Source organism: Agrobacterium burrii, assembly GCF_017313405.1.
GTDB classification, from domain to species: domain Bacteria; phylum Pseudomonadota; class Alphaproteobacteria; order Rhizobiales; family Rhizobiaceae; genus Agrobacterium; species Agrobacterium burrii.
In genome coordinates this window covers 115344-171738 of sequence record NZ_JAFLNA010000002.1, presented here as the reverse complement: position 1 = coordinate 171738, position 56395 = coordinate 115344, and the positions used below count along the sequence as shown (strand labels likewise).

Sequence of the window (56395 nt, the reverse complement as noted above, 5' to 3'; positions counted from 1 at the left end):
AGCATGTCCGAGAGCAGCTCACCCAGCTGCGGTTCAAGGCTTTTGTCTTTCAGGAATAGTCCAACAATGCCGCACATCGACAGGCACCTCCATTCGTTTCTGAATGAAGGGCTAACATATGGAATTCCACCAAGTCAACTATCAGGAATATTTTTTTCTTCTAAGGCAACTTTTCAATCATTGGACACCCTTCTTTGCGGATAGGAAATGATCGACAAATAACGGGCGGGAAGCTTCACCAGTTCCTCCGGCCCATGCGGCGCATCGGCGTCGAAAAACAGGCTGTCCCCCGTCTCCATGGTGAAAAGCTGCTCGCCGTGGCGGTAAACCACCTCGCCTTCCAGCATGTACAAAAACTCCATGCCCTCGTGCTGAAAGGTCGGAAACACATCGGAATCGGTCGTCAGGGTGATGAGATAGGGTTCGACGGTGACACCGCTGGTATTGTTGTCGATATGGCCAAGCAGGCTGTATTGATGGCCGGCGCGGGTGCCTCGGCGATCGATATTCACCCCCTGGCCAGCCTTGACGAAAGTAGCGCTGCGCGGTTCCTCGAAACCACGGAAGAAAGCCGTGATCGGCACGCCCAGCGCCTTTGACAGCGTCTGCAGCGTGGTGAGCGACGGGGAAATATTGCCGTTTTCGATCTTGGAAAGCATGCCCACCGATACGCCGGTGGCCGATGCTAGATCGGTGACGGTGATGCCGAGCTTCTTGCGATAGGCACGCACCTCATGACCGATCGCCATCTCCAGATTGTTGACCCTCGGCTCGCGAACGGCATGCGGGTCTTGCGACAGAACCTGCGCTTGCTCGACCTTGGTGGTTTCCTTTGCCATGGGATCCTCCGGCAATATCGTGTTTTTCCTTCTTTACAGGAAAACTATTTTAATTCGGAGGAAATCTTTGTCCTTAGCGCATTCGGAGTGTGGCCAAAACGGGCTTTGAAGCATCCCGAAAAATGACCCGCGCTGGAGAAGCCGGTGGCGAAGGCAACTTCCGCGATGGAGAGCGGGCTTTGTTCCAGAAGCCGCCGGGCATGATCAAGGCGGATCGCCCGATAGGTATCGAGAAAACTCGTCTTAAGATGGGTCGCGAAAAGCCGGTCCAGGTGCCGCGCGCTCGTTCCCGCCAGTTTCGCCATGTTCCGCCGGTCAAGCGGGCTTTCGATGGCCGTTTCCATTTTTTCCAGCACGGTCAGCAAGGCCGGGTGGTTGGTGCCGTAGCGCTCCGCCGAGGAGCCGCGTTGCGGCGCGCCGGGTTCGGCCACAGCCGTGTGCAGATACCAGTCACTGATACGCCGTGCGAAATGCGCACCCATTCTCTGCGAAATCATCGCATGCATCATATCAAGTGGCGCAACACCACCGGCGCAGGTGATGCGGTCACCATCGAAAACAAACCGCGCCTGTCGGGGCGAGAGGTGGCCGAAAGCCTCTCGCAGCACCGGCGCGTGTTCCCAGTGGATGGTGAAATCGCGATTATCCAACAGCCCCGCCGCTGCCAGCACATAAGCACCGCTGGAAATGCCGCCTATCCGGACACCCTGACGCGCCAGCCGCCGCAATGTGCCGAAGGAATTTTCCGCAATTGCCCAGTCCTGCGGCCCGCCGCCAGCACAGACGAAAATGGTGTGGCATCGCTCGCCAGCGGCGGCGAGCGCTTCGCAATCCACAATGATGCCGGACGAACTTCTGACAGCCCCACCATCGAAGGAGAGAGGCACGATCTCATAGAGATCGGTTCCGGCAATCAGATTGGCGGCCCGCAACGGCTCCGCCGCCGACGCGTAAGACATCAGCGCGAAATTCGAAACGAGGACAAAACCGATGTGCTGGAGGTTCTTCTGTTCAATTGTCGTCATGTCTTTATTCTAGATTACAATGTCCTTTATCTGCAATTCTCTTTTCGACCCACCGGCTACACTCGTGAAATATCGTTCGAGGTAAGCCAGATGCGCTATTCCGCTTTTTCCATTTTCATGAACGGCCTTCTCGGCAACAAGGCGTGGAAGCCCGCCTGGCGGGATGTGACGTCCAAACCGCATTATGATGTCATCATCGTTGGCGGCGGCGGGCATGGGCTGGCGACGGCCTATTATCTCGCCAAGGAATTCGGCATCACCAATGTCGCGGTGCTGGAGAAGAACTATATCGGTTCCGGCAATGTCGGCCGCAACACCACGATCATCCGCTCCAACTATCTGCTGCCCGGCAACAACCCCTTCTACGAGCTTTCTATGAAGCTCTGGGAAGGGTTGGAGCAGGATTTCAACTTTAACGCCATGGTCTCGCAGCGTGGCGTGCTGAACCTCTTCCATTCGGATGCGCAGCGTGACTCCTATACGCGGCGCGGCAATGCCATGCGACTGCACGGCGTCGATGCCGAATTGCTGGACCGCGCCTCGGTAAAGACAATGCTGCCGTTTCTCGATTTCGACAATGCCCGCTTTCCCATTCACGGCGGCCTTCTGCAAAAGCGCGGCGGCACGGTGCGGCACGATGCCGTGGCCTGGGGTTATGCGCGCGGCGCAGACAGCCGAGGCGTCGATATTATTCAGGGCTGCGAGGTGACCGGCATTCGCCGTGAAAACGGCAAGGTCGTGGGCGTTGAGACAACTCGCGGCTTTATCGGTTGCGGCAAACTGGCACTGGCGGCGGCCGGCAATTCTTCGCAGGTGGCCAGCATGGCCGGACTGAAACTGCCGATCGAAAGTCATGTCTTGCAGGCTTTCGTTTCCGAAGGTCTGAAACCTTTCATCGATGGCGTCGTCACTTTCGGGGCTGGCCATTTTTACGTTTCGCAATCGGACAAGGGCGGCCTCGTCTTCGGCGGCGATATCGATGGTTACAATTCCTATGCCCAGCGCGGCAATCTGGCGACGGTCGAACATGTCGCCGAAGCCGGCAAGGCGATGATACCGGCGCTCTCCCGCGTCCGGGTTCTGCGCTCTTGGGGCGGCATCATGGATATGTCGATGGACGGCTCACCGATCATCGACCGCACGCCGATCGACAATCTCTACCTGAATGCCGGCTGGTGTTACGGCGGCTTCAAGGCGACGCCCGCTTCCGGTTTCTGCTTCGCCCATCTTCTGGCGCGCGGCGCACCGCAGGAAACGGCAACGGCCTTCCGGCTGGATCGCTTCCAGCGCGGTTACCTCATCGATGAAAAAGGCCAGGGCGCCCAGCCCAACCTTCATTAAAATTTGTAGCGGGATTTCAGGCGAAAACCGCTCACACTTTTCGCCATCCCGCTATCTGGTGGATCAAGGACATCTGAAATGGCAAGTCTCGTGCCCTGCCCGCATTGCGGGCCAAGACCCAAGGAAGAATTCACCATCAAAGGTGCTGCCCTTGCCCGGCCGGCGGCGGATGCCGGCGCTGAGGAATGGTTCGACTATGTCTATCTGCGCGACAATCCCCGTGGAGCCTACCATGAATATTGGCACCACACCTCTGGCTGCCGGCGCTGGCTGGTGGTGACACGCGATACCGTCACCCATGAGATATCCGTCTGCCGCGATGCCGCCGACGAGAAGAAAGTGACAAGCGCATGACCTCCCACCGCCTGAAGACTGGCGGTCTGATCGACCGCTCCAAACCGCTTTCCTTCACCTTCGATGGCAAAACCATGCGAGGCTTCGAAGGCGACAGCCTTGCCTCCGCCCTGCTCGCCAACGGCCAGCAACTCGTCGGCCGCAGTTTCAAGTATCACCGCCCGCGCGGCATATTGACGGCGGGCGCCGCCGAGCCGAACGCGTTGATGACGATCGGCAGCGGCGGGCGTACGGAGCCGAACACGCGCGCCACCATGCAGGAGCTTTATGCCGGGCTGGAAGCGAAAAGCCAGAACCGCTGGCCCTCCCTCGATTTCGATATCGGCGCACTGACCGGCCTTCTTTCGCCCTTTCTCGGCGCGGGTTTCTACTACAAGACGTTCATGTGGCCCGCCGCCTTTTGGGAAAAAATCTACGAGCCCTTCATTCGCAAAGCCGCCGGTCTCGGCAAGGCAAGCTACGAGGCAGACCCGGATGCCTATGACAAATGCTGGGCGCATTGCGATCTGCTGGTGATCGGTTCCGGCGCAGCGGGACTTGCAGCGGCGCTTGCCGCAGGGCGCGTCGGCGCACGCGTCATCATTCTGGACGAACATTCCGTCGCGGGTGGTGGGCTTTTGTCTGAAACCGCAATCATAGGCGGCAAGAGCTCTCCGGATTTCACCGCGCAATGCATTGCCGAGCTCGAAGCCCTGCCGAATGTGACGGTACTGACGCGGACCACGGCCTTCGGCTGGTATGACGGCAATGTCTTCGGCGCGGTGGAGCGGGTACAGAAGCACTTGGCTCACCCGAAAGCCCATGTACCGGTGGAGCGTCTGTGGCGCATCGTTGCCAAGCGGGCGCTGCTTGCCACGGGCGCGGAAGAGCGGCCGCTGGTCTTCGGCGGCAACGATATTCCCGGCGTGATGATGGCGAGCGCCATGCGCAGCTATCTCAACCGCTACGCCATAAGCCCCGGCAAGACGACGGCGATTTTCACCACCAATGACAGCGGTTACTCGCTCGCCCGCGATCTGGAGGCGCAGGGTGTCACTCTTGCCGCCATCATCGATAGCCGCCAGCAGGGTAATCCCGGTTACGAAGGCAAGGCGCGTGTCATCAAAGGTGGCGTCGTCTCGAATGCAAAGGGCGGCAAGGCGCTGTCCGCCATAGAGATTTATGCCAATGGCCGCACGGAGAGCATGAATATCGATGCGCTCGCCATGTCGGGCGGTTTCAGCCCCATCATCCATCTTGCCTGCCATCGCGGCGGAAAGCCGGTCTGGTCGGAAGACAATGTTGCCTTCCTCGCACCCGCCAATCTCAAGGGGCTCGAACTCGCCGGCACGGTATCCGCGATAAATGGCATCGCCGCCTGCCTTGAGGATGGCGCGCGAAAGGGTGCGGCGCTTGCGCAGGATCTCGGTTTTACAGCGACCACACCGACATTCGGCGTCGTGGAAAACGACATCGTAGCCCCGCCCGCAAAGCCGCTCTGGTCCATCCCCGGCATCAAGGCGAAAGCCTTTGTCGATTACCAGAATGATGTTCATCGCAAGGATCTTGGCCTTGCCGTCAGCGAGGGTTACGGCCATGTCGAACTGGCCAAGCGTTATACAACAAACGGCATGGCGACGGATCAGGGCAAGCTTTCCAACGTCAACGCCATCGGGCTGCTGGCCGAGGCGCGTGGCGTTTCCCCGGCGGATGTCGGCACCACCACGTTCCGGCCGTTCTACACGCCCGTCTCCTTTGGCGCGCTCACCGGCGCTTATCACGGCCATCATTTTCAGCCGGTGCGGAAATCACCGCTGCATGGCTGGGCCGAGAAAAACGGGGCGATCTTCGTTGAAACCGGTCTCTGGTATCGTTCCTCCTGGTTTCCCCGCAGCGGCGAAAACGGCTGGCGGGAAAGCGTTGACCGCGAGGTTCTGAACGTTCGCAAAAATGCCGGCCTCTGCGATGTATCGATGCTCGGCAAGATCGAGATTTGCGGCCGCGACGCTGCCGAATTCCTCAACCGGGTCTATTGCAATGCCTTTCTCAAGCTGCCGGTCGGCAAGGCGCGATATGGCCTGATGCTGCGCGAAGACGGCATGATCTATGACGACGGCACCACCAGCCGGCTGGAGGAAAACCGCTTTTTCATGACAACCACCACAGCCTATGCGGCAGGTGTCATGAACCATCTGGAATTCTGCGCCCAGGCGCTCTGGCCCGATCTCGACGTGCGGCTTGCCTCGGTCACCGATCAATGGGCGCAGATGGCGATTGCCGGACCAAAGGCACGCACCATTATCCAGAAAATCGTCGATGAGGATATTTCCGACGACGCCTTTCCCTTCCTTGCGGCAAGAGAAGTCTCGCTCTTCGGCGGGCAACTGTATGCTCGCCTGCTCCGGATTTCCTTCTCCGGCGAACTGGCTTATGAACTTGCCGTTCCCGCCGGTTATGGCGAAAGCGTTGCAGATGCGCTGATGGAAGCAGGCAAGTCCGAGACCATCATGCCCTATGGCGTCGAGGCGCTCGGCGTGCTGCGCATCGAAAAGGGCCATGTCACCCATAACGAGATTAACGGTACGGTGGTGCCCGCCGATCTCGGCTTTGGCAAAATGGTCTCCGCCACCAAGGCCGATTTCATCGGCCGTCGAATGCTGGAGCGCGAGGGGCTTTCCGCAGCAGACCGGCCAAGTCTTGTTGGTGTCTTGCCGCTTGATCCCAGCCAGTCCTTCCGAAGCGGCTCGCATATTCTTGCTAAAGACGCTGCGGCAACACTGGAAAACGATCAGGGTTATGTGACCTCAAGCGCGTTTTCACCCCATCTCGGCTCCACCATCGGTCTCGCGCTCGTCAAGAACGGCCCGGGCAGACATGGCGAAGAAGTCGTTGTGTGGAACGGCCTGCGCAATGAATTCACCGCCGCCCGCCTGTGCCACCCGGTTTTCTTCGACCCTGAGAACGAGAAGCTCCATGCCTGATTTCAAGTCTGATTTCAAATCTGGTTTCCGGCCGACACTCCGCCCGGCGCTTGGCGCGAAGGGGGCGATTTCCTCCGCTGCCCTCAAACTCTCACCCATGCCGGAAGGCGCGATCATTCATGTGCTGGCCGCGCCCGGCGCAGCGGATATGGAAGTTCGCCTGCGCAGCCTCGCAAAAGGCGATGTGCGGGCGGTCTCTCCCGGCCAATGGTTCATCGTCGGCGAAGAGCCGCTGTCTCACGCGGAGATGAAGGCGTTTCTTGCGGTGCTTGAGCCACAGGCAACGGGTGTAGACCAGAGCCAGGGACGCGTGCGTATTCGTATCGAAGGCAGGATGGCCGAGCGGGTGCTGGCAAAAGGAACGGCGGCCGATCTTTCCATCGCCGCTTTTCCGACGGGACACTCCGCCACGACGCTGATCGGCCATATCGCCGCGCATCTCACCCGGCTTGACGGGCAGGTGTTCGAAGTCATCGTTTTGCGCGGCTTTGCCGAAAGCCTGTGGGACGATCTTGCCCGGATGAGCCTTGAATTCCAGTGATCCTATCGGCCTAGGTCCAGATGCTTTCGGGCGTCAGGATTTCAAAGGGAACGATCCGCTGTTCGACGGAGGATGTGTCGCCATTCTCGACGCGCCGTAACATCACGTCGATCAATTGCTGCGGCATCCTGTCGAGGGGAAGCGGCAGCGAGGCGGTGATCAGCCCTTCATTCAAACCCTTGCGCGTTTCCGGGCCGATATCGTTACAGATGATTTTTATGCCGCGCTGCTTCTCCGCGGGCAGCTCCCTTAGTGCCCGCAGAACGCCGGATATGCCGCCGCCATTGACATAAATCCCCTTGAGGCCGGGTTCGGAGGCAATCATGTCACGGATGATGACATAGGCATTTTCCGGCTCTTCGTGTGTCAGCAGCGTTTCTGCCACCTGCAGTTCAGGTGTGTTTTCCCGCATATAAGAGCGGAAACTGGCATCCGAAACATCCTGACACTGATAGCGGTTGCTGCCGATCAGCGGCACAACCATGCCCTCACCCTTCACCGTCTGGCTGAGGAACCATGCCGCCGTGCGTCCGCGTTTCCAGCTATCGGTTCCGACAAACCCCGCGCGGCTCGCCGCCGACAGATCGGACACGTAGGTGACCACGGGAACACCCCTGCCCCGCAGCTCGTCGATCGCCTGGCTGACGAGCGGATGATCGGCCGTCACCACCGCGATCGCACTGCAGGATTGCCCCATCTTCAGGAGATTGGCGGAAACGGCCTCCGGTGAGAGGTCGTCCTCGAACACGACATCCGGCTCGATGATGCTGTCCGGCCTTTGGCGTGCAGCGGCGACGATCCCCTCCGCCCACAACCGGTAGAGCGGCCGATGGGATTGCTGCAGCAGAAAACCGAGCCTGTAATGGGGCATGGCCTCACGACGCCGGTCCTTGATGGTGCCGAGACCATAAAAACCGATCTCCTCCGCCGCCTTGAGAATCTGGTCGATCGTATCCTGACGCACGGCGGTCGAACCGTGCAGCAGCCGGTTGACCGTGGAGATGCTGACACCGGCTGCCTTGGCGAGATCGGTAATGGTCGGTCGGTTCATGGCGCCTCACAATCGTATCATTCATGAATGACATGTGATGATACGAAATGCAACATCAAATGAAATATAAATTCCATTCTCAGAAAAATGAAAGATATAAATCATCTTGTCATTTTGGCCCATCGGGAGAATGGGCAGGGAGGAAACAATGGCATATTTCACGAAATTTCTCATGGCGGGCGCCGCATCGCTCATAATGGCGTCCAGTGCGTTTGCCGCCAATATTGCCGTCATCGGCGGCAAGAATGACGATGCATTCTGGAACCTCATCAAAAAAGGTCTGGATGACGCACGCCTCGTGGTCGAGACGAATGGCGGCAAGGTCAATTATCTTCGTTTGCAGACCTATGACAATTTTGCGCCGGATGTGGTGCAGCTGATTCAGACCGCCATCAGCCAGAAGGTTGACGGCCTCGTCATCCCGAACTGGGTTCCGGAAGGCGAGGACCCGGCGATCCGCGAAGCTATCAAGGCCGGTATCAAGGTCATTCTCATGAATGCCGGGGGCCATGAAAAGGCGAAAGAACTCGGTGCGATCAATTATGTCGGCTCCGACGAATATCTGGCGGGTGTGGCCGGCGGCGAATATTTCGCCAAACAGGGTAAGAAGAACGTCATCTGCGTCAATACCGTTCCGGGTGCAGCCAATCTAGAAGCACGATGCAAGGGCGTCATCGACGGCATCACCAAGGTCGGCGGCGTCGGCAAGCAATTGCCGCTTCCCGCCACCAGTTTCGGCGATGCCACAGCTGTCGCCGAAGCCATCAAGGCCACCCTGCTTCAGGACAGCAAGATCGACGGCGTTCTCACCATTGCTGCGGGCGATGCGGATTCAGCCGCCATTGGCGTCATGCAGGCGGGCAAGACCGAAACGGTACTGCTTGGCACCTTCGACCTCAACCAGTCCGGCCTCGATCGCATCAAGGATGGAACGCAAGGTTTTGCAATCGACCAGCAGCCCTATCTTCAGTCGCTGCTGGCGGTAACGCTGCTCGCCTCGGCCATCGATTTCGGAACCGATCTGCCGACCGCGCCGCTGCTGACGGGGCCAAGCATCGTCGACAAATCCAACATCGAGGCCACGCTTGCCGGCGTTGCCAAGGGTGCACGCTGAGCGGTGATCCACGCCCGATCCCGGCACCCGGCAATACCGGCGTTCGGGATCGGCAGGCGAGGACATTGCCGCAAAACCCAAGGTCAATAGTGGAGTGAACGACGTGAAAAATCTCTCTTTGAGCGACCTTCTGCGTCGCCCGGAATCAGGCGCCTTTCTTGGCCTTGTTTTCGTTCTTGCCTTCTTCGTTGTCTTCGGCAGCATCGAATTTCTCAAACCCGCAGGCGCTGCAAGCTGGCTGAATGTCGCCGCCAATCTCGGCATCGTCGCCATTCCCGTCGGCCTTCTCATGATTTCCGGCGAGCTGGACATTTCCATCGGCGCGATGATCCCGGCAGGCGCGCTGACGGTCGCCATCATCTCCGGTTATTATGGCATGCCGATCTGGCTCGGCGTCATCGGCGCGCTTGGTCTTGGCGTACTTGTCGGCCTGATCAACGGCTTTCTGGTGATACGGACGGTGGTGCCGTCGCTGATCGTCACACTCGGCACGCTCTTTGCCGTGCAGGGGCTGATCCTCGGTTTTTCGGTGCTACTGACCGGAACAACCAGCGTCGCGCTGAGCCCGGCGCAATCCGGCCCGATCGCCAAATTTCTTTTCGGACAGTTCATCGGCGGCAGTTTTCAGGTCAGCATCGTCTGGTGGCTGCTGTTGACGGCGATCTATATCTTTTACGTCCATTATTCGCCCTTCGGAAACTGGATCTTCGCCATGGGAGGCGATCGGGTGAGCGCCCGCAACGCCGGCATTCCCACCGACAGGCTGACGGTGACACTTTTCGTCCTTTCCTCCGTCAGCGCCTCTTTCGTCGGCGTCTGTCAGGCGATCCTGTTCAATGTCGCCCAGGTCTCGGCCGGCATGACCTTCATCTTCAACTCCATCATCGCGGTCGTCGTCGGCGGGGTGCTGCTGACCGGCGGCTTCGGTTCGGTGATCGGTATATTTCTCGGCACCATCACCTTCGCCATCGTCAACCAGGGCATTTATTTCACCACGTTTGACCGCAACTGGTCGAGCCTCATCATCGGCGTCATGCTGCTCTTGGCGGTGCTGATGAACAACACCTTCCGCGTCATGGCGCTCACCTATTCACCGAAGAAGAAATGAGGCAAGACGATGTCGACACCCATTCTCGAACTTAGAAACGTCAACAAATCCTTCGGCCCGATAGATGTTCTGCATGATATCTCGCTGAAGGTCCGCGCCGGCGAAGTGCTCTGCCTGCTGGGAGACAATGGTGCTGGAAAATCCACGCTGATCAAGACACTGGCCGGCGTTTATCAGCCCAGTTCCGGCGAGTTGCTGATGGATGGACAGCCGGTCAATTTCGACGGGCCACGCGATGCGCAGCGCATGGGCATTTCCACCGTGCACCAGTTTGGCGGCACCTTTCCGCTGATGAGCATCGGCCGCTCGTTCTTCATCGGCGCAGAACCCACGAAAGGCTTCTGGCCTTTCCGGGTCTACGACCGCAAGAAGGCCAATGAAATCGCCGTCAAGGCAGTGCAGGAATTCGGCATCACCCGCATCGATGACGGCGACCGCCTGATCGGCGGGCTTTCCGGTGGCGAGCGGCAATCGCTCGCCATCGCTCGCGCGGTGCATTTCGGCGCACGCGTTCTCATCCTCGACGAGCCGACGGCGGCGCTGGGCGTGAAACAGGCGTCCCACGTCCTGCGCATCGCGCTTGAAGCGCGCAAGCGGGGGATCGCGGTGATCTTCATCACCCATCAGGTCACCCATGCCATCGCCGTCGGCGACCATTTCGCCGTGCTCATCCGCGGTGCGGTCGCCGCCAACTTCCGCAAGGGCGAGAAATCCCGCGAGGAAATCACCGATCTGATGGCCGGCGGCGAAGCGCTCGCCGACCTCGGCGCAGAGGTGGAAAATTACATGGCCAGCCATGACGGCCATCCGCCGCAGCCTCCATCCAATTAGAGCATTTCCAGTAAAAGCGATTCCGCTTTTACGTCCGGACAATGCGTAAAAACAAAGACATAGAGAAGGATCAAGACCGATGAAAATCGCCATCGACCCCCACATGCACCGCTTCACCAGCCTCGATGAGCTGCCCGCCAAGGTGAAGGAGCTCGGCTACGACTGGATCGAACTCAGCCCGCGCGCGGATTTCCTCGAATGGTTCAAGGCGCCGCGCGTCTTTCCCGAGCGCATCCGCTCGTTCAAGAAGGCGCTGAAAGACGCCGATGTCGGCATCGCCTCACTGCTACCGATGTACCGCTGGGCCTCCAATGACGAGACCGAACGGCAGGCGGCGGTGAAACACTGGAAACGCGCCATCGAGATCGCCATCGAACTGGAGGTCGATACGATGAACTCCGAATTCGGCCGTGGCCCGCATCCCGACAAGGGGTCATGTTATTGCTGCCATACCGGCTCGATGATCGAGGCCTGCGAGGATGCCTGGTGGCGCTCGATGGAGGAGCTGGTGCCGATCTTCGAGCGCGAAGGCATCAACCTGCATGTCGAGCCGCATCCGGAAGACTGGTGCGAGACATTGCAGCCGGCGCTCGACATCATCCGCACCGTCAATTCGAAGAATGTCAAGTTCCTCTATTGCGCGCCGCACACCTTCTATTTCGGCGACGACACCAAGGCGATGCTGCGCGAGGCTAAAGACGTGCTCGCCCATGTGCATGTGGGCGATACCTTCAACCACAAGGCCAGCTCCGGATTGCGCTACATCCTCAACCCGCCCGGCACGCAGGCTCGGGTTCACCAGCACCTGAACATCGGCCAGGGCGAAGTGCCGTGGGACGACTTTTTCGGCACGCTTTCCGAAATCGGCTTCGACGGCATCACGACCTCCTGCGTCTTCGCCTGGGAGGACAGGGCGGATGAATCGAGCCGCTTCATGCGCGGCAAGATGCAGGACTATATCGACCTCTATTTCAAGAAATAACGCGGCAAACCGGCGCTGATACCGGGGCAATTCCGCCCCGAAACGGACCGTTTGGAACATCCAATTAAAAGGCGATCGACATGATCAACGGAGAAAGACTGATTTCACGCCCGCTACGCTGGGCCATGGTGGGCGGCGGACGCACGGGACAGGTGGGCTACAAGCACCGCACCGGCGCATTGCGCGACGGCAATTACCAGCTCGTCGCCGGCGCCTTCGACCTCGATGCCGAGCGGGGCCGCGACTTCGGCGTCAATCTCGGCGTGGCGGCGGATCGTTGTTATACGGATTACAAGGCGCTGATCGCCGGCGAGACGGCGCGCGAAGATGGCGTGGACGTTGTCTCCATCGCCACCCCCAATTTCACCCACTACGAGATCACCAAGGCCTGCCTTGAAGCGGGGCTGCATGTCGTCTGCGAAAAACCGCTGTTCTTCACCGTGGCGGAATGCGACGAGGTGGCGCGGCTTGCCGAACAGAAAGGGCTGATCGTCGGTGTTACCTATGGCTTTACCGGGCACCCGCTCGTCCACCAGATGGCGGCCATGGTCAAGAAGGGAATGCTGGGCGACATCCGTATCGTCGACCTGCAATATACCCACGGCTTTAATTCCGGTGACGATGTGGGCGCGGGTGAGGCTGTCAAATGGCGCACCAATCCCCGCACCGCCGGCCCGACCTTCGTGCTGGGCGATATCGGCACACATCTTTATTATCTCTCGGAAGTCGTGCTGCCGCATATGAAGGTGGAACGCCTGCTCTGCGACCGCAAGGCCTTCATCCCCACCCGCGCACCGCTGGAAGACCACGCCACCGTTCTGATGCATTACGACAATGGCGCGCGCGGTCGCCTCTGGGTCTCCTCCGTCAATGCCGGCAATATGGGATCGCAACGTTACCGTTTCGTCGGCTCCAAGGCCTCGCTTGAATGGTCCGATTCCCATCCCGACCAGCTGATCTACGAAGTTCAGGGCGAACCCGGCCGCATCCTGCACCACGGCATGCCCTATCTGGAACAGGAAAGCCTCGCCATCGACCGCATGGGCGCGCTGCATACCGAAGGCCTCGGTGACAGCTGGTCGAACATCTATCTCTGGATCGCCCAGGCGATCGACGCGGCAAATCGCGGTGACAGGGCTTTTCTGAAGACCCACCATTATCCCGGCATCACGGCCGGCACCGAAGGCGTTCGCTGGTTGGAAAACTGCGTCCGCTCGGCCGATGCCGGCGCCGCCTGGGTCGACTTCGCATAACCCGTTTGGGGGCGCGCCGGACCACTCTCCCGTCCTCCTCCTCATGCGCGTCCCCATGCCTTTTTAGAAAGACGACACGATGAAACTCGCAATTTGTACCGACGTCATGGCAAACCTGCCCTTCACCGAAATGCTAGACAAATGCGTCGCCCTCGGCGTCGAGGGCATCGAGATGACCGGCGGCGGCTGGTCCAGCGGCCCGCATTTCCGGGCCGACGAGCTTCTGGCCGATAGAGGTCTGCTCAAATCCAAGCTGAAGGAAATCGAGGCCCGCGGCCTCGAAATCGCTGCGCTGAATTGCTCCGCCAATCCACTCGATCCCGGCGATATGGGCAAACGCCATCTTAAGGAAATGCACGACACCGTCCGGCTGGCGGGCGAAATCGGCATGACGAAGATCGTCACCATGTCCGGCCTGCCGGAGGCAGCACCCGGCGACACGGTGCCGAACTGGCTTGTCTACACCAAGAGCTGGCCGAACGAGATGCCGGAACGCGACCGTTACCAATGGGAAGACCGCGCCTTCCCGCTCTGGCACGGGCTCGTGAAGCTCGCCAAGGAAGCCGGCGTCGAGAAATATGCACTTGAGAATTTCTCGGCCATGCTCGTCTGGAACCCGGAAACCCTGTTTCGCCTGCGCAACGAGGTCGGCCCGACGGTCGGCATGAATCTCGACCCCTCGCACCTGATGTGGATGGGGGCCGATCCCATCTCCTCTGCCCGCGCGCTGGGCAGCGCAATCCACCATTGCCATGGCAAGGATACCCGTATCGAACGCGGGCTGGCGGATGTGAACGGCCTGCTGGAACTAAAAGAAGTCACTGATGTTGCCAACCGCAGCTGGAACTATGTGGCTGTCGGCGCCGGCCGCGACCTGCAATGGTGGAAGGAGTTTTTCTCCGTGGTGCGCATGGCCGGGTATAATGGCTGGGTGAGCCTGGAAATGGAGGATTTCACCATGTCCACCGAGGCGGGCATCCAGTCCTCCATCGACGCCCTGCAAGCCACCATCAGCCGCTGAGACCCGAACCGGGCCCCACAATACGGCCCGGCACCGATTACGCGACGAGGACACCATGACCAACCAGATCACCATCACCATCACCATCACCACCGCTCCCTGCTGCTGGGGCGTCGACGACGTTAAAAACCCCCATCTGCCCCATTGGGAGAAGGTGCTGAACGAGGCGAAAGCCGCCGGTTTCGGCGGCCTGGAACTCGGTCCTTACGGCTATCTGCCGCTTGATCTCAAGCGCGTTTCGCAGGCGCTGAACGAACGTGGCCTGAAGATCGTTGCCGGCACGATCTTCGACGATCTGGTCTCACCGGAAAACCGCGACAATCTGCTGCGCCAGACCGACGAGATCTGCGCGCTGATCACCCGCCTGCCAAAACCGGAAACCCATGCCGGCCAGCGTTTTCCCGCCCCCTATCTGACGGTGATGGACTGGGGTCATGACGAGCGCGATTATGCCGCCGGACATTCCGACCGTGCGCCGCGCCTCGATGAAGCCGCATGGCGGGGGATGGTCGAAAACATCTGCGCCATTGCAACGCTTGCCAGTGACACATACGGCGTGCGCGCCACCATTCATCCCCATGCCGGCGGCTACATCGAATTTGCCGACGAGTTGAAAAAGATCATCGAGGATATTCCAGCCGACCTCGCGGGCCTCTGCCTCGATACCGGCCATATGGCCTATTCAGGCATGGACCCGGTCGCCACGCTTCGCCGCTATTGGGACCGCGTCGACTATATTCATTTCAAGGATATCGACGCCGCAGTTTTTGAAGAGGTGATGGGCGAACACATCCGCTTCTTCGAGGCCTGCGCCAAGGGCGTGATGTGCCCGATCGGCCGCGGCTCGATTGATTACCCAGCGATCCGTAGCCTTCTAACGGAACTCGGTTATGGCGGCTACATCACCATCGAGCAGGAACGCGACCCGCGCAACGCCGGCAGTATTCTGAACGATCTGGCAGCCAGCAGGGCGTTTCTCGCAAAAAGCGGTTTCTGAACCAAACGGGGTAAAATCACTGTACCTCCCGAAGAATCGAGCCGACACAATGGCAGTGAGGGCTGAGAATCGCCCCTGAACCCGAGGCGACGCTGGCACACGAAACATAAACGCCTTCAGCCTAAAAACACATGCATTTATCCGTCACATCCATGTAAAAGCCACATTGGAATATGAGCTGAAGTTGCAGGACGATTTGGCCTTGGTTGACAGCACCTATGGGCAAACCCAAGGTGCGCATCCATAAGCTAAAGAGATCTTTTTCTTTGTATTTTCATGGTGATACGATGATGACCCGCCGCCAGACACTGCTTTTTGCCGCTGCTGCCACCGCCGGCCTTTCGACATCGTCCCAACAGGGCCGGACGGCTGGCCCATCGGCCCGTGCCGCCGGTTTTTGGTATCCTGAGGAAACCGAACCGCATGAACGCACTTTCATGCAATGGCCGGTGAACCCCGCCGTGCATGATGATCCCGATTTCCTCAATGATCTTCAGAAATCCATCGCGAAAATCGCCAACACCATCGCGGAATTCGAACCGGTCGTGATGCTGGCCGCTGCGCAGCACCATGGCGCAATCCGCAAACAGGTGTCGCGCAACGTCGACTTATGGGACATTCCGACCGATGATCTGTGGTGTCGCGATTCCGGGCCGTCCTTTGTTGTGGATGGCAAGGGTGGGCTCGCCATCACGCAGTTCAATTTTAACGGCTGGGGCAACAAGCAAACCCATAATGCCGACGGAAAGATTGCCGCGCGGATAGCCGAACGTATGGGCCTTCCGATTTTTGACGCTGGGCTGGTGGGCGAGGCTGGAGGGGTGGAAACCGACGGCCACGGCACCTTGATCGCCCATGAAAGCAGCTTCATCAATATCAATCGCAACCGGGGCGACAAGGCCGAAATCGAAAGGCTGCTGCTCGACACGATGGGCGCTCTCAAGATGTTGTGGGCGCCTGGAATCATCGGCGCCGACATCACCGATTACCACATCGATGCGCTCGCCCGTTTCGTCAAGCCGGGCCAATTGCTGATCCAGATGGGAGACAAGATCGACCACGATGACCCGTGGTCGATCGCCGCCTTCGAAACCCATGATATTCTGGCCGCCGCTACCGATGCCGAGGGTCGAAAGCTGGACATGGTCATTTTGCCGGAACCCTACGACATTCGTGCCGACAGCGCCGATTTCGTCTCTTCCTATGTCAATTATTATGTCTGCAACGGTGCGGTCATCGCCGCCGAATTCGGCGACCGGGAAGCCGACGAACGAGCCGCAGCCATTCTTGGCAAGCTTTATCCCGGCCGTGAGATCATCACGTTAAATATCGACCCGGTAGGTGAAGTAGGCGGCGGCATCCATTGCGCCACCCACGAGCAACCCAAAGTCTGATCGTTTGGGACTCATGGGCCTTTGACGGCCGGAATATGCCGGAAGATTGAAAATGGCCTCGGAGACTGAAATGACTCCGAGGCCACTCTACCAATCACTGGCAAGAACCGACCCCTGCGAATGTCAGGCTTCGACAGGCTCGTGAACATCATCCAGAAGAAAATGCACGATCACATAACGTGTCGTGTATTTCTGACCGCTATCGGACACGCTTTCGACGCTGCCACCGTCAGAGGGGTGCCATTTCTGGTAATGGGGGTTGTTGGCGATCAGCGTAATCGCCTTGCCCGAAAGCCGGCCGTTCAGCCGATAGCGAGCCTCTGCCAAGGGCCAAATCTTCTCAAAATCCTGCTGGCTGATACGGGCTTTCAATGCCTTCCTGAATATCGCTTCTCCGGGAGAACCATCTTTTTGTTCCATCGGTGGAATATGCAGGTCAACCTCTTCCGCGCCGTCCAGCAGAAAGGCAAATTCGTCTGGCCACATCCGTCTCACGTATCACTCCTCCCAAAGCTCGCCGTCCTTTACAACACAATAATGATAGCGCCTCCACCGCGAGAGGCAATGGCGGATATGAACCTGCGCGTACCAGCATTCCGGATTCTTGCAGATCGACGCCGCATGATCTCCAAATGATACTGAAGATCATGCATCAGACGCCTTGGCGCGGCGTCGATCTTCACTTAAGGGATATGACGCATCCTCCCATCAGTGGCTTCATATAGTGCCAGGGTATGGAAGTGCCCGGGGGCCTCGCCACAGCCACTTTCGGCACTAGCATCAAACGACATAAGTTCAAAAATTGCGGGGAAATCTTGCCTGTCTAAGGCATGTTATGGCGGAGAGGGTGTCCTCCATACCAATTACATCATGCCATTTCAGATGATAAATTTCATGTTGAAAAATCAGTACTTTAAATGTCCATAGCGAGTGCGTGATACGAAATGACATTGAACGAAATAACGAGAAATGGCACGCTGAAAGTGGGCTTGAAAGTAGGCCTGGCGGATTTGGCGGAGGCTTCCCTTGGCACGTACTATAAACAAGCTCAGCGCAACACAGGTCAAGAACCTTAAGGTCGAGGGAAGGCACTCAGACGGCGGGGGACTCTATTTGAAGGTCACGCCTGCGGGTAAGAGATGGGTGTTCATGTATGACTGGGAAAAGAAGCGGGTCGAGTTGGGCCTTGGCACTTATCCCGAGATAGATCTGCTCAGTGCGAGAAAGACGGCTTTCGAATACAGAAGCCTCATTGAAGGCACGACTAAGGTTGATCCGCGAACGGTCCATGGTCGACAAAAGGACAAACCGAAAACGTTCGGTGATGTCGCAAGGGAGTACGTAGAGAGCAAGCAGGGCGGTTGGAAAAACGAAAAACATCGTGACCAGTGGTACTATACTCTTTCTCTTAAGCTTGACGATGCCGGCGAATTCACGGACGACGGATATTGCGTCTCGCTGAGAGACGTTGCTGTCGCCGATGTTGCGACCGACCACATTCTAAATGTGCTTGAGCCAATCTGGAGAACTAAACCCGAGACCGCGTCTCGTCTACGCGGCCGAATCGAAGCAGTGCTTGATGCTGCTAGATCAAGAAAGCTGCGGACTGGTGAAAATCCGGCGTTGTGGCGAGGACATCTTTCTCACCTCCTATCAGAGAAACAAACGCTTTCTCGGGGCCACCATTCCGCAATGCCCTATGGCCAAGTGACGTCGTTTGCACAGGCATTGCTAGGGGCGCCAACCACTTCCAACGCAGCCCTCGCCTTTACGATTTTGACGGCTGCAAGAAGCGGAGAAACGCTCGGAGCTCTTTGGTCCGAGATCGAGTGGGAAGATAAAATTTGGCGTGTTCCAGCTGCGCGTATGAAAGGCAAGCGCGAGCACGCGGTTCCCCTATCTGAAGGAGCTATCCAGATCTTGAAAAAAATGGATTCCTTCCGAAGAGATGGGAATGATTATGTTTTTGCAGGACAGAAGGCCGGTAAGGGCCTGTCGGTCATGGCTTTAACTATGGCGATGAGGCGCCTCGAAGTAGGCCAGTTCACGCCGCACGGATTCAGGTCGGCATTCCGAGACTGGGCAGGTGATGCAACTTCTTTTGCGCGCGATGATATTGAGATGTGCTTGGCTCATGCGATTGGCAATAAGGTGGAAGCAGCGTATCGCCGAGGTAAGGCTTTGGAAAAACGGCGTGAGATAATGAGCGCTTGGTGGAAATTCGTATCAGGTGACAACTCCAATGTTGCCACATTCCCCGCGTCGTCAAACGAAGATGCCGCGTGAAAAGTAGACCTACTCTACCCCAACTTTATCCACAACGTATTTTCCTCCGCTGAAAATCTATGTTGCCTCTTCGAGCGATTCCATGTGCTGATGCTAATGCAATCGCTTGGGAGGTGTAGATGAAATTGCATGTACCTATGAGTGTCATTAGCGTCTCAGATCTTACGGGTGGTGAACTGATCCAGCTCACTAAGTCTGAGCAATCTGTATTGGGTTTTGTGGTAACCAATTCAGACGGGGGACAAAACCAAGTTTTGCTATTGCAGCCAATCCTCAACGCTCGCCCGTTCCACACGCTTGTGAATCTCCCCCGTGAGATCGTCGTCAGCTATGGCAAAGATTGGGTTCTTGAGCCTGTTGTCACCCAGGAAACTTCCTTGAACAACCATCGGACATTCGGCGTGAATGGTGTCCTGAGAATGACCGCCAACGATCTGGTATGGGAGGCAAGTGACCCAACCGGCTATTCAGACGGACTATTTTACAGCCTGAACAACAATGCCAAAGCAGAGATCGATCTGCAGAGCAGCCTCCCTTTCACCAAATGGAAGATTTGGGCGAGCGACAACCACCGAAAAGCGGAAGGGGCTCATCCGCTTATGGAATTTGACGCCAATTCTAAAGCGACAGACTCTTAAACAATGGAGATCAAATATGACTGACTGGAAGACTTCTCCGCCTCCAGAAGGAGTTGAAATTGAGTATGAAAAAGACGGTCGGACCGTTGAAATTGGTGTGTTGAGCTATGCCGGTGGATTCGGCTTGGGAAAAAACGCCAGCGGAGCTGCGGGTCGTATGAAGCCGCAATATCGTAGGGAAGGTGTAACCGAGATGTTTGAGGTCACCAGATGGCGTGAGCTGGACTAAACGCACTGGATGTCTGGTTACTAGTTTTTAAGGCGCTCTAAATAAGTTGTGTTTATTTCAAATGCAAAGCTTGGAGTTGCTGATAATGCCTAGATTTATTTTAAGCTACGATTTGAAGGATGCGAAGGACAGTGACCACGCGAACTTCAAGTCTGAACTGATAACAAGTGGATGGAACGGCTGCGCAAGCGTTTCCAACGTACTCAAAAAGCTACCTGAGACAACAATGCTTGGAAATTTTGATCTCGTCGCTATAGCAAGCGGCACCGTCACCTCCGCAGAAAAAGCAGCGAACGTCACTGTTTCTAGGTACGTCGTGGGCGAGCTTACCGGCGTTCAAAAAGGAAAACTTCCAGACGATTGTGATCCGTGAATATCCATTTCAAACTGGAAGGATAAAAAATGGCAGCCAAGTGGATTTACACTATGCCGGGCCAAACTGCTTTTTACCGCCAAGACGGCTACATCTATGAGGCTAGCGGCGGGAAGCCAAAGTACTTTATAGACGGGGAGTGGTGGTACGAGGTAGATGGAGGGGCGCCCGCCTATTACGAGTCGCAAGACACGATATTCACGACAAATGGCAAACCAGCATTTTACTACGGCACATGATCACGGTTCCCTCCGAGCCATCCGTCAACGCTAATGCAGAACAGGCCCAGGGTCTCGCTTCACAAACCAGACCCTCCAACCGGTTCCTTCATAGCTGCCAGCGGTCCAGAGCGGGTTAAGGATCTCGGCGGCTGCCATGGCCTCTTCGAAGCTGTCCACGTGCCTGACGATGATATCGATCAACTCGCTGACGGTCATGTCGCGCTTGACGGTGAAATCCTCGGATTCAAATCCGGCGTGAATTATGGTGTCCATGCCGACGAAGATGTCCTCATCCGGCAACGCAGATCAACTACCAAAACTAGTAGTGATCAAGCTGCCCTGCGAAACCACCCGTCGAACGCCGCGGCTGTCAGCGGAAGCAAGAGCAATATGACGTCTTGCTGCGCTTCCTTCGCGTCAATCAATCCGAGATCGTCACAGCTGAAGTTGGACAGCAGCTGTTTCTTCCGATGATAGTGTGCACGGACGTTGCATTTGCCGCTGCAGTATTTCGCGTATGGCAGTGCGGAAAGAAACTCTGTGCTGCAGCCCGGTGCCTGGCAGGTATGCTGGAATTGCTTCTTTCTACCAATCGAACTGGAACAGGCGATAGAGCAACATTGGACATCTTTCTGCGAGGGCAGAAACTCTTTCCCGCACGCCTCATTCACGCAGCGTCGCATCACGCGCGTCCGCATCGAGTCGCTTCGGCATTGCTTCGAGCAGTACCGGTTTTCGCGCGACTCAGCCCACACACGGAACTCCTTGCCGCAGGATGGCAATGCGCATGTGCGTGGCGCCGTTTTCGTCTTGGCGATTATCTTCCAGGCATCACGGCCGTAAACGTCATCCTGCACGGGCTTGTCAAAGGCCTGGTCTTGTAGCGCAAGCTTGGCGCAGCGCACGGAGCAATAACGGTGTGGTTTCTGATCCTCGCCGATAGCATTGCCACAGCGCGCGCAAGCCTCCCGGCCCATGGCGTAGTGAGCTTGACCCTCCGCCCACGAGGGTCTCGCGCCTTGCCCGAGCTTCTGAAACGCCGCCGTGATCAGTCCGGCTGACTCGTGGTCTGCCTCCGCCCACTCATGGCCGACAAGGCAGAGTGCGGAACGAAGCCCCGAGCGTGTAGCGCCCTCGCGCTCCCAAGGGTTATTCCGGAAATCATCAAGCACATTCATGACTTGAGAGATTACATGCTTACGACGGTCACCACTGACGATCTGCCGAGGCTTGTGCTGCTTTGCTAGTTTCGCGTTTCTGGCATCAACGAAGTTCGACAAATATACCATTCAGCTACCCAAACATTGCGTCGACAAGCCCTGCCGTCACCGGCGCGGAGGAGACTGGCGGCAAAGTTTTCACGCCTTCCGGCGCTGCGGCTTGCGGCATGCTGGCCTCCAGATAAGCCTGATCCAATGCCCGCAAAATCATGACATGGCGAGGTTCGATAGGCCAGTGCATCAGCGCTGCATAAGAGACAATCTCAGCGTAAGCGATCGGATTTGGCCCAGCAGCATGAAGCGTCCGCGACCGATGCAAATCCATGAACCACCGCCACAACAGCTCGCCGCCGGCAGGGATGCGCGGACGGGTAGCGCCCTTGGCATCAAGCTGTCGCTTTAGCTCGCTGCACAACAAATCCTGGAGCCGATGAGACGATGTCACGATACAAATACCTCCGTCGCGGTGAATGAAGGCTCCCGGCTAGACCACGATTTCGTGCCGGAATAGCTGTCTGGATCGATTTGCATCGTGCACGACGGCTTCTCAAAGTGCACGGTTGCGCTGGTGGTGAAATGCTGGCGGTCCACTGGATAACGAACCTCCAGTGTGGCGAATCCGCTGCTGTCGGAAGTTGTCGGTGCGATGATACGGTGAAGAAAACGCAGCAACGGAGCCATCCTGATTTCTACATAATCACCCGCGGAAAATTTGAACGCCACCGGCAGTCCGCCAACGTTCAACTGCGTCGTTCCCGTGATCGCCTGAAGGTAGGCGTCACCATTAAACGCACCGCCAGCGGCCTTGGTGCCTGACAGAGCCGCGCCGGTATCCATGGCGATCGGCCGTGGTCGGAAGACGTCGTAGCCAAGGAAGACTTCGCCGTCGTCACCTGCCTGCATCATGAAAGCATCCATGATACCGAAGTCTTCCTTGGAGAGGTACGTCGCCCGATAGGTGGCTTTCCAATATGGCGTGCCAGAGGACATTGACTCCGTCCGGCGCCCTTCCATACGGTTGGTGCTTCTGATCTGAACGGGATCAAAATTGCACTCACGCCACGGGATTGGAGGGAGAAACAGTGGGTTACTCATTGAGGATTTCCGCCGTTTATGTATCGCTCAGATCGGTTGCTGTTGTTTTTCTGGACAATCTTGACGGTCTGGCTTTGCGCCTGCTGCAAGATCTGGCCGACCAGTTCCGGCGAGAGACTGACCATGATCTCGCTCGTGCCTCCGCCCGCCGCTTGACTGCTGGCGCCGCTACCGTTCACCGAGACTCCGAGACGGCCGCTCGAGTCACGCGACAACGGCATGACGGCTTCGGGGTCTTTCTCACCCATCACACCAAGACCACCGGCATGCGAGAACATTGTCGGGTTGGAGACCACGGAATTCGTGAAGGCGCCACCCTTGGCAAACGGTCGGACCGCCGGCATAGGGCCGGTTTTCGGCAGGGCAGCAAAGCCACTGTTGCCGCCGCCGAACAGGCCGCCGAATAGGTTGGACAAAAGACCGCCGCCGCTACCACCGGCCGCGCCGTTGACCTTGAAAATGGCGTCCAAAACGTCGTCTAGCAAGGTATCGGCGATGCGTTTCAATGAGTTGACGGCAACGTCGCCCATCGCCTCCCAGAAGCTTTTTCCGCTTTCGATCGCACTGAACAAGTCATCCAGTCCCGCTTTCGTGAGATCACGATAATAGAGCGTTTGCTCGTCTGCTTTCCTCCGGGCCTCTGCACCCTGATAGATCGCTTCATTGAGCGCGATAACCTTCTCACGCTCCTCGTCCGTTGCGGCCGCTCCTGCCTGCCTGGAGGCCGCAGACGCTCGCTTGGCGGCGTCGGACAGGTTCACGACGCGGAGCTCCTCCTCAAGCTCGGCAATGAGCTCCTGGACGGCTTTGCGCTCGCGCTCTGCCTGAGTGACCGACGCGGATCGCGACTTCTTTGCAGGCGTTTCGGGTGGCGCCTTGTACGCTGGCGGTGTCCATCCACCCGAGGATTTTGGCGTGAAGTTCATCACCTCCGGCCGGTTCTCCAACTCTCTGATCAGGGCATTCTCCTGTTCATCGAGTTGGCGCATCTTGATGTCATGCGTGCCTCTCGCCTTGGCGCGCTGGCGGTCATTCAGGCGGCTGTCTGCGGAGTCGATATCTGCGATCGCCTTGGCCACTTCCTGCTTCTGCCGCATCACGTCATTGATGTTGCCTTGGATCGTGGAGGAACGTCGTTTGTCGACGGCACGCAGGGACTCGAGGAAATCTACCATGGAATCAACGACGCTGACGATCGCTGATTTCAGGGTGTTGCCGACTGTGCTGGAGATGGCGTTGAACTGCCGGTCGATTTCCTGAGCTTTCGTGATGACGTCATCCGACAGGACGTGACCGAAATCGTTGGCCGCCTTGATCTGGGCGCGGATGCCGGCTTCCCCTTGCTGGAGTAGGGAAACCATGCGCTCGCCGCCGGTACCGCCGAAGAGCTCATCAAAAATACGGATGCCGGCGGCGGTGTCCTTCAGCATCCGGGTCCGCTCGATAAGGAGCAGCATCAATTCTGTCGGATCTTTGAGCTTGGTCTTTACTTCCTCCGGCGTCAGCCCAAGCCGCTGGAACGCTTCGGCCGCGCTGCCCTTGCCGGTGACGGCAAACTCATCGGCGCGCAGCTGCAATTCCTTGAGGCCGTCCGTGATTGCGTCCACCGGAATTCGCGCCTGCTCGGCAACATAGCGCCATTCCTGAAATGCCTTCGATGACAGGCCGGCCATTCGCGCCTGATCGCCCAGTTCGGCAACCGACTGTGTGACCTCCTTGACGGAGTTGAGCACGCCAGCAATGCCGGCGCCGATGACAGTGCCGATCAAACCGCCGGCGAATGCTTTGCCGACGCCGCCAATCGATGTGCCGACCGTGGCCATGGCTTGGCCAATACGCGTGGAGGAGCGGATCGCATCTTTCTCCATCTCGCTCGTCGCTTTTTTTGAACTGAGCGACATCTCTCGGAACCGACGAGTTGTCACGCCGCTGGCTTTCGCCATGTTTTTCTCGAGATCGGTAATCCGAGCCTCGAGCATGATTACGAGGCGTTCTTCGTCTGTCTGGCTCATGCGTGGCTCCATTCTTCGATGTCACCGGTAAAGGTGTCGTATGAGGAAATGTTGGTTTCACCCACGGCGGCCCGGCCAATTGCCATGGCACATGCAACAGCGCCGTCGATTCTGTCTTTCGACAGACCCTTGTGAAAGCTGATGTTCTCGGCCTTGTCTCGAACGGTCGCGATGTTGTCGAAATGCCATCTAAGGATAGGGTGTCCGCCGTGGCGGAACTTGCGTGCGATAATCACACGCTCCAATTCTTTGTTCGCCGGCGCCATGGTGATCCAGCCCTGCCGCATCTCGACGGCGGGCAGACCGTCATCAAGCAGGTTGTTCAACGTGTTGCGGGCCAGATGAGGATCGAACGCGATCTCGCGAACATTGAACCTCGCGCACAGCTCGCGAAGATGATCCTCGACGGCACGGAAATCCACGACGTTGCCCGGGGTTGGAATGATCAGGCCTTGTTCCGCCCAGAGCGGATACTTGGCTGCCTCGCGGTCGGACCGATGCTGGATGTTGTCTTGCGGGCAGAAGAACCAGGGATAAACATCATAACCGCGCTCCTCGTCGCCCCAACATGCCACGGCGGCGGTCAGGTCGGAGTTGCTCGAAAGGTCGACACCGATCCAGCACGGCTCCTGCGAAGCTTCCTTCTCATCGAGATCCACGACGCCGAAGCCGTCATCGTAAACCGGCATCGCCACGAAAGGACTGGCAGAGTTTCCGAGCCAGCAATCAAGGTGGAACTGCATGAAATCGTCTTTGTCCGCCGGCCGTTCCTTCGCCTCGTGGGCCATCTGACGGAGACCGTCGACATCGGGATAACCGTCGGCAAGACCGGGATTCACGAAGTGCCAAAGCTCCTCATCCGTCCAGTCTGAGAACTCGCGAACATTGTCCCCAGCCCATTTCGATTTGGGATCTGGATCGGTTTCAAACAGCACAGGCAGGAAACCGGGATCCTCGATCTCGCCGGACTGAACACGGCGTGCGTATTTCAGAAGATCAAACGCGAGGTTTTCTTGCCCGCGGCCCGCCTGCGTGATGATCACCAGAAGCGAGCCGGGAGCTTTGTTCAAACCGGTGCGGATTGCAGACCACATCTTCCGACTGTTTGCACCTTCCCAGTTGATCAATTCATCGGCCAGAACAAACTGCGGCGTCTTGCCAAGTTTGCCTTTTCCGCCGGAGGCCAAGGCCCGGAACTTCGCGCCGGAGAGCTTGTGCTCCAGAATGAAGGTGCTCTCGTTGAGCTTCATCTTATCTTCGAGCCATGGCGTCTCGTTGATGATGCCGGTCGCTTCCTCATAGGCAATGACGGCATCCTCCTCGGCAGAGGCTGCGACCATGGCTTGACCACGACTCACGCGCTGATATCCGACAGTATGGAGGAGAGCGAGGCCGGCACCCATGGTGGTTTTACGCGCACCGCGAGGAAGAACGATGAAGACGGTTCGCACCTGGCGCTTACCGTTGGCGAAGCAAGGGCCATAGATGCGTCGGACAATCCGTTCCCAGAACAGTGGAAGCTCAAAAGCACCGCTCGTGCTTTTCGGATGCTTCAAAGCTCGCAGAAAATCGACTGCACGTTGACCATGGCCGAACGGGTCTTCAATCTCACTGCCGTCGAAAATCCACTCGGGACGGGTTGCCTTATACGTCGAGGCCATCGGGTGCCCCTCCGTCTGGCGTATTCTTCGGCGTGAAGCCCTGCTTCGAGCGGGCGGCCGGTGTCAGGCCAAGCTCTGCCGACAATCTGGCAACGGTCTCCATTGCCTTCGAGAGCATGCCGGCGGCCGGGTTCGGTTTCAGCATGCCGTGGGCTGTCTTCACCAGCGGGCTGTGCTCTCTGAGAGATTTCTGGCACTCCTTCACCATCCATCTGGCAACGACGTAGGTTTCCAACACACCGAGTGCGGGCGCGGTCAGGATCTTCCGCTGCACCATATCGGTAGCGATGACTGTCCATTCTGCGACCATATCCGGGGGAAGAGTTGCGGGCGGCTTAGGAACGCCGGACAGGCCGCCATCTATGGCCTTCAGCGTGGCCTTTGCGCCGCGTGTCCCTTTGCTGCTCATGCGGACACCTTGCGTTCACAGCGCAGGTCCAAGCCCTTGCGGCGGCCAATCTCTTTGACCTCGCGGACGTTGAATGTCTCGCCCTCGTAGACGACCTGGCTGGAAGTGTTCACGCCTTCGAAGTAGCGGGTTCGGAAGATGATGGACGTGGTGTCGCTGGCGCCGTTCGTTAGGAACTCCTCAGTGCTGCTCTGGATGAGCTGGGCGCGCAAGGTGGCCACGTCTGTCCATGTCTCGATCGGCGTGCCGTACTCGTTCACGGTGCTGGTGAAGCTTTGGATGGTGATAGAGCGGTCTAGTTTTCCGGCTCTCATGATGCCTCCTGTACGAGCGCGTCGACCGTCACCACCGCATGGCTGGTCTTTCCATCCGGATCGCGTAGGAAGCGTGAGCCACGGACGCGACAATCGGCACAATGGAAACCGGTATCTAGCTGCAAATTGGCACTGTGAATCGCTTTCCGAATGGCACCCGCAATGCGCTTCGAAATCTCTGTGCTCGGCTCCTCGACCCAGACGTGGAGGTCGAGATAAACCCGTGTCAGTGTCCGGGCGATGCTGTCATTTTCGTCCACGCTCTGGCCTTCACCGATGACGATAGAGGGACGCGGGTTAGGCCTCTCGTTGCGATCGATGACAGAAGCCGCTGGCACCAAGGCGACGACGTCACCAGACGAAGACAGTCTAGCACGCAAGGCTTTCTGCAGGGCGAGTTCTGCGCTCATTGTCCACCCCAATTCTGTTTCACGGCTTTGCTCGCCGCGCGCTTGAGGCGGCCGGAAATCTTCTTGCGGAGCAGTCTAAACGCAGGCCAAAAATATGGCTGCGCTGCCGCCTCCTGAGTGCCGTGTTCGACCAGATGCGCATATCTGACATCAGTGTTTCCGGCCGTCACGGCCACCGCCAACTCCGGTACCGTCACGCGACCACCTGGAGAACTGTGGGGCGGAGTGTTGGCACCACCGGGAGTGACGGCAATCGAATCCTGAAGCGCTCCGGTATCGCGAGGTGCGAGGACGCGCGCTGTCACGGCAAGGTCAGTGCCGCTCTTGATGAGTTCCGGCACCATCGCCGCCCGGACGTTCTTGGGGATCATCGCGAGTCGCTGCTGAACGCGACCGATACCGCCGTCGTTAGCCAAAACTATACTCCCTGTACTCGCTGACGATGGCCCAAACACCGAACGGCAATTCCTGCGCGCTCACACCGACGAGCGTGGCCTCCCGATTTTCGAACCAGTGGGCCGCCGTCTGGCTGACTGCCTCGACAAGCGCCGGCGGAATTTCCTCTTGTCCGGCGCTGCCATACCGTGCCTCGATCTTGAAACCGAGAAGACGCTCGACATGGTTTTGAGCCGCCGCAATCTTGCGTTCGATCAACGCATCGTCGTCCGTTCCGAGATCCGGCGTCAGGTTCAGCTGCTGTTTCAGCTCGGTTAGACTGACGATCATGACGGCCACCTTTTCGGTTTTAAAAAACTAGAGCCAATTTGCCGCGTTTTCGCAAAAGCCTCCCCGCGACGGTCCCCAGGAGCGGTAGGAAGTTCAGAAACACCCCCGGGTTGGCGCATCAGGCGTCGTCGGCGTCCACGCGCACGATGTTGCTATTCACACCGAGCGATGCGTTAAGCTTCATCACTGCGTTGGCCTGGTCGAACTGCTCGGACTGGCTCATCACTTTGGCAATGAAGAGCCGCTGTGACGGCGTGCCGCCCGCTGGCGCGTCGTTCAGCACCAACTTGAATTCATAATCATGGATGGTCTTCTCGGCCGCGATGAGAGCCTGCTGACCCGGGTCGGCGTAGTCGATGCCCATGACGAGTTCCATCGTGCCGGCGCTGCGCGGTCCCTTCAGGGTACGGGTGCGTGCTGCATCAATGGACGTGAAGTTCACGGCCTCGGACGTGTCACCAAGGCTGCCGAGAGCTTCGAGCTCGCGAATCTCTTTCCACGTCACTGCGTCAGCTGCGGAGAAGTCGGCGAGAACAAAGTCTGTGCTCTTCTGTGTTTTGGTTACGCCGATGAACAGTTTGGCACCGGCAGTTGCGAAAATGGTCATGTTCTGTTCCTTTCGGTGCGCCGCGCATCTGCGGCGTCGATCGCGTTGCAGCGTTGGCAGCCAGGCCGCCAGTTCGTTTCAACCATCCTCAGATCCGGACGGCTTCGGATGGATTTGATGTGGCGAACCAAGACCGCTGGCGCGCCACATTGACAAAGGTCATTGCCGGGTCTGGCAAGATACTCTTTCGACCGCTTCGCCCACTCCTTGTCGTAACCGCGAGCCGAAGCTGTCGGCCGCTTGGCGTCATGGCGAGCTTTCCGGTCCCGATTGTCGCGCGCCACGCATGGGCAGATGACCCCAGAGGGAACCACCTTGCCGCATTTGCAAACACGAGGCGCGCGAACTGGCATCACGGCAGCTGGATATGCTGATGGCCGATAAGAGCGATTGCACCCATCTGGATAGACGTTCCACCAGCCTTAGTCAGGGAGAGGCGAACGAAGCGCTTCCGGCCGATATATTCCACCTGATAGGCGCTTGTGGCCGCAAGCGTTGCCGGAACACCACTGATGACGTCATCTGCAGCCGCATCGGTGTAGCCGCTGCCGGACACGTCGCTTTCCTGCACCTTCACCCCGAAATCGCCAGCGCCTGTCACAGCACCGGTGTTAAGGATGAACATCAAGCCCTGAGAGCCTTTGCGGTCGATCTCGATGCCATCAACGGCGGCTGCCTGAGAGGCGGAGGCCAGAGCCGGCTTGCCGGCCAGATTGTGGTAAAGTCCTTTGCGCATGTCCGTTGCTCCTTAGTTTGCGGAAATCTTGAGGAACTTCACAGCGTTGAAGTCACCGGCACCGCCGCCTACGCGCCTGTAGACGTCAAAGACGATGCGGCCTTTTTGGGTGAGTTCGTCGCGATTTACGCGAACGCCCTGACGATCCACGATCACGTAGCCCTGGCGGAAGTCACCGAAGGCAATCGGCAGTTCGCCGGCTCCAATATCGGGCATGCCTTCATCAATCTCGACGCGGTAGCCGAGAAGCGGATGCTCGACGCCTTCAATCAGGTTGCCAGTCGGAGCCCATAGGAACCGGCCATTTGCATCCTTGACCGTGCGGAGGCGGACCGCCGTGTTGCTGTTCATCATGAACACGGCGTTGGACTTGTACGGGCGGCGCAGCGCGGAGATCAGCTTGATCAGGCCCGTTGTCAGCATGTCATCGGTCGGAGCGGAAGCGTGACCAACGGCAACATACTGGTGCTTGCCCCACGGGCGCTCGAAGTCCTTTTTCGGGTCTGTACCGTAATCGAGAAGGCCACGCGGCTTGCCCTCGACGCCGTCACCTCGGAGGAAGGCTTCACCTTCGGTCTCGGCAAAGTCATGGGTGGCATTGTTGACCAGCCAGGACGCGATATCGGTTGCGGCGTCATCGATGAGATGGCGAGTAGCAACTGGTGCTGCATAAAGCTCCATGACCGGGTAACTGTGCTTGATCAATTCCGGGCGGGCGGTGTCCTGCGGGCGGTCATCACGCTCCGCAACCCACTGAGCACCGCGCTTGCCCAACGAATAAAATCTTTCGTATTTGTCGCTGGAGATGCTGACGACTTCAGCCAGACCGCGCAGCGGCGACAGGTCGGTCATCAGTGTGCGGATCGAATAATCGATGGTCGGCAAGACAAAATAGCCGCCGGATGGATCGTTATCGGAAGACGCTGCCGATTTGCTCTCGAAAGCGCCACCGGCATCTTCGATCACTGCAGAACTGGCGTTGCGGAGGTAGGACGCGAGGGCTTTACGCTCGATTTCCTGCTGCTCGTCGCCGCTCTTCTTGCCGCCCGGTCGGTTGGCCTTCGTCTCCAGCTCGGCAATGCGATCAGTCAGCGCCTTGATCTCCACGCCGCCTTCGACCTTTTTCAGACGGTCATCGAGCGTTTTCTGGAGGTCTTCCAGCGACTTCGTGACGATGGAAACGGGATCGTCTTCCTCGCCCTTGCGGGAGATTGCTACGCTGCCGAGCAGCGCCTGTTTCGTGACATGCTGCATGTCAGTTCCTTCCAAAATGCGCGGCTGCGCGGTTAATGGCAGCGGCAATGGAAATCGCCTCCACTGCCGACTTGGCCGAAGTCACCTTCGCGCCGGGGTGCATCGGGATCGTCACGAGGGACGCTTCCAGAAGTTCAAGAGATTTAATGAGACGCCCGCCGCCGGAGCGGCTGGTTGCCTGCTTGGTGATGAAGCCGATGGATAGGCCGCGAACGGCACCGGATTTCACCAAGGCCCGGACTTCGCGAGCGCGGGACACCTCATCGACCAGGAGCTTTCCGGTGATGTGCAGGCCGTCGGATTTCTCGGTTGCGACATCCCATGTGCCAATCGGGTCGTTCATGTCATGGCCGAAGAGCATGGGTATAGGCAGCTTCACGCCCTTGAAGGCGCCCGGATCAATCCAGTCGCCGACGCGGTCCGGAGTGCCAAATTTCCAAGCCACACCGCTGACGGTACCGGCATCATCGGCAATCATTTTCGTTTCGATGAAAATGCGGTCCATCATGGTCTCCGTAGCAGCGTCAAAATTCCGAAAAATAAAATCGCGAGCAGAATCGCGTGCAGAGTGTTTTCGATCATGCGGCGGCAGGACTCCGGAAATGCGCGCGGTCGCCTGCGAAGGCGTCGACTTGCTGCTGGATCCATGCGACGTTCAGGAAGACGAGGAGAGCCTTGTGCGAGAAGGGCAACGGCTTGCCGTCTTCCTCGATCTCCCAGCCAAGGACGCACCGGCCCAGGCAGTTGACGCGAGCCTTCTCGCGGAGTTCGAACGAAACCTTGCCCTCACCATCGGCGGCGGCGGCCAGTTCATCCATCATCTGGATACGGGCACGATGCTGCACGTCGCTATCCGGGCCTGCGATACGGAGGCGGAGGACAAGCTGTCCCTCCCATGGATCGAGGATATCGAGCCAGCGGCCACGATCCTGATCGGCAAGGTTCGAGCGGATATCGTCAAGCTTCATCGTTCGGCTCCTTGTCGGGATCGTCTTGCTTGTCGTCGGGATTGGGCTTTTCCTCAGTTTTGAGGGAATTGCCTGGCTGACTGGCTCCGGTGTTGGGGTTCGCGTATTCGTCGCCGCCATCGTAAGGCGGCAGGTCCAGCCACTCGCGGGCCGTGTTCGGATTGATGACGCGGGAGGAGACAAGGCTGCTGATCGCCGTGGCACGCGCTGTCAGGTCCACGTTCGTGAAATCGTCACGGTCGAACCGGATGGCGTATTTCTTTCGGTCTTCCTTGGAGAACATGGCACGCCGAAACGCGCCCTCCAAAGCCTGCAGCCATGGCTCTAAACATAGCATCAGCGTCATCTTGAAGCTGGCCTCAGAGTTATTCCATGTGGCCCTTGAGAGGTCGCCCAACATGACGGCGGGCAGATTGAATGCCCTTGCTATTTCTTGCAGCTGGAACAGCCTTAGCTGTTGAAACTGGGCGTCAACGCTCGAAAGCGTCATAGCCTTCCACTTCGCACCGTCCCAGAGAATTGCCGTTTTGCCCGCGTTTTCCGAACCTTCCATCGCCGCGCGCCAGCCCGCAATCATCGACTTCGAACCTTCGGCGCCGAGCGGCTTCTCGCTTTCGATTACGCCGCCAGGTCTCGCGCCTTGTCCGAAGAGGCGAGCAGCGTGCCGTTCCATCACCATGGCAACACCGATGGCCTCGCGACACAATGTCAACGGCGCCTTGTCGAATGGGCCACGCAGATGGACGATGTCGGAGGATGGTTTCACAATACCGTTGATCCGGTAGCGCGGTGCTAGGCTATCGTCGGGGTAATCGACGTTGATGAAGCCCGGCCGATACCGGACTACCTCTCGGACTTCGCCGCCGACGCGGTTTACCCACGCTAGGCCACCCTGATCTCGGCATAGCGCGTCGACCATTATCGAACGGATGAACTCGAAACCGGACGTCCACTCGTTTGCCTCGTCACGAAGCAGCGCGGTGACGGGGTGGTCAGGGATATCTGTCTCGGTGCGGTCGGCGTTGACCTGCACAACCTTGACCTTGAGGGAAGCCGCAGCCTCGGAAATCGTTCGGACCGCTGCGGCAACTGCCGGCACGCGCAAGGCGCTCTCGGACGAAACCGAAATGCCGGTTGCCGTCGGGACGCCGCCGCCAAGCAGATCAAGGATTTGCTCGTCGGTCAGGGCTTTCTGGGTGCGTTTGAAAGGGTTCCAACTCATGCGCTGGAACTTGTCTTAATTCAGCGCTGCGGGCGACTGTGCAAGATTATGCAGAAAGCGCTATTGTCAGCGGAAAAGCTTACAGGCCCTTTTTGGGATCAGCCTAGACGCCGATCGTCCATTCTTTTGGCGAACTTTCCACTTCAATTATCACAGAACGAACTGGCCTTAGTTTTCCAGAAGAGTCAGACCAGTCCGTTTGCTCGATTCCAAGTCTAGTGTCAGGGAACCTTGACAGGTTTCCGGGGATCATCTTCGCTATTTCGGCAGTTGCGCCGGTTTGTCCGACATTACCCTCATCACCGAGGGCCACGAGTCTGTATGTTGTTTCCATAGGTAAATTCTTTCGTGTTTGTGTGTGGTTGGTAGATGTCTGTATGTAGGGGCCTGTAAGCCGACTCCATTTTACCGTTGTCGGTGCAAACGGCAACATCACTTCTTTTTCATCCAGTCGATCAACTCGGATTTGAAAGCTAGAAGCCGCCCCGCAGGTCGATATATCGGAGCTGTGGGATCTGATTTCTCAATTCGACGCACAGTATCCGCCGATAATCCCATGAAGCGGCCGATAGCCTTCGCGCCCCATAGAGCCGTGACGGCAACGTTGGTTCGACTTGCCGACCCATCAAGCTGCAACTGCCCCGATGCGGCGGCAAGCACGCGATCCGCGCGGGCGGTCGTGAGCGGCTTTACCAAACCTCGTCCTCCTCTGTGTAATCTGGGGCGCCGGGTGGGTAAGGCACGATCAGATAACCACCAGCCCGAAGAATTCGGATGAATTTTGGAACTTCGCTGGTGAACGAGAATGTCTCCCGAGCGAGTTGCGTAGCGTTACGGTGGGTGGTTATCGAAACTGTCGTTCCTTGTACCGACCAATTGGTTGTTTCTACCTGCGCCCAAAGCCCTGTTTGCTCAGTGAGTTTTTTCATGCGGATTTCCTCCAGCTTGCGATGTTGACGATTTCCGCGTCGAGGTTGGGGTGCGGAGTGTACGCCGCTTGCCAGAGGCATTCTCGGTCCCTCATCAGCCACCTATGCTGAGCGATTATGATTTTCGCTGACGGTCGGGCTTCAGCCCAAGCGAACAGATCCATCTGGCGATCATCGACCATTGGCGGTTTTCCTCGCGATTTTAACTTTGATTTCAGATATCGATCTGGGACTGAGATTCCACCACTCTGCGACGGCTGTCGCGTCTTCCAGCGAAATGCCAGGAGCGAGTTCTTCGATGCGCTGAATGCGTTGGCGTTGATTTGACGGCGCCCTGATGGCTTCTTCTTCTTCTTTTTCCGGCCGAAAATCCGAAGGCTCGACGTTGCTCACTACGTCAGCCGTCCGCGGGAGATCTGTAGGCGTAGCCGGAAGATCGACCGGAGGAGCCTCTTCGGCGACGACTGCGGACGGCGGACCACACGGTATGACGCGATCTTCGGAGGTTTGCTTCAGGGGTTCAGTGGATCGGTTATCTTCTAAGGTTAGGGGACCCAATCCGGTACTAATGTGGGACCCGTTTGGGTATTCTTCATAGACCCGAATAGGTACGATCGAGGGACCTGTTTCGGTCTTTTCAGTGATGGTACGAACGGACCCATTTAGGTCCTTTCGATCCAACTGGGGCAGGCATAAAATTATTGTGTTCGATCCATTGAAGCGACGCTTCTCAGTGTAGATGAGACCGGCCTCGCGTAGCGCCGAAAGACCTTTCTTGGCGCCGGATACCGAAAGCCCACAGGTCGCCGCGATCGTCTCGATAGATGGATAGCAGGCTCCGGTTTTTCGGTTGACGAAGGTGTCGACGATTGCCAGAGCTACCCTGAAACTAGAGGCGGGCAAATCAGATGCCATCAACGTCTTGCGCCAGATGTGCGGCTCCCGCGAGAGCGCTAGATGTTGCTCGTTGCGCAAAACCGAAGCTTCGACTAATTTGGGGTTGTGAACTTTTGAGACATCTGCCCGATCGGCGCGCGAACGCCGATCGGGCTTTCTGTTTTCTTGGGTCATCGTGCATCCTCCCCTTCGACAAGAGAGACGACCTCGCCGCGGACATCATCCGCGACGAGACGCGAGGAACTGGCGGCGGCATTGGTCGCAATATCCACGATCAGAAAAGTTTCGACGCCGGCGATTTCACGGGTACGGCGGATGGCATAGCCGTGGCGGCGCGCGAATGAACGGAGAGAGGCCGGGATCATTGCGCCACCCTCAACTCGAAGGCCCGCGCAGCGACCTTGCACGCATCTTCCGGCGTCAGCCCAAAAATCGTGCGGACGTGCGGAAGTACCGGCATGGGCGGATTCTCTTGCGAGGCGAGCCAGACCGCTGCCGCTTCCAAGTCGGATTGTGGCGATGTTTCCCCAGGTTGCTTAACAACCGCGACGGATGGCCGGTCGGCGTTGAGCCGGAGATAGGCTGCTTCAACGACGGACTCGCGCCACCGTACCGAACGCAGCCCTGTGCGCTCGCCAGGCGGTAGAAGACCACGGGCGATCAATCGATAAACAGTTGGGGGACTTGTTCGTTTGGCTGCGCATATTTCGCGCAGCGTAAGCATTCTCTCGTTCATATCAAAAGCACCTTTTTTCGGTGCCTTGACTCAGGCACCGTAGTTAGGTGCCTCGGCAGCGGCGACCGGAAAACAAAAAACCGCAGCTGCCGCTACGGGTCATTGTTCTCCAAATTCGCGCACTGTTGCGCTCGTTGACGATCTATAAATACGTCAAGCGTCGTAAAGTTTCAAGTCTTCACAAAATGAAGCGTATCTCACGACATCACAGAAATGGGCCTGAAAGTAGGCTCACAGATACCAGTAGCAGCAATATTGAGTTAAATCAACGCCTTAGTGACGGCATATGGCGGAGAGGGTGGGATTCGAACCCACGATACCCTTGCAGGTATGCCGCATTTCGAGTGCGGTGCATTCGACCACTCTGCCACCTCTCCGCATGCGCGAACGCTTGCGTTGCGCGCTCCTCATAAACATCAATGGCCGGGCTGACAAGGGAAATTTCGTGTTTGTGTCACAAATTGTTCGTCATGGAAGAGACTGGAGAAATGCGCCGACTTTTGGCGGTTTTTACAGGCATTTTTAATGTGACACGCATCGACCCTCAGCCGTGCGCGTCACATTCGGCAATGGTGTTAGAGCAATTGATAACGACGTAGGATTTCCACAATCCGGTCGTCCTGTTCCTGATCCGGCAGCAGGGCCGGCTGGCGGCTGGCGCCGACGGAGGGGTCCTGGAGGTAGAGCGAGCGCTTGACCATGGCGGGCGCGAAACCGAGGGCGTAGAGATCGGTGCGAAAGGCCGCGTAGATCGCCTGCTGGCGCTCGGCTTCAGTGATATCCCCGGAGTTGAACGCGTTGAGGATGCCGGCGAGCACATCCGGCATGGCGTTGCCGAGGCCGGAAATGCAGCCTGCGGCACCGTTCTGCAATGACCACAAGACGAGGTGGTCAGGGCCGGAATAAACCTCGAAACCGGGCATTTCCTTCGCCACCTGAAGATAGGCCTCCAGCGTCTGCTGCGCGCCGCCGGAATCCTTGATACCGGCGATATTGCCATGGGTCGCAAGTTTGCGCGCCGTTTCGGGTTCTATGTGGTTCTGGGTGCGTGCGGGAATGTCGTAAAGATAGACCGGTGTTTCAACGGCGTCGGCCACCGTCGAGAAATGGCGGATCAGGCCTCCCTGCGTGCAGGCGATGAAGAAGGGCGTGATGACGGCGATGCCATCCACGCCGATGCGGTCGAAGGCCTTGGCAAGCTGTATGGTCTCGAATGTGGCGGGCATGCCGGCATTGACGATGACTTTAGCGCGGCCAGCCACCTCGTTTACCACCTCTTCCGTCAGGCGGATTTTTTCTTCATGGGTCAGCGCGGTGAAATCGCCGTTGGTGCCGGCGCACATGATGTTGTTACCAGCCGCCACCTGGCGGCGCACTTGCGCGCGGGTCGCCTCGTAGTTGATCGTTTCGTCCTCGTTGAAACAGGTGACGAGCGCGACGAAGGCTTGTTTGGTCATGAAAGAACTCCACTTGAATTTCCGATGACATGGTCGGCCCCTGCCGGGTTGCGCGCGGAATGCATATCGGGGTCGGGATCGAGGCTGGCTGAGAGCAGCGCGCGGGTATATTCCTCACGCGGTGCTTCGAAAACCTGCCGGACGGTGCCGAATTCCACCACCTCTCCGCGCTGCATGACCATGACGTGATCGGCAAAATCCCGAACCACCGGCAGGTCATGCGCGATGAAGATAAAGGACAGGCCCATTTCGCGGCGCAGCTTGTCCAGAAGCGCGATGACCTGCGCCTGAACCGAGACATCGAGCGCCGAGACCGCCTCGTCGCAGATGATGAGCTTCGGCTCCAGCGCCAGGGCGCGGGCAATGGCGATCCTCTGCCGCTGACCACCGGAAAACTGGTGCGGATAACGGCGAAGATGATCCGGCGAGAGGCCGACCTGCTGCAACAATTCCGCAACCCGTTCGCGCCATTTTGCTTTCGGCAATATATCCGGGTGGATCACCCAGGCTTCGGAGATCAACTGGAACACCGTCATGCGCGGATTGAGCGACTGGGTAGGGTCCTGAAACACCATCTGCAGATCGCGCCGCAGCGCAAAGAGTTCGGCAGGCGACAGCTTGAAGAGGTCCCGTCCCTTCCATAACGCACTGCCCGCATCCGGCTCGTCGAGCCGCAGCAAAATGCGGGCGAGCGTCGATTTGCCGGAGCCGCTTTCGCCGACCACGGCGATGGTTTCGCCTTCCATGAGGTCGAAGGAAACACCCTTCAACGCCTCGAATGCGCCGTAACGCTTGCGGACATCGCGCACACTGAGCAGCGGTTCGCCGGCCGCTTTCGGCTCGTGCATGTCGCCCCTGCCGGGTGCGGCGCTGATGAGCTTGCGGGTATAGGGATGCTGCGGATTGCGGTAAACATCGCGAACGGTGCCGGCCTCCACCAGCACGCCCTTTTCCATCACCACCACCCTGTCGGCTATTTCGGCGACGACGCCGAGATCGTGGGTGATGATAAGCACGGCCATGCCGGTTTCCCGCTGCAATTCCTTGAGCAGTGAGAGCACTTCGGCCTGCACCGTCACGTCAAGCGCAGTGGTCGGTTCGTCAGCGATCAAAAGGTCGGGCCGCAGCGCCAGCGCCATGGCGATCATGACGCGCTGGCGTTGGCCACCAGAAAATTCATGCGGATATTTCTTCAATGCACTGTCGGGATCGGGAATGCCGACACGGGCGACAAGGCGCCTCGCCTCCGCTTCGGCTTCCATCTTGGCCATGCCATGGGTGGTCATGGCCTCGCGGATCTGCCAGCCGACGGTATAGACGGGGTTAAGATGGCTGAGCGGATCCTGAAAGATCATGGCGATGCGCCGGCCGTTGACCTCGCGGCGGGCTTCTGCCGGCATGGTCAGAAGGTCTTTGCCCTCAAGCAATATCTGGCCGCTGCTGATATATCCGGGCGGCATGTCGATGAGGTTCATGATGGCCGAGGACGATACCGATTTGCCCGAGCCGCTTTCGCCGAGGATCGCCAACGTTTCGCCACGGTCGATATGGTAGGAAACATCCTTCACCGCATGGACGACACCGCTTGCGGTGTGAAATTCCACGGAAAGGTTGCGCACCTCGAGAAGATGGTCAGCCATGCTTGCGGCCTTTCATTTCCAGCCGCCAGCGCTGCACCGGGTCAAGCGCGATGCGCAGCCAGTTGGACAGCAGGTTAAGCGACAGGGTGGTGAGGATGATGGCCAGTCCCGGCCAGAATGACAGCCACCAAGCATTGGTGAGGTACTGCCGCCCCTGCGAAATCATCAGACCCCAGGTGATTTCCGGCGGCTGAATGCCGATGCCGAGGAAGGACAGCGCGCTTTCCGCCAGCATCACATAGGCGAAATCGAGCGTCGCAAGCGTCGTCAGCGTCGGCAGCACCACGGGCAGAATGTGACGGAAGAGAATTCGTTTGCCCGATGCGCCCATCACCCTTGCCGCCTGCACGAACATGCGTTCGCGCACCTCCAGCACTTCCGCCCTTGTGGTGCGGATGTAAACCGGGATGCGGGTAATCGCCAGAACCAGCATCAGGTTGAGAATGGAGGAGCCAAGCAGAAAAAGCACGATGACCGCGATCAGCAGCGATGGAAAAGACATGATCACGTCCGCCAGCCGCATGATGATCTGGCCGACACGGTTGGATGAAAAACCAGCGATCAAGCCGAGCACGGTGCCGGTGACGGCGGACAGAAGCACGGCGCCGGCGGCGATCATCAGCGTATTCTGCGTGGCGGCGACGATGCGTGCCAGAAGCGAGCGCCCGAGCGCATCCGCCCCCAGCCAGAAATACCATTCGCGCTGCCAGTCGAACGGGGCAAGATTGCGCCCGCGCAGGTTCTGTTTGGTCGCCAGATCGCCAAGCCACGCCGGACCGACGAAAGCGAGTATGACGATGATGATGAGGAAGATAGCGGCACAAAGCGCGAATTTATCGGCCCACAACATGCGCAGCATGCGCGTTGCGAAGGACGGCTCATCGATGATCCGGGTATCGGCGTTCAAAAGGCTCATGGCTTGATGATCTCCTCACTGCCGGATACGCGGATCGAGCAGCGCATAGGCAATATCGATCAGAAGGTTCATCAGGAAGATCGCCAGCGCCGTCACGAGAATGGCGGCCAGCACGACATTGAAATCACGCTGAAGAATGGAATCGATCATCAGCTTGCCAACGCCGGGAAAGCCGAAAATGGTTTCGACGATGACAGCACCGTTGAGAAGGCTTGCCGCCTGATCGCCGATGACGGTGATGACCGGCAACATGGCGTTGCGCAGCGCGTGGACAAAGATGATCGGCCCGGATTTCACGCCCTTGGCACGCGCCGTTTTGACGTAAGCCGATGACAAAGCGCCGATCATCGAGCCGCGCACCACCTGCACGATGATGCCGAAGGGGCGCACGAACAGGACCGAGATCGGCAATATCCAGTGCAGCACCGAGCCTGTGCCTGACGTCGGCAGCCAGGCGAGATTGACGGAAAAAACCACGATCGCAACGATCGCCAGCCAGAAATCCGGCACCGATGCGCCGATCAGCGAAATGGTCGAGGCCATGCGGTCGAAAAAGCCACCGGAGCGGAAAGCCGCAAGCGAACCGACAACGATGGCAGCGGTTGTGACCAGCGACATGGTGATGACCGCAAGCCAGAGCGTCCAGACGAAAGCCTCACGCACCACATCCAGCGCAGGCCTTGCTTTTCGCAGCGATTCTCCGAGATCACCCGTCATCACATCGCCCGCATAACGCAGGAACTGCACCATCAGCGGATCGTTCAGCCCGTGCAGCGCACGAAACTGCTGCTTCAACTCTTCCGAAGCCTCCACCGGCAAAAACAGCGCCGCCGGGTCTCCCGTCAGGCGGGACAGGAAGAAAACCATCACAAGCAGGCCGATCAGGGAGATCAGACTCGCAACGGAACGTTTTCGGATGAAGCTCAGCATGGTTGCCTCCGGTTTTCAACACGGCGGCAAGGCTTTCACCCTGCCGCCGCTCATTGGCTGATAAGATGCCGGCTTTATTTGATGCCGATTTCAGAAAGCTGCAGCATCGAGTTGGTGGCGATGGTGGGCTTGAAATCCAACCGTTCGGAGACACGCGAGAAACCAACCATGTGGAACAGCAACACATCCGCCACCACGTCATCATGCAGGTAGGCGATGAGTTCAGACCAGAGCTTGGCGCGCTCGTCACCAACGGCTGCGGATGCACGTTCGATCAGGTCGTCCACCTTGGGGTCCGAGAAGCCGGACTGCGTGCCCTTGGTGGCATATTTGAAGAACATGGTGAAGGATGGATCGCCCTTGGAATTGTCGTGCATGGCGGCGACGATCTGCGGTCCGCGGCCTTCCTTGAAAGGCTTGGAATAATAGCTCTCGTGCTCGGCCACTTCCACGAATTTCAGATCGACCTTGAAGCCGACTTCCTGCAATTGCTGCTGGATCGCCTCCATGATTTCGGTGACATTCGGGAAATTCGCGGTGCGCGCAATGATGGTGATCGGCGTATCCACTTTCACGCCGGCAGCCTTGGCTTCCTCGAGCAGCTTCTTTGCGCCATCGGGGTCATAGGGGAAGACCTTGACGTCGGGGTTCCAGCCAAGCGTCGTCGGTGGAACCAGCGCCGTGGCCAGCACCGCACCTTCAGGAACCAGCGTGCCGAGGAAAGCCTGCCGGTCGATGGCAAGGTTGAGCGCGCGACGCACCCGCACATCGTTCAGCGGCGCGATATTGTGGTCAAGACGCATATAGACCGTCTCGCTGTCGAGATAAGAGAAGTCGGTCTTCGGATTGGTCGCGTCGAGCTGGGAAATGGAAGGCGAAAGATCGGCCTCGCCGGTCTGCACCATGGCGGCGCGAACCGAAGGATCGGCACGGAAAAGATAGGTCGCTTCCGTCACCTGCGGCTTCTTGCCCCAATAATCGTCACGTGCAGTCAGAACGATCTGCTGGCCCGGCGTCCAGTTGGTCAGCTTGTATGGGCCGGTGCCGACAGGCTCGCGGATGAATTCCATCTTGGTTTCTTCGGGAACGATGGTGACGAGCGACATCAGCAACGGCAAAATGGGCTGAGCCGGGTCGGTCTTGAAGTCGATGGTCTGGTCGTCAACGATCGTGGGGGTCACCGTCATACCGCCGAAATAACGGCGGGATTCGCAGGCGTTCTTGTCGCTCATGATGCGTTCGAAGCTGTGCTTCACATCCTTGGCGTCAAAGGTGGTGCCGTCGGAAAACTTCACACCCTGACGCAGATGAAAGCGCCAGCTGCCGTCGGCATTTTGCTCCCATTTCTCGGCGAGCCGTGGCTGAACGCCGTTTTTGCCGCGCACATCAAGCTCGGTCAGCGTCTCGCTGACATTTTCCATGATGATGCGGCCGATGTTGGAGCGGGTCGCCATGCAGGGCTCAAGCAGGTCAGCCTCTTCCGCCAGCACGATTTTGATCGGCCCCGACGCCGCAAGCACCGGCGATACTGCGGCGCTGAGGGAACCCAAAACAAGGGCGCCCGCAATCAATGACTTCTTCATTCCGTTCTCCTCCCAGATCAGAAAATCAGCAACATGGCGGCGTGCCGCAAGGGGCTTCTGAAAAATCCCCGTCTCCCCGCATCGAGGAGCATGGTGTGCGGATGATTGTCTCCTCCACCCGTGAACAGAGCATCGACGCTATCACATTTTTTGTCAATTTATTTTTCTTTAGCATTTTTTATTTGCATCGTAATAGTAATTTTTATCGTTATAAAACATGTATTTATTTGCATTAATCAAAAATTCAACGCTGCTGTTTTTGTTGAAATAAACTTGACAACTTTTCGAATATGTCATTTTCATCAGGCTAAGAGGAGACCATGATGACACCTGATGACATCGCTCACGCCATGACCGGAGCCGTCCACGCCACGTCAGAAAGCCGGCAGGAAGCGTTTCTGCCATCGCCGATGATCCAGAACCATGCGAGCTTCCTGCATCTCGCTGGTGACGGCGCTTTGCTCTGCGCATGGTTCGGCGGCACGCTGGAGGGAAAATCGGATATTTCGATCTTCGCATCCGTGCTGATGCCAGGCGCAAACCGGTGGGGAGCGCCGCAGCGCCTCAGCCACGATCCAGACCATTCCGAACAGAACCCGGTTCTCTTCACCGCGCCGGATGGCGCTTTGTGGCTGTTTCACACCGCCCAACCATCAGGCAATCAGGATGAATGCCGCATCCGCATGGCGCGGGTCACCCGCGATGTGGCGGCGCCGGAAAAGCTGTCCTCCGAAGAAGGGCGTTTCCTCGACCTCCCGAAAGGCTGCTTTGTCCGCGCGCCGCTGCGCATTCGTGATGATGGCGCCTGGCTGCTGCCGATCTTCCGCTGCATCCAGCGCCCCGGCCAGAAATGGAACGGCAGCCACGATACTGCGGCACTTGGCATATCCAGGGACAATGGCCTGACGTGGCAATTGCAGGAGCTGGAAGATTCGACCGGCTGTGTGCATATGAGCCCGGTTGCGGGTGGTGATGCACGCTACTCCGCCTTCTTCCGTCGCCGTCAGGCCGATTTCGTCTACCGCACGGAAAGCGCCGATGGCGGCCACTCGTGGTCAAAGCCGCAGCCAACCGACGTGCCGAACAACAATTCCTCCATCGCCGCCATCAGGCTCGGTGACGGGCGACTGGCGATGATCTGCAACCCTGTCAGCGCCGCGCAATCGAGCGACCGGCGCGCCTCGCTTTATGACGAATTGGGCGAAGATGACGGCAGGCCGGATGCCGATCCGACAGGCGGATGTGTGCCTGTCTGGGGCGTGCCGCGCGCGCCGGTTTCCATCTGCATCTCCGATGACGATGGGCGCAGCTTCCCCACCCGTATCCTGATCGAGGACGGTCCCGGCACCTGCCTGTCGAACGATTCGACGGACGGCCGTAATCTGGAAATGTCCTATCCATGGCTTCTGGAAGCGCCGGACGGTACGCTGCACGCAAGTTACACCTATCATCGCCGCGCAATCAAATATGTCCGGCTGGCGCCCGGCTGGGCCGAGGCCAGGGACGGGAGAAAAAGATGAGCAACATCATTGGCATCACCATGGGCGACCCCTGCGGCGTCGGCCCGGAAATCACCGTCCGGGCGCTTGCTGAAATGTCCGCCCCGGATCAGGCCGCGACGCGGATTTACGGCAACCTCGCCACGCTTCAGGCAGCGCGGGATGCGCTTGGCGTCGACATCGACCTCACGCAGCATGTGGTTGACCTGCCCATCGAGGGCGCGCCGCTGCCCTGGGGTACGCTGTCGCCGGTCGCTGGTGACGCCGCTTTCCGTTTCATCGAAAAGGCCGTACGCGATGCCGAAGCGGGCGAAATCGGCTGTATCGTCACCGCGCCGATCAACAAGGAGGCCCTGAACCTTGCGGGCCACCATTATGACGGCCACACCGGCATGCTACGCAGCCTCACCGGCTCGTCGGCGGCCTATATGCTGCTTGCCTCTGAACGGCTGAAGGTTATCCACGTTTCAACCCATGTTTCCCTGCAGGAAGCCATTCGCCGGGCGACGACGGAACGGGTGCTGGCGACCATCCGCGCCGGCAATGCTCATCTGAAGCGCATCGGTTACGAGCACCCGCGCATTGCCGTTGCCGGCATCAATCCGCATTGCGGTGAAAACGGCCTGTTCGGCACGGAGGATGACGACCAGATTGCGCCGGCGGTCGCCGCTGCGCGTGCCGAAGGCATCGAGGTGCAGGGACCGATTTCCGCCGATACCGTGTTCCACCGGGCCTATTCCGGCGCTTTTGATCTCGTCGTCGCGCAATATCACGATCAGGGCCATATCCCGATCAAGCTCGTCGCCTTCGATACCGCCGTCAATGTTTCGGTCGATCTGCCGATAGACCGCACGTCCGTCGATCACGGCACGGCTTTCGACATTGCCGGCAAGGGCATCGCCAATCACGGCAACATGAAAGAGGCCATCGCCTATGCCCGCAAGCTCGTGGCGGGCAAGAGCGCGAAAGGATAGAACCATGTCCACAGCTGCCATTCTCATCCATCAGCCGCGCAGGCTCGCCGTTGGCGCTGGCACCATAGCGCAGGTCGGCGCGTTCGCCGGCAAAACCGCGTCAACCCTCGTGATCGCCACGCCGCTGACGGCGAAATTCGTCGACCGTTTGCAATTGCAGAGTCCATTCACGGTATTCGACGCCATTCCCGGCGAGCCGGACACGGCGACGCTCGATGCAGCACTGGCTGCGGCACGCAATGCCAAACCCGATCTCGTCATCGGCCTCGGCGGCGGTTCGGTGATGGATGTGGCAAAGCTGGTCGCCGCATTGTGGAATTCCGACCAGACGCTTGGCGATGTGGCCGGACCCAACCGGGTCGCCGGGCGCGACACCAGGCTGGTGCAGATCGCCACCACCGCCGGCACCGGCTCGGAAGCCGGCATCCGCTCGCTGATCACCGATCCCGTCAAGGGCAACAAGATCGCGGTCGAAAGCCCTTATCTGATTGCGGATTTCGCGGTTCTCGATCCGGAACTGACCTATTCTGTGCCGCCTGCCGTAACGGCGGCGACGGGTGTGGACGCCATGGCCCATTGCGTGGAAGCTTTCACCAACCGCAAGGCCCATCCGATGATCGACGGTTTTGCCCGCATGGGCTTTGCACTCGTCGGCAAATATCTGGCGCGCGCCGTCCGCGATGGTACGGATACCGAAGCACGCGAAGGCATGATGCTCGCCTCCTATTATGGCGGCATCTGCCTCGGGCCGGTCAATACGGCTGCCGGCCACGCCATCGCCTATCCGCTCGGCACGCTTCTCAGCCTGCCGCATGGGTTGGCGAATGCCATCGTCTTTCCGCATGTTCTGGCCTTCAACCAGCCGGCGGTTTCAGCAAAGACGGCGGAAGTGGCAGGCGCGCTCGGGCTTCGGGATCATCTTTCGCCGGATGATCTTCGCAAGGCGGCGACGGATTTCTGTGCCGGGCTCGGCATTGAAATGTCGCTGGCAAGGCACGGAGCAACCGAGACCGATCTTCCCCGTTATGCCGAGGACGCACACGCCATCCGCCGTTTGATGGACAATAACCCCATCGATATGAGCCTTGAGGACGTGCTCGGCATCTACCGCCGCGCCTTCTGAAAGAAAGTCCGGTGCGCCTTCGGGCGCATCGGCCTCAATCCGCGTGCGAAGATTCGAACAGACGCTCGCGCGATCCCGTCAGATGCTGGAGCATCAGTTCGCGGGCCGCCTCCGCATCCCCATCGGCGATAGCGTTTGCAATAGCCTCATGCTCGGCAAAAACGCGTGTCAGGCCAGAGGCTTCACGCTTCACCGACATGCCGTGGAACTTCATGCCCATCGCGATATGATCTTTCAGGGCCTCCATCGCGGTAGAGAAATAGCTGTTCCTCGCCGCCCGCGCGATGGCCAGATGGAACTGGTAGTCGGCGTCCTCACGGTGGGACTGGCGATTGGTGGCGTCGCGCATCAGTTCGAGCGCCTTTTTGATCGCCGCAAGCCTCTCGCCATCGTGACGCAAAGCCGCCGCGGCAGCCGCTGCCGGTTCCAGCGTCAGCCGGAATTCATAACAATTCAGAAGATCGGCGACGTTTTCCAGCTGGCCAAAACCAAGCGGCTCACGCATACCGACAGCCCGCACGTAGCTGCCGGAGCCTCTGCGGGAATAGATAAATCCCTGCTCGCGCAACCGTCGCAGTGCTTCGCGGACAACAGGCCTCGACACTTCGAATTCCATGGCGAGTTCATGTTCGGTCGGCAGCCGTTCGTCCGGCTTGTAGGCGCCGGATTTGATCGCCCGGTGCATTCTCTCGAAAATAATGTCCGGAAGTGCCTTACGCGCCGTTTCTTTCATCAGCCCCATCTGGTCAGCTCTCTCCAGCGTCGTTTTCGCCAAGCATCATTTTCGCAATCCGTTTCAACGTGTCAGCTTGCCCAAAACCGCCGGACTTCGCAATGATGCATTGGTCTTCGGACCAGCCGACGCCTAAACCCGGCAGGCATTCGCCGGCAAGACGCAGCCGCGAAATGCCCATGGCGCGCAGCACGGCTTCGGCCGTCGCCCCACCCGACAAAAGCAGCCTGCCAGCACCTGCCGTGAAGCGTGGCACGACGCCTTCCGCCAACCGGTCGGAAACGGCAAGCGGTGAAAGATCGTCTAATCCCTGCGTCGCCTGAACCAGCGTCAGGCCGGAACCATCATGTGCATGGGAAGGCACGACACCATTGGGCGCATCGATGACCGACACTAACCCGGTGCTTTTGAGCACTTCGATTTGCCCAACGGTAATCGGATCACGGGAACCGACGACGAGTAGCCCCTTGCCGGGCGGAATGATCGCCGCCTCGGGAGCAGTCCGCGCCGTCATCTCCTCAGCCAGCGCTTCGGCAAGACCCCGCGCACCGACCAGAAGATCGACACCTTTAGCCTGCGCGGCAACGAGAGCCTCCCTGATGTCGGCCTGCGATCGCGTATCCGGTATCGTGCAGCGGCTGGCGTGCCCGCCCAGCTTTTCGTGGACCGGAATGGCGGCGTCAACGCCAAAGCCGGATACGGCCCCGCCAGTAACAACGCGTCCAAAATCCGGAATGGCTGGCGCGACAAGCGCGTGCCGATAGGAAATCGCATCCATTTCAGCCGCAATATGCCCCTTCAGTCGTGAATCGACCTTCTTGAACAGGATCCTATCCGCTGGAACCAGCGCCAATAACGACCGCGTGCGATGACCGGCTTCACCCGCATCACCGTCACGACAACCCAGATTGACGCTGAGAACAGCAGGCGCATCCGCGAGGGCTGCGGGTACCCCGTCAAGCCCGATCGCAACCTCGGTCGCCAGCCCGCGCCCGGCAAAGGGTGCGGCCGCATCGAGAGCGCCTGTCAGATCATCGGCGAAAATCAACAGCACGGGCAGAGCCTTCAAAAAAAGTTGTAATGTTTTACCTCAATAAATTTATTTATAATCAATAGATAAACAGATGTGAATAACAAAAATTATTATGCAGACTTTCGGACTGACCAACTGGCCACAAAGAGGCCTGCCGGCCAATCGCCGAATTCAGAAATGATGAAGACAAACGGCAAACGCGGCCCGCCCGCATGCAGTTCGGCAGGGCGGGCGAAAGATGACGAACAGGGTGTCGCCACTAGATGAACCGAAAAGGCAGCCCTGAGATAAGCGCTTTGACAAAGCGCTTCTTCTGAAAGCGCCCGTTCAGTGATACGCGGGGCAATTGCGTTGGCTTTTCAAGATTATGAGGTCCAAGAACACCGGCCTGCGTGGTGACCGCCACGGAAAATCCCGCCTCAAGCACCGCCTTTGCTTCACGCTCCGCCACGGCCTTCGTCCAGCCATAGGGATAGGAAAAAGATTGCGGCCGATGGCCGACATAAGCCTCTACCCGACGTGTCGATTCCTCGATTTCGTGAGCCAGGCGCGCGAGATCGATCTTGCGCATGTTCACATGCGTCATGGTGTGTGCGCCTAAATGCACCAGAGGATCGTCCGACAGCGCCCTGAGTTCATCCGCGTCCATCACGAGTTCACCCACGATCGCGATGGGATCGATGCCCTGTTGCCTCGCGACGCGATCGATCCTTTCCACTGCCTCATCCTCTGAAAAGTTCTGCACGAAATTTTCAAGGCGTGTGAATGCTTCCGCCTTCTGCGAAGGCGTGGCGGATGCAACATGTTCCGGACCAGAGCCGAAATCGAAGTCAAACGATCCAGCTTTCTGCGTCAGTGCAGCTGCGGTTTCCCACCACAGGCTGCGCGTCCGCTCAACAAAACCCGGTGTGATGAAAATCGTGTAGGGAACGGCATATTTGCGGAAAACTGGCGCGGCATGTTGGGCATTGTTGCGATAACCGTCATCAAGCGTGAAGGCACAGAACGACCGACCTTCGTTATTGTCGGCAAGCAGTGCCGGTAAATCATGCAGATGGACGGGAACGAGACCACATTCTAGCGCGGCCTGTATCGCCTCTTCCAGAAACTGTGGCGTGACGGACAATTGCACATTGGGCGCAAAAGGCGAGATAGCCTCCCCGGGGCGCACATGATGAAGTGTAAAAATCACGCCACGCCCGGCAAGGGACGGAAACGCGGCGCGGACCACCGGCAGAGAACTTAACTCCAGCCCGGCCCTTATGGCTCCATATTTCAAGAGACGCTTTACCGGCGGCGAGAAAACCATCGCAGATTGTTTTGACTTCAGGCCAGGCAGAACCCGTTTTTTGACGACTCTCCACGCGGTGAGCGGCAGATCGATAAGACCCGGCAGGGGATCATTCAGCGCAAAGGCGGCCCAGCTGCGGATTTTGCCCAGAGACGCAAAGTAGTCTCCCATATTTGCCTTGCCGCGCCGGCTTAATGTAAAGGCGGCAACCGCATCACGGACAAGATAAGACCACGACACGCCTTGTCGCGCAGCCCGGGATTGGCCGGCGGGCACATCGTTGGCAACCTGCCATAATAACGCGCCGAGATCGACGCCCGCCGCCGCACTGAGGCCGAACCACGACCAGGGGCGCGGATTGACATCGAGAAGCTTCAGCGAACCATCCCTGCCATCGAGTTTAAATTCCACCTCGACGAGACCACTGTGACCGGCCGATTTTAATATCGTCCGGGCGGCGTCGATCGCCGGGCGGTTGTCGACAACCTCGACGCAGGTGCTGGTATATCCGAAATCGACGGGATATTGGCGCGCACGCCGGGCGGTGAATTCGGCAACCGGTTCTCCGTTATGCCATAGCGCCGCATAGGAAAACTGGCTTTCTCCACCGCCGGGAATGAGTTCCTGCACCACGACATTGCCTGCGCCGATCTCCTCGCTCGCATCCGCAAAGGCCATTTTCAACGCCTGCCGATCATCGGCGCGGATCACCTTCGCGCGGGAAATCACGGTGTCACCGCCACCCATATTCGGCTTGAGAATGACGGGAAACGTCACGTCCAGCGCATTGATGTCATCGGTCGACGTCAGCGCATAGGTCCGGGGGAAGGAGACGCAAAGCTCCGCCGCGCGTTTGTAAAGCAGCGGCTTCTCACACAACCATTGCAGGGATGGCCAATCCGGCAGGATGATTTTGTAAAGGGCGGAAAGCTCTTCGCGATGTTGCGAAACGAGCTGAACCTCGCCATCGCCGGATGGCACGAGCAGACAGCCCTTCAGATGATGCCTTTCGGCAATTTCCCGCAAAAAGGGCAACGCCCCGGCATCGTGCGGACCGGCCCAGCGGATGGTTTCCCGCACGAAGCGCGACCAGCCCGGCAGGGGTGAATCATGGGTAAGATAATAGACAGGCACATTCAGGGCGCCAAGGCTGCGGGCAAGGGCAAGCGTGCCGTGAGCGCCGCCGACAATAACAACACCTGGAATGGTCAAAGCCTGATCCTCGTCCTATTCCCTACCTTGATCGCAAAAATTGATAAATAAATTGGATATTTCTAAAGTATTGAGCGGCCGACGATCGAATTGCCGGAGCCGAAGCGCTTCTTGCTCTCTGAGCTTCTTTTCGCGCTTCGGAATTTGCTTCGAACTCAACGGGAGCCGCGTCACGCCTCTTTGCGGACGGCGCGCGGCTCGCCATTATCGTCCACTGCGACCATGATGAAGACGGCTTCCGTGACCTTTTCCCGTGAATCCTGATAATGCCTTCGGGTCCAGGCCTCGATCTTGAGTGTGACGGAGGTGCGCCCGACCTTCTCTATCCGGGTATAGACGCACAATGTATCGCCGATCTTGACCGGTTTCTTGAAGACGATTTCATTCACAGCCACGGTCACGGTGCGGCCGCCGGCCACATCATTGGCGCGGACGAAAGCGGCAAGGTCCATCTGCGACATGACCCAGCCACCGAAAATGTCACCGGCCGGATTGGCGTCGGCGGGCATGGCAAGCGTTCTGAGGGTCATTTCCATATCGGCGGGCGGTTGCTGGTCCATATGTCAAATTCCTTTCACAAACCTCCCGCTGCCGGACTTAGACAACCGCGCTTCATCAGCCAATAGCCGATTTTTCGCGGCAGCCCCTCCAAAACAGCAAGGAATCACAGAGCCATCGTAAGCTTCGGTTAACCATGATGGGGCACGATTCCAAAAAACGCGAGGGCGTGCGAATGGCCTATGACTGGAGTGGGAACAACACGATACAGCAACGTTACGACCGCATCATTGTGGTGGTCGCAAGCGTTATCGCCGTTAGTCTGGCGACCGGAACAATTGCCCTGCGCTTGCAGGCGGGACCAGAGACCACAATAAATCTCGCCAAACAGCAGCGGCTCGACCTGGAAAAGTGGCATTTGCGGCTTTGATCCGCCACGATCAAACCAAAGGATGACATAACAGGCCGGCTATTGCGGATTGCCATCGCGCCTGGCGATATTTTCCTTCGGCATGGTGTGGTCGAGATGGGCCACGGCCGGGGAAAGAACCGATAGAAACGTCTCCGACCGGCCAATATAGATGATCGCCGCACCATCGATCCCGTTCAGAACCTCGGCCAGCGTATCCTGCGTCTGTTTCTCCAGCCCTTCCAGCAAATCGTCGATGACGACAAATTTCGGCTTCAGCAGCAGGGCATTGGCGACACGGATGCTGGCCTGCTCGTCCGGATCCAGTTTCTTGTCCCAGCGGATGTTTTCATCGAGGCGGGGCGCCATATCGCCAAGCCCGCATGCCGTGAGTGCCGCGACATAATCTTCCTCCGTAAACCGCTGCGGCGCGCGCGGATAGGCCAGAATTTCCCGTAGCGAACCCGTCGGCAGATAGCCGTGCTGGGCGATGAACAGCGTGTCGGATTGTTCGGGCATTTCTATTCTGCCCTGCCCCCAGGGCCAAAGGCCCGCCATGGCGGCAAATAGCAGCCGCCGGTTCACGCCCTGCTCGCCATTGATCATCAGTCGCTCGCCCGGCCCGATATCCACCTCGGCCTCGCGCAGCCTGAAGCCGCGTTCCACATCCTGCCCACCCGCATCGCGGCAGATCGTGACCGACCGAAGACGGATCTTTTCGTTCTCCGCGCTCCTTTGCAGATCGATCGCAAGGCCGTGTTGTTCGACGCTGTCCATCTGGATCAAGGCGTTGCGAAACACCGAGACGCGCTGCAATGTCGCCTTCCAGCTGGCGATCGGCCCAAAATTGTCGATGTACCAGCGAAGCGCCGTATTGACCTGGTTGAAGGCGCCGACAGCCATCATCAGCCCGCCAAAGGTGAGGTTGCCTGAAAAATAGACCGGGGCCGCGATCAGGATCGGCGCAACGACCGCCAGCCAACCATAGCCCGACGAAACCCAGGTCAGATGCGTCAGCGCCATCGCCAGCCCCCGGATCACACCGAGCACGGCATCGATATCGACCCCGATCCGCCGCCGCTCGTTTTTCTCACCGCGCGCCAAAGCGATCGCCGCCAGATTTTCGCTGGCGCGCATCAGGGAGAAACGTAGTTCGGCCTCTTTCGAATAACGTTCGGCGTTCAGCCCGACCAGACGATAGCCGACAAGGTTGCTGAGCAAAGACGCGGAACCGGCATAAAGGATGGCCGCCCAAACCATATATCCGGGAATGGGGACAAGATCGCCATTGATGGTGATGGAGAAACCCGCCGACAGGCCCCAGAGAACACCGATAAAGCTGATTAGCAGGATGGTTGCGTTCACGAGACCGATGGACAGTGCCGTGCTGCTTTCGGCAAGGTTGCGGACATCGTCGTGCAAACGCTGGTCCGGATTGATCGCGATCGTGCCGAAACCGGCAAGACGCGCGGCCCGGCCCGGCTTCAGCCATTGGTCGACCATATCCTTGGCAAGGCCCTCGCGCATGTTCAGCGCCGTCATCTGATTGAGCCAGGTCTGGATGACATTGAGGAGGAGAAGAAGCCCGGCGATGATCGCGAAGACCTCAAGCTGGTGAATGAAGGCATCAAGATCGCGCCGTTCCAGCGCGTTGTAGAACGGCGCGTTCCACTCGTTGAGACGGATCTGCCCGTAGGCTGTGAGCAATATCACTACCAACAGGGCAATCGACAGCAATATCAGCCGGTTGCGCACCGGTGACGTCCAGAAGGCATTCCCCATCATGCGCAATTGCGCAGAAAAATCGAGGTCGAAACCCGCAGGGTTAGCCGCGCTCTTACGCTGGTCGTCGGTCACCGTTGTTGCCATTCATTCCATTCCGAAACGTCAGTCGGCAAAGAAAGCGGGTCGCGAATCTGCGCCTTGCGATGCCAAGCAATAACACGCCCTTCGACCTTGTCCACAATCCCGGCGAAATCCCGGCGGCGGCGATTGAAAATCGCGGATAAATCTTCGTACGGACAAACATTGCGGCCTGCACCAACAATGCGGATGCCCCCGGAAATGATCCTTGCTTTCTTTTCCTGCATTGCACAAAATCCGAATAATTTCAGAGGGGCGGATAAACCGCATAGACCGGAAAACCGGGCAAGGCAGATTAATGGCGATCAAAGCGAGCATCTATCATCTGACGCATTATAAATATGACAATCCGGTTCGCCTTGGACCACAAATCATCAGATTAAAGCCCGCCTCGCATTCCCGAACCCACGTTATCAGCCATTCGCTCAAGGTTTCGCCATCCAATCATTTCGTAAACCTTCAGCAGGACCCTTACGGCAATTACCTCGCCCGCTTCGTTTTTCCCGAGCCGGCCACGGAATTCAAGATCGAGGTCGATCTTGTCGCCGATATGACGGTTTACAATCCGTTCGATTTCTTCGTCGAGGAAGAAGCAACCAAATGGCCATTCGAATATCCGCAGGAATTGCGGGACGATTTGTCCATCTACATGAAACCGGAGCCAACCGGCCCGCTGCTCGCCGCCTTCATGGCGACCGTGGACCATACGCCGGGGCAGCCGACGGTCGATATGGTGGTGGGCCTCAATGCCCGTCTGCAACAGGAAATCGGCTATGTCATCCGCATGGAACCGGGCGTCCAGACACCGGAGGAAACACTGGCTTCCGGCAAGGGATCGTGCCGTGACACCAGCTGGCTGCTCGTGCAGGTTCTGAGACATCTTGGTCTCGCCACACGTTTCGTGTCAGGATATCTCATCCAGCTGACACCCGATCTCAAGGCCCTGGACGGTCCTTCCGGCACGGAGGTAGATTTCACCGATCTGCACGCCTGGGCTGAAGTCTATATGCCGGGCGCCGGCTGGATCGGTCTCGATCCCACCTCTGGGCTTCTGACCGGTGAAAGCCATATTCCTTTGGCGGCGACACCGCATTACCGCAATGCCGCACCGATTTCCGGTGGTTATTTCGGCCACGCCAACACGGAATTCGCGTTCGACATGCAGGTCCGGCGCGTCGCCGAAACCCCACGTATCACCAAGCCCTTTTCCGATGACAGCTGGGAGAGCCTCAACGCGCTCGGTGAAAAAGTCGACAAGGTGCTGAACGCGCACGACGTCCGGTTGACCATGGGCGGCGAGCCGACTTTCGTTTCCATCGACGATTTCGAATCCGACGAATGGAACACCGGCGCGGTGGGACCGACGAAACGCGAAAAGGCCGATGCCCTGATCCGCCGCCTGCGCGAGCGTTTCGCGCCGGGCGGCTTTCTGCATTACGGGCAGGGCAAATGGTATCCGGGTGAAAGCCTGCCGCGCTGGACCTTTTCGCTCTACTGGCGAAAGGATGGCCTGCCGATCTGGCAGAAACCGGAGCTGATCGCCGAAGAAGGTGTGGATGCCGGCGTTAAGACAGATGATGCGCAAAAACTCCTCGGTGGCATCGCCACCCACCTCGGTATCGACAAGGATCTGGTACTTCCGGCTTACGAGGATCCAGCCGAATGGATCATCAAGGAAGGAAGCCTTCCGGAAAATGTCGATCCGTCCAATTCGAAACTGAAAGACCCGGAAGAGCGCAACCGTATCGCCCGTGTGTTCGAGCGCGGATTGACGACACCAACGGGTTACATTCTGCCGGTGCAGGCGTGGAATGCCCGTGCTGACGGAGAACGCTGGATCAGCGAGAGATGGAAGACGCGGCGCGGCAAGATATTCCTTGTTCCGGGCGACAGCCCGGTCGGTTATCGGCTGCCGCTCGGCACCCTTCCCCATGTGCCGCCATCTGCCTACCCCTATATCCACGAGGCCGACCCTTCGATCCCGCGAGGCCCGCTTGCCGATCCGACGTCAGCACCGGCCCGCGCCATGCCGGAAGCCTCGTTCCATGCGGATGAAGTTACCGCCCAGGCACGTGTCGAACAGACCATTGGTGAAATCGGCGGTGCGGTAAGGACCGCCATGTCAGTGGAACCGCGCGATGGTCGGCTCTGCATTTTCATGCCGCCCGTCGAACGCATCGAGGATTATCTGGAGCTGATCGCAGCGGCGGAAGCCGCAGCCGCCGATCTTGGACTGCCCGTTCATATCGAGGGTTATGCGCCACCAAATGATGAGCGCATCAATGTCATCCGCGTCGCGCCTGATCCCGGCGTCATCGAGGTCAATGTCCACCCGGCCGCAAGCTGGAAAGACTGCGTCGACATCACCTCGGCGGTTTACGAGGAAGCGCGCCAGACGCGTCTCGGCGCCGACAAGTTCATGATCGACGGCCGCCACACCGGCACCGGCGGCGGCAACCATGTGGTGGTGGGCGGCGCCAACCCGAATGACAGTCCCTTCCTGCGCCGGCCCGATCTTCTGAAAAGCCTCGTTCTCCACTGGCAGCGGCATCCGTCGCTTTCCTACCTTTTCTCCGGCCTGTTCATCGGCCCGACAAGTCAGGCGCCACGCATCGATGAGGCCCGCCACGACAGCCTCTACGAACTTGAAATCGCACTCGCGCAGGTGCCTGCCCCCAGTGAGGGTGCTCCACCGCTGCCTTGGCTGGTTGACCGTCTGTTCCGCAACCTGTTGACGGATGTGACGGGCAACACCCACCGCGCCGAAATCTGCATCGACAAGCTGTTTTCGCCGGATGGACCGACCGGTCGCCTCGGCCTTGTGGAGTTTCGCGGTTTCGAAATGCCGCCGAATGCCCGCATGTCGCTGGCGCAGCAATTGCTGGTGCGCGCGCTTGTCGCCCGCTTCTGGAAAAATCCGGCCGCCGGCAAATTCGTGCGCTGGGGTACAACACTTGCCGATCGTTTCATGCTGCCGCATTACGTTTGGGCGGATTTTATGGACGTTCTCGCAGATCTCAGGGAAAACGGTTTCGACCTGAAACCCGAGTGGTTCACCGCCCAGCAGGAATTCCGTTTTCCCTTCTTCGGCGAAGTGGAATATGAAGGTTCCAAACTGGAGTTGCGTCAGGCGCTCGAACCCTGGCACGTCATGGGCGAACAGGGAGCCATCGGCGGCACCGTGCGGTTTGTCGACTCATCGGTCGAACGTCTGCAGGTGCGCCTCGAAACTTCCAATCCCTCACGCTATGTCGTGGCCTGCAACGGACGCGCAGTGCCTCTGACGCCGACGGAAAATCGCGGCGTTGCGGTCGCCGGTGTCCGGTTCAAGGCATGGCAGCCCTCTTCAGGCCTGCATCCCGTTTTGCCCGTCAATTCACCCTTGACCTTTGACATTTATGATACATGGTCGAGGCGATCGATCGGCGGATGCATCTACCATGTTGCTCATCCGGGCGGGCGCAATTACGAGACATTTCC

At 58.5% G+C, this 56395-nt stretch carries 60 protein-coding genes and 1 tRNA gene (2 of these 61 only partly in view); 22 read left to right on the top strand and 39 right to left on the bottom strand.

All coding sequences use genetic code 11. The features are described 5' to 3' along the window. The 3 genes from JZX89_RS04315 to JZX89_RS04305 all read right to left on the bottom strand — a co-directional run. Positions 1–77, bottom strand: the 5' end (the start) of a protein-coding gene (locus JZX89_RS04315) for a class II glutamine amidotransferase (protein ID WP_207133209.1). It extends 829 nt beyond the left edge of the window; 77 of the gene's 906 nt are visible here — the first part of the coding sequence; its start codon is at positions 75–77; its stop codon lies off the left edge, out of view. Positions 78–173: 96 nt separating this feature from the next. Continuing rightward, positions 174–839 (bottom strand): helix-turn-helix domain-containing protein, encoded by a 666-nt coding sequence (locus tag JZX89_RS04310; protein WP_246746660.1) that lies wholly within the window; start codon positions 837–839, stop codon positions 174–176. A 44-nt stretch (positions 840–883) separates the two neighbouring features. After that, positions 884–1864, bottom strand: coding sequence for a GlxA family transcriptional regulator (locus JZX89_RS04305; protein WP_207133207.1), 981 nt, complete (start codon positions 1862–1864; stop codon positions 884–886). A gap of 90 nt (positions 1865–1954) precedes the next feature. On the opposite strand from JZX89_RS04305, the gene JZX89_RS04300 reads away from it, so the two are divergent. From JZX89_RS04300 to soxG, 4 genes are all read left to right on the top strand, one after another. Further along, positions 1955–3205 (top strand): sarcosine oxidase subunit beta family protein, encoded by a 1251-nt coding sequence (locus JZX89_RS04300; RefSeq protein WP_207133206.1) that lies wholly within the window; start codon positions 1955–1957, stop codon positions 3203–3205. Positions 3206–3283: 78 nt separating this feature from the next. Then, positions 3284–3559 (top strand): sarcosine oxidase subunit delta family protein, encoded by a 276-nt coding sequence (locus JZX89_RS04295; RefSeq protein ID WP_207133205.1) that lies wholly within the window; start codon positions 3284–3286, stop codon positions 3557–3559. Further along, on the top strand, positions 3556–6519 hold the full coding sequence (locus JZX89_RS04290; protein WP_207133204.1) for a sarcosine oxidase subunit alpha: 2964 nt from the start codon (positions 3556–3558) through the stop codon (positions 6517–6519). The genes JZX89_RS04295 and JZX89_RS04290 overlap by 4 nt, the downstream gene beginning before the upstream one ends. Then, positions 6512–7060 (top strand): sarcosine oxidase subunit gamma family protein, encoded by a 549-nt coding sequence (gene soxG, locus JZX89_RS04285; protein WP_207133203.1) that lies wholly within the window; start codon positions 6512–6514, stop codon positions 7058–7060. Before JZX89_RS04290 ends, soxG begins: the two co-directional genes overlap by 8 nt. A gap of 10 nt (positions 7061–7070) precedes the next feature. On the opposite strand, the gene JZX89_RS04280 is transcribed toward soxG, so the two are convergent. Continuing rightward, a complete protein-coding gene (locus JZX89_RS04280; RefSeq protein WP_153514360.1) occupies positions 7071–8111 on the bottom strand; it encodes a LacI family DNA-binding transcriptional regulator in 1041 nt (346 codons plus the stop codon). 148 nt (positions 8112–8259) lie between these two features. On the opposite strand from JZX89_RS04280, the gene JZX89_RS04275 reads away from it, so the two are divergent. From JZX89_RS04275 to JZX89_RS04240, 8 genes are all read left to right on the top strand, one after another. Next, the gene (locus JZX89_RS04275; protein ID WP_207133202.1) at positions 8260–9225 is read left to right on the top strand and encodes a substrate-binding domain-containing protein; all 966 of its coding nucleotides are present in this window, start codon (positions 8260–8262) and stop codon (positions 9223–9225) included. A gap of 103 nt (positions 9226–9328) precedes the next feature. Then, positions 9329–10333, top strand: a complete 1005-nt coding sequence (locus JZX89_RS04270) for an ABC transporter permease (RefSeq protein WP_369809528.1) — start codon at positions 9329–9331, stop codon at positions 10331–10333. Positions 10334–10342: 9 nt separating this feature from the next. Beyond that, positions 10343–11164 (top strand): ATP-binding cassette domain-containing protein, encoded by an 822-nt coding sequence (locus tag JZX89_RS04265; protein ID WP_207133201.1) that lies wholly within the window; start codon positions 10343–10345, stop codon positions 11162–11164. 79 nt (positions 11165–11243) lie between these two features. Continuing rightward, positions 11244–12146 (top strand): sugar phosphate isomerase/epimerase family protein, encoded by a 903-nt coding sequence (locus JZX89_RS04260; protein WP_207133200.1) that lies wholly within the window; start codon positions 11244–11246, stop codon positions 12144–12146. 80 nt (positions 12147–12226) lie between these two features. Continuing rightward, positions 12227–13399 (top strand): Gfo/Idh/MocA family protein, encoded by a 1173-nt coding sequence (locus tag JZX89_RS04255; protein WP_174373919.1) that lies wholly within the window; start codon positions 12227–12229, stop codon positions 13397–13399. Between the two features lie 79 nt (positions 13400–13478). Then, positions 13479–14420, top strand: a complete 942-nt coding sequence (locus tag JZX89_RS04250; protein ID WP_207133199.1) for a sugar phosphate isomerase/epimerase family protein — start codon at positions 13479–13481, stop codon at positions 14418–14420. A 73-nt stretch (positions 14421–14493) separates the two neighbouring features. Next, positions 14494–15417 carry a sugar phosphate isomerase/epimerase family protein gene (locus JZX89_RS04245; RefSeq protein ID WP_207133528.1) on the top strand — a complete coding sequence of 308 codons (924 nt, stop codon included), beginning with the start codon at positions 14494–14496 and terminating at the stop codon, positions 15415–15417. 287 nt (positions 15418–15704) lie between these two features. Next, positions 15705–16811: an agmatine deiminase family protein gene (locus tag JZX89_RS04240; RefSeq protein WP_207133198.1), complete on the top strand. Its 1107-nt coding sequence runs from the start codon at positions 15705–15707 to the stop codon at positions 16809–16811. Positions 16812–16934: 123 nt separating this feature from the next. On the opposite strand, the gene JZX89_RS04235 is transcribed toward JZX89_RS04240, so the two are convergent. After that, positions 16935–17297, bottom strand: coding sequence for a hypothetical protein (locus JZX89_RS04235; RefSeq protein WP_149899743.1), 363 nt, complete (start codon positions 17295–17297; stop codon positions 16935–16937). Positions 17298–17837: 540 nt separating this feature from the next. Here JZX89_RS04235 and JZX89_RS04230 point away from each other — a divergent pair. The 5 genes from JZX89_RS04230 to JZX89_RS04210 all read left to right on the top strand — a co-directional run bounded on the left by JZX89_RS04230 (position 17838) and on the right by JZX89_RS04210 (position 20576). Continuing rightward, the gene (locus JZX89_RS04230) at positions 17838–19097 is read left to right on the top strand and encodes a tyrosine-type recombinase/integrase (RefSeq protein WP_207133197.1); all 1260 of its coding nucleotides are present in this window, start codon (positions 17838–17840) and stop codon (positions 19095–19097) included. A gap of 119 nt (positions 19098–19216) precedes the next feature. After that, the gene (locus JZX89_RS04225) at positions 19217–19735 is read left to right on the top strand and encodes a hypothetical protein (RefSeq protein ID WP_207133196.1); all 519 of its coding nucleotides are present in this window, start codon (positions 19217–19219) and stop codon (positions 19733–19735) included. A gap of 16 nt (positions 19736–19751) precedes the next feature. Then, on the top strand, positions 19752–19964 hold the full coding sequence (locus tag JZX89_RS04220; RefSeq protein ID WP_207133195.1) for a hypothetical protein: 213 nt from the start codon (positions 19752–19754) through the stop codon (positions 19962–19964). A gap of 85 nt (positions 19965–20049) precedes the next feature. After that, positions 20050–20337: a hypothetical protein gene (locus JZX89_RS04215; protein WP_207133194.1), complete on the top strand. Its 288-nt coding sequence runs from the start codon at positions 20050–20052 to the stop codon at positions 20335–20337. A gap of 29 nt (positions 20338–20366) precedes the next feature. Beyond that, a complete protein-coding gene (locus JZX89_RS04210) occupies positions 20367–20576 on the top strand; it encodes a hypothetical protein (RefSeq protein WP_207133193.1) in 210 nt (69 codons plus the stop codon). Between the two features lie 30 nt (positions 20577–20606). Here JZX89_RS04210 and JZX89_RS04205 read toward each other — a convergent pair whose 3' ends face one another. From JZX89_RS04205 to JZX89_RS04075, 28 genes are all read right to left on the bottom strand, one after another. After that, positions 20607–20831: a hypothetical protein gene (locus JZX89_RS04205; RefSeq protein ID WP_207133192.1), complete on the bottom strand. Its 225-nt coding sequence runs from the start codon at positions 20829–20831 to the stop codon at positions 20607–20609. Between the two features lie 56 nt (positions 20832–20887). After that, entirely contained in the window at positions 20888–21847 is a 960-nt protein-coding gene (locus tag JZX89_RS04200; protein ID WP_207133191.1) for a hypothetical protein, read from the bottom strand. 4 nt (positions 21848–21851) lie between these two features. Beyond that, the gene (locus JZX89_RS04195) at positions 21852–22223 is read right to left on the bottom strand and encodes a phage tail assembly chaperone (protein WP_440131597.1); all 372 of its coding nucleotides are present in this window, start codon (positions 22221–22223) and stop codon (positions 21852–21854) included. Further along, a complete protein-coding gene (locus JZX89_RS04190) occupies positions 22220–22873 on the bottom strand; it encodes a hypothetical protein (protein ID WP_207133189.1) in 654 nt (217 codons plus the stop codon). The genes JZX89_RS04195 and JZX89_RS04190 overlap by 4 nt, the downstream gene beginning before the upstream one ends. Next, positions 22870–24885, bottom strand: coding sequence for a phage tail tape measure family protein (locus tag JZX89_RS04185; protein WP_207133188.1), 2016 nt, complete (start codon positions 24883–24885; stop codon positions 22870–22872). The genes JZX89_RS04190 and JZX89_RS04185 overlap by 4 nt, the downstream gene beginning before the upstream one ends. Then, complete coding sequence (locus JZX89_RS04180; RefSeq protein ID WP_207133187.1) at positions 24882–26546, bottom strand: terminase large subunit; 1665 nt, start codon at positions 26544–26546, stop codon at positions 24882–24884. Before JZX89_RS04180 ends, JZX89_RS04185 begins: the two co-directional genes overlap by 4 nt. After that, positions 26530–26955, bottom strand: coding sequence for a phage terminase small subunit P27 family (locus tag JZX89_RS04175; protein WP_207133186.1), 426 nt, complete (start codon positions 26953–26955; stop codon positions 26530–26532). The genes JZX89_RS04180 and JZX89_RS04175 overlap by 17 nt, the downstream gene beginning before the upstream one ends. Then, positions 26952–27269 (bottom strand): phage head closure protein, encoded by a 318-nt coding sequence (locus tag JZX89_RS04170; protein ID WP_207133185.1) that lies wholly within the window; start codon positions 27267–27269, stop codon positions 26952–26954. Before JZX89_RS04170 ends, JZX89_RS04175 begins: the two co-directional genes overlap by 4 nt. Beyond that, complete coding sequence (locus JZX89_RS04165) at positions 27266–27679, bottom strand: DUF3168 domain-containing protein (RefSeq protein ID WP_207133184.1); 414 nt, start codon at positions 27677–27679, stop codon at positions 27266–27268. The genes JZX89_RS04170 and JZX89_RS04165 overlap by 4 nt, the downstream gene beginning before the upstream one ends. Then, positions 27676–28095 carry an HK97 gp10 family phage protein gene (locus JZX89_RS04160; RefSeq protein WP_207133183.1) on the bottom strand — a complete coding sequence of 140 codons (420 nt, stop codon included), beginning with the start codon at positions 28093–28095 and terminating at the stop codon, positions 27676–27678. The genes JZX89_RS04165 and JZX89_RS04160 overlap by 4 nt, the downstream gene beginning before the upstream one ends. Continuing rightward, entirely contained in the window at positions 28088–28405 is a 318-nt protein-coding gene (locus JZX89_RS04155) for a head-tail connector protein (protein ID WP_207133182.1), read from the bottom strand. Before JZX89_RS04155 ends, JZX89_RS04160 begins: the two co-directional genes overlap by 8 nt. A gap of 118 nt (positions 28406–28523) precedes the next feature. Then, a complete protein-coding gene (locus JZX89_RS04150) occupies positions 28524–29012 on the bottom strand; it encodes a hypothetical protein (RefSeq protein WP_207133181.1) in 489 nt (162 codons plus the stop codon). Positions 29013–29364: 352 nt separating this feature from the next. Continuing rightward, positions 29365–29748: a hypothetical protein gene (locus JZX89_RS04145; RefSeq protein ID WP_207133180.1), complete on the bottom strand. Its 384-nt coding sequence runs from the start codon at positions 29746–29748 to the stop codon at positions 29365–29367. A 12-nt stretch (positions 29749–29760) separates the two neighbouring features. Continuing rightward, a complete protein-coding gene (locus tag JZX89_RS04140; protein ID WP_207133179.1) occupies positions 29761–31002 on the bottom strand; it encodes a phage major capsid protein in 1242 nt (413 codons plus the stop codon). Position 31003: 1 nt separating this feature from the next. Continuing rightward, positions 31004–31507 (bottom strand): HK97 family phage prohead protease, encoded by a 504-nt coding sequence (locus JZX89_RS04135; RefSeq protein WP_207133178.1) that lies wholly within the window; start codon positions 31505–31507, stop codon positions 31004–31006. Between the two features lie 73 nt (positions 31508–31580). Continuing rightward, entirely contained in the window at positions 31581–31970 is a 390-nt protein-coding gene (locus JZX89_RS04130; RefSeq protein ID WP_207133177.1) for a hypothetical protein, read from the bottom strand. After that, positions 31960–33192 (bottom strand): phage portal protein, encoded by a 1233-nt coding sequence (locus JZX89_RS04125; RefSeq protein ID WP_207133176.1) that lies wholly within the window; start codon positions 33190–33192, stop codon positions 31960–31962. Before JZX89_RS04125 ends, JZX89_RS04130 begins: the two co-directional genes overlap by 11 nt. Before the next feature lie 432 nt (positions 33193–33624). Next, positions 33625–33888 carry a hypothetical protein gene (locus JZX89_RS04120; RefSeq protein ID WP_207133175.1) on the bottom strand — a complete coding sequence of 88 codons (264 nt, stop codon included), beginning with the start codon at positions 33886–33888 and terminating at the stop codon, positions 33625–33627. Next, a complete protein-coding gene (locus JZX89_RS04115) occupies positions 33882–34121 on the bottom strand; it encodes a hypothetical protein (RefSeq protein ID WP_207133174.1) in 240 nt (79 codons plus the stop codon). The genes JZX89_RS04120 and JZX89_RS04115 overlap by 7 nt, the downstream gene beginning before the upstream one ends. A 171-nt stretch (positions 34122–34292) precedes the next feature. Beyond that, complete coding sequence (locus JZX89_RS04110) at positions 34293–35192, bottom strand: helix-turn-helix domain-containing protein (RefSeq protein ID WP_207133173.1); 900 nt, start codon at positions 35190–35192, stop codon at positions 34293–34295. Next, positions 35189–35383 carry a hypothetical protein gene (locus tag JZX89_RS04105; RefSeq protein WP_207133172.1) on the bottom strand — a complete coding sequence of 65 codons (195 nt, stop codon included), beginning with the start codon at positions 35381–35383 and terminating at the stop codon, positions 35189–35191. Before JZX89_RS04105 ends, JZX89_RS04110 begins: the two co-directional genes overlap by 4 nt. Then, a complete protein-coding gene (locus JZX89_RS28850; RefSeq protein WP_369809533.1) occupies positions 35380–35742 on the bottom strand; it encodes a helix-turn-helix transcriptional regulator in 363 nt (120 codons plus the stop codon). The genes JZX89_RS04105 and JZX89_RS28850 overlap by 4 nt, the downstream gene beginning before the upstream one ends. 299 nt (positions 35743–36041) lie before the next feature. Next, positions 36042–36131 (bottom strand) — tRNA-Ser (locus JZX89_RS04100). A gap of 198 nt (positions 36132–36329) precedes the next feature. Beyond that, entirely contained in the window at positions 36330–37211 is an 882-nt protein-coding gene (locus JZX89_RS04095) for a dihydrodipicolinate synthase family protein (protein ID WP_207133171.1), read from the bottom strand. Continuing rightward, the gene (locus JZX89_RS04090) at positions 37208–38851 is read right to left on the bottom strand and encodes an ABC transporter ATP-binding protein (RefSeq protein WP_207133170.1); all 1644 of its coding nucleotides are present in this window, start codon (positions 38849–38851) and stop codon (positions 37208–37210) included. Before JZX89_RS04090 ends, JZX89_RS04095 begins: the two co-directional genes overlap by 4 nt. Continuing rightward, positions 38844–39767 (bottom strand): ABC transporter permease, encoded by a 924-nt coding sequence (locus tag JZX89_RS04085; RefSeq protein ID WP_149899600.1) that lies wholly within the window; start codon positions 39765–39767, stop codon positions 38844–38846. The genes JZX89_RS04090 and JZX89_RS04085 overlap by 8 nt, the downstream gene beginning before the upstream one ends. 15 nt (positions 39768–39782) lie before the next feature. Further along, the gene (locus tag JZX89_RS04080) at positions 39783–40697 is read right to left on the bottom strand and encodes an ABC transporter permease (RefSeq protein ID WP_207133169.1); all 915 of its coding nucleotides are present in this window, start codon (positions 40695–40697) and stop codon (positions 39783–39785) included. A 74-nt stretch (positions 40698–40771) separates the two neighbouring features. Next, on the bottom strand, positions 40772–42280 hold the full coding sequence (locus JZX89_RS04075) for an ABC transporter substrate-binding protein (RefSeq protein WP_174373936.1): 1509 nt from the start codon (positions 42278–42280) through the stop codon (positions 40772–40774). A 323-nt stretch (positions 42281–42603) separates the two neighbouring features. On the opposite strand from JZX89_RS04075, the gene JZX89_RS04070 reads away from it, so the two are divergent. From JZX89_RS04070 to JZX89_RS04060, 3 genes are read left to right on the top strand one after another with little or no spacing between them, the layout of a single operon-like run. Continuing rightward, on the top strand, positions 42604–43800 hold the full coding sequence (locus JZX89_RS04070; protein ID WP_207133168.1) for a sialidase family protein: 1197 nt from the start codon (positions 42604–42606) through the stop codon (positions 43798–43800). Continuing rightward, the gene (gene pdxA, locus JZX89_RS04065) at positions 43797–44753 is read left to right on the top strand and encodes a 4-hydroxythreonine-4-phosphate dehydrogenase PdxA (protein WP_207133167.1); all 957 of its coding nucleotides are present in this window, start codon (positions 43797–43799) and stop codon (positions 44751–44753) included. Before JZX89_RS04070 ends, pdxA begins: the two co-directional genes overlap by 4 nt. Before the next feature lie 4 nt (positions 44754–44757). Continuing rightward, positions 44758–45876, top strand: a complete 1119-nt coding sequence (locus JZX89_RS04060) for an iron-containing alcohol dehydrogenase (protein ID WP_207133166.1) — start codon at positions 44758–44760, stop codon at positions 45874–45876. Positions 45877–45910: 34 nt separating this feature from the next. Here JZX89_RS04060 and JZX89_RS04055 read toward each other — a convergent pair whose 3' ends face one another. The 4 genes from JZX89_RS04055 to JZX89_RS04040 all read right to left on the bottom strand — a co-directional run bounded on the left by JZX89_RS04055 (position 45911) and on the right by JZX89_RS04040 (position 50705). Further along, positions 45911–46618: a FadR/GntR family transcriptional regulator gene (locus JZX89_RS04055; RefSeq protein WP_149899745.1), complete on the bottom strand. Its 708-nt coding sequence runs from the start codon at positions 46616–46618 to the stop codon at positions 45911–45913. Positions 46619–46622: 4 nt separating this feature from the next. Next, positions 46623–47663: a four-carbon acid sugar kinase family protein gene (locus JZX89_RS04050; RefSeq protein ID WP_207133165.1), complete on the bottom strand. Its 1041-nt coding sequence runs from the start codon at positions 47661–47663 to the stop codon at positions 46623–46625. Between the two features lie 238 nt (positions 47664–47901). Then, positions 47902–50145: a polysaccharide deacetylase family protein gene (locus JZX89_RS04045; RefSeq protein ID WP_207133164.1), complete on the bottom strand. Its 2244-nt coding sequence runs from the start codon at positions 50143–50145 to the stop codon at positions 47902–47904. A 170-nt stretch (positions 50146–50315) separates the two neighbouring features. Further along, on the bottom strand, positions 50316–50705 hold the full coding sequence (locus JZX89_RS04040; protein WP_153514322.1) for an acyl-CoA thioesterase: 390 nt from the start codon (positions 50703–50705) through the stop codon (positions 50316–50318). A gap of 173 nt (positions 50706–50878) precedes the next feature. Between JZX89_RS04040 and JZX89_RS04035 the strand changes: the two genes are divergently transcribed. After that, positions 50879–51073 (top strand): hypothetical protein, encoded by a 195-nt coding sequence (locus JZX89_RS04035; RefSeq protein ID WP_174373942.1) that lies wholly within the window; start codon positions 50879–50881, stop codon positions 51071–51073. A 39-nt stretch (positions 51074–51112) separates the two neighbouring features. Here the strand turns inward: JZX89_RS04035 and JZX89_RS04030 are convergent, their stop codons facing one another. Further along, positions 51113–52921, bottom strand: a complete 1809-nt coding sequence (locus tag JZX89_RS04030) for an ABC transporter ATP-binding protein/permease (RefSeq protein ID WP_153514320.1) — start codon at positions 52919–52921, stop codon at positions 51113–51115. Further along, on the bottom strand, positions 52906–53142 hold the full coding sequence (locus JZX89_RS04025) for a hypothetical protein (protein ID WP_174373944.1): 237 nt from the start codon (positions 53140–53142) through the stop codon (positions 52906–52908). Before JZX89_RS04025 ends, JZX89_RS04030 begins: the two co-directional genes overlap by 16 nt. Positions 53143–53213: 71 nt before the next feature. Here JZX89_RS04025 and JZX89_RS04020 point away from each other — a divergent pair, with 71 nt between their 5' ends. Then, on the top strand, positions 53214–56395 hold the 5' portion of the coding sequence (locus JZX89_RS04020; RefSeq protein WP_207133163.1) for a transglutaminase family protein. Its footprint extends 145 nt past the window's final position; 3182 of the gene's 3327 nt are visible here — the first part of the coding sequence; it begins with the start codon at positions 53214–53216; its stop codon lies beyond the right edge, outside the window.

Excerpts from the sequence above, each read along its gene's own strand:
- JZX89_RS04140 (WP_207133179.1), bottom strand. The coding sequence starts at position 31,002 with ATGCAGCATGTCACGAAACAGGCGCTGCTCGGCAGCGTAGCAATCTCC.
- JZX89_RS04185 (WP_207133188.1), bottom strand. The coding sequence starts at position 24,885 with ATGAGCCAGACAGACGAAGAACGCCTCGTAATCATGCTCGAGGCTCGG.
- JZX89_RS04240 (WP_207133198.1), top strand. The coding sequence starts at position 15,705 with ATGATGACCCGCCGCCAGACACTGCTTTTTGCCGCTGCTGCCACCGCC.
- JZX89_RS04305 (WP_207133207.1), bottom strand. The coding sequence starts at position 1,864 with ATGACGACAATTGAACAGAAGAACCTCCAGCACATCGGTTTTGTCCTC.
- JZX89_RS04080 (WP_207133169.1), bottom strand. The coding sequence starts at position 40,697 with ATGCTGAGCTTCATCCGAAAACGTTCCGTTGCGAGTCTGATCTCCCTG.
- JZX89_RS04130 (WP_207133177.1), bottom strand. The coding sequence starts at position 31,970 with ATGAAGCTTGACGATATCCGCTCGAACCTTGCCGATCAGGATCGTGGC.
- JZX89_RS04260 (WP_207133200.1), top strand. The coding sequence starts at position 11,244 with ATGAAAATCGCCATCGACCCCCACATGCACCGCTTCACCAGCCTCGAT.
- JZX89_RS04055 (WP_149899745.1), bottom strand. The coding sequence starts at position 46,618 with ATGGGGCTGATGAAAGAAACGGCGCGTAAGGCACTTCCGGACATTATT.
- JZX89_RS04250 (WP_207133199.1), top strand. The coding sequence starts at position 13,479 with ATGAAACTCGCAATTTGTACCGACGTCATGGCAAACCTGCCCTTCACC.
- JZX89_RS04220 (WP_207133195.1), top strand. The coding sequence starts at position 19,752 with ATGACTGACTGGAAGACTTCTCCGCCTCCAGAAGGAGTTGAAATTGAG.
- JZX89_RS04155 (WP_207133182.1), bottom strand. The coding sequence starts at position 28,405 with ATGATCGTCAGTCTAACCGAGCTGAAACAGCAGCTGAACCTGACGCCG.
- pdxA (WP_207133167.1), top strand. The coding sequence starts at position 43,797 with ATGAGCAACATCATTGGCATCACCATGGGCGACCCCTGCGGCGTCGGC.
- JZX89_RS04105 (WP_207133172.1), bottom strand. The coding sequence starts at position 35,383 with ATGATCCCGGCCTCTCTCCGTTCATTCGCGCGCCGCCACGGCTATGCC.
- JZX89_RS04300 (WP_207133206.1), top strand. The coding sequence starts at position 1,955 with ATGCGCTATTCCGCTTTTTCCATTTTCATGAACGGCCTTCTCGGCAAC.
- JZX89_RS04145 (WP_207133180.1), bottom strand. The coding sequence starts at position 29,748 with ATGCGCAAAGGACTTTACCACAATCTGGCCGGCAAGCCGGCTCTGGCC.
- JZX89_RS04290 (WP_207133204.1), top strand. The coding sequence starts at position 3,556 with ATGACCTCCCACCGCCTGAAGACTGGCGGTCTGATCGACCGCTCCAAA.
- JZX89_RS04165 (WP_207133184.1), bottom strand. The coding sequence starts at position 27,679 with ATGAGCGCAGAACTCGCCCTGCAGAAAGCCTTGCGTGCTAGACTGTCT.
- JZX89_RS04180 (WP_207133187.1), bottom strand. The coding sequence starts at position 26,546 with ATGGCCTCGACGTATAAGGCAACCCGTCCCGAGTGGATTTTCGACGGC.
- JZX89_RS04190 (WP_207133189.1), bottom strand. The coding sequence starts at position 22,873 with ATGAGTAACCCACTGTTTCTCCCTCCAATCCCGTGGCGTGAGTGCAAT.
- JZX89_RS04125 (WP_207133176.1), bottom strand. The coding sequence starts at position 33,192 with ATGAGTTGGAACCCTTTCAAACGCACCCAGAAAGCCCTGACCGACGAG.
- JZX89_RS04035 (WP_174373942.1), top strand. The coding sequence starts at position 50,879 with ATGGCCTATGACTGGAGTGGGAACAACACGATACAGCAACGTTACGAC.
- JZX89_RS04030 (WP_153514320.1), bottom strand. The coding sequence starts at position 52,921 with ATGGCAACAACGGTGACCGACGACCAGCGTAAGAGCGCGGCTAACCCT.
- JZX89_RS04090 (WP_207133170.1), bottom strand. The coding sequence starts at position 38,851 with ATGGCTGACCATCTTCTCGAGGTGCGCAACCTTTCCGTGGAATTTCAC.
- JZX89_RS04115 (WP_207133174.1), bottom strand. The coding sequence starts at position 34,121 with ATGAAAAAACTCACTGAGCAAACAGGGCTTTGGGCGCAGGTAGAAACA.
- JZX89_RS04075 (WP_174373936.1), bottom strand. The coding sequence starts at position 42,280 with ATGAAGAAGTCATTGATTGCGGGCGCCCTTGTTTTGGGTTCCCTCAGC.
- JZX89_RS04200 (WP_207133191.1), bottom strand. The coding sequence starts at position 21,847 with ATGGTATATTTGTCGAACTTCGTTGATGCCAGAAACGCGAAACTAGCA.
- JZX89_RS04225 (WP_207133196.1), top strand. The coding sequence starts at position 19,217 with ATGAAATTGCATGTACCTATGAGTGTCATTAGCGTCTCAGATCTTACG.
- JZX89_RS04135 (WP_207133178.1), bottom strand. The coding sequence starts at position 31,507 with ATGGACCGCATTTTCATCGAAACGAAAATGATTGCCGATGATGCCGGT.
- JZX89_RS04265 (WP_207133201.1), top strand. The coding sequence starts at position 10,343 with ATGTCGACACCCATTCTCGAACTTAGAAACGTCAACAAATCCTTCGGC.
- JZX89_RS04295 (WP_207133205.1), top strand. The coding sequence starts at position 3,284 with ATGGCAAGTCTCGTGCCCTGCCCGCATTGCGGGCCAAGACCCAAGGAA.
- JZX89_RS04150 (WP_207133181.1), bottom strand. The coding sequence starts at position 29,012 with ATGACCATTTTCGCAACTGCCGGTGCCAAACTGTTCATCGGCGTAACC.
- JZX89_RS04205 (WP_207133192.1), bottom strand. The coding sequence starts at position 20,831 with ATGGACACCATAATTCACGCCGGATTTGAATCCGAGGATTTCACCGTC.
- JZX89_RS04025 (WP_174373944.1), bottom strand. The coding sequence starts at position 53,142 with ATGCAGGAAAAGAAAGCAAGGATCATTTCCGGGGGCATCCGCATTGTT.
- JZX89_RS04095 (WP_207133171.1), bottom strand. The coding sequence starts at position 37,211 with ATGACCAAACAAGCCTTCGTCGCGCTCGTCACCTGTTTCAACGAGGAC.
- JZX89_RS04170 (WP_207133185.1), bottom strand. The coding sequence starts at position 27,269 with ATGAGAGCCGGAAAACTAGACCGCTCTATCACCATCCAAAGCTTCACC.
- JZX89_RS04210 (WP_207133193.1), top strand. The coding sequence starts at position 20,367 with ATGGCAGCCAAGTGGATTTACACTATGCCGGGCCAAACTGCTTTTTAC.
- JZX89_RS04310 (WP_246746660.1), bottom strand. The coding sequence starts at position 839 with ATGGCAAAGGAAACCACCAAGGTCGAGCAAGCGCAGGTTCTGTCGCAA.
- JZX89_RS04215 (WP_207133194.1), top strand. The coding sequence starts at position 20,050 with ATGCCTAGATTTATTTTAAGCTACGATTTGAAGGATGCGAAGGACAGT.
- JZX89_RS04255 (WP_174373919.1), top strand. The coding sequence starts at position 12,227 with ATGATCAACGGAGAAAGACTGATTTCACGCCCGCTACGCTGGGCCATG.
- JZX89_RS04235 (WP_149899743.1), bottom strand. The coding sequence starts at position 17,297 with ATGTGGCCAGACGAATTTGCCTTTCTGCTGGACGGCGCGGAAGAGGTT.
- JZX89_RS28850 (WP_369809533.1), bottom strand. The coding sequence starts at position 35,742 with ATGCTTACGCTGCGCGAAATATGCGCAGCCAAACGAACAAGTCCCCCA.
- JZX89_RS04175 (WP_207133186.1), bottom strand. The coding sequence starts at position 26,955 with ATGAGCAGCAAAGGGACACGCGGCGCAAAGGCCACGCTGAAGGCCATA.
- JZX89_RS04070 (WP_207133168.1), top strand. The coding sequence starts at position 42,604 with ATGACACCTGATGACATCGCTCACGCCATGACCGGAGCCGTCCACGCC.
- JZX89_RS04060 (WP_207133166.1), top strand. The coding sequence starts at position 44,758 with ATGTCCACAGCTGCCATTCTCATCCATCAGCCGCGCAGGCTCGCCGTT.
- JZX89_RS04040 (WP_153514322.1), bottom strand. The coding sequence starts at position 50,705 with ATGGACCAGCAACCGCCCGCCGATATGGAAATGACCCTCAGAACGCTT.
- JZX89_RS04110 (WP_207133173.1), bottom strand. The coding sequence starts at position 35,192 with ATGACCCAAGAAAACAGAAAGCCCGATCGGCGTTCGCGCGCCGATCGG.
- JZX89_RS04280 (WP_153514360.1), bottom strand. The coding sequence starts at position 8,111 with ATGAACCGACCGACCATTACCGATCTCGCCAAGGCAGCCGGTGTCAGC.
- JZX89_RS04085 (WP_149899600.1), bottom strand. The coding sequence starts at position 39,767 with ATGAGCCTTTTGAACGCCGATACCCGGATCATCGATGAGCCGTCCTTC.
- JZX89_RS04275 (WP_207133202.1), top strand. The coding sequence starts at position 8,260 with ATGGCATATTTCACGAAATTTCTCATGGCGGGCGCCGCATCGCTCATA.
- soxG (WP_207133203.1), top strand. The coding sequence starts at position 6,512 with ATGCCTGATTTCAAGTCTGATTTCAAATCTGGTTTCCGGCCGACACTC.